Source organism: Mesorhizobium shonense, assembly GCF_040545255.1.
In the GTDB taxonomy this organism is placed as follows: Bacteria; Pseudomonadota; Alphaproteobacteria; order Rhizobiales; family Rhizobiaceae; genus Mesorhizobium; species Mesorhizobium shonense.
Window position 1 is genome coordinate 162,047 of record NZ_JBEPLM010000001.1, and the last position, 55,211, is coordinate 217,257.

The following is a 55,211-nucleotide window of genomic DNA, read 5'->3' on the forward strand; positions in this document are numbered from 1 at the left end:
GGGAAATCGGCGACCCGACCTACCTCGCGAGCAAGGAAGTCAAAGCCAACAGGATTGGGCTGCGGCGGGTGTTTGCGAAGGTGGTGCGGGACCCGGCGAGCGGGCAAAAGGTTGGATGCTCGATCTGGGCGAGTTAGAGCTGCGGGCGGGATAGGTGGCTGCGACCGCGAGAAGCGTCAGCGTGAAGGCGACGAATGAGCGGGCGCGGAAGCGGATGGTGGCGCCTCGACGCTGGTGCGGCCGCGGGGGTACGGGCGGCGCTGCTCAGGTTCTGCGCGGCGAATGGCTTGAGCCTCAATCGCCCAGGGCGGACGCACGGGGCCCGCCGGGCGAAACGATGCACTGGACCGCCGAAATGACGACGGCTGCGCTAGCGCTCACGAGCCTGCTTTGCCGCGGGTCCGCATTGGACGGCGCCCCGAGAGGGCCTCAACCGCTTCTTCGATGCCGACGACCTGCCGTTCGACATCCTCCAGGTAGAGCCGCCCGGCAACGATCTTGCCATCGACGATCTCGAACAGCGTGACCCCGCGCACCTCGAACGGCTGGCCGTCGCGGCGGGTACCCGACCAATGCCATTCACTCCAGGTCGTGTCACCCTCTTGGACCGAGCGCGTGACCGTAGCGCAGAAGTCGGGTATTCCCGCGAACATGGCCTCCCAGTTGGCGCGCATTTGCTCCCGCCCAACGAAAGCCCTGCCGGGGTGCGCCGGCTGCTCACTGCGATACTTCTCGTGGATGAGAGCGGCGACGGCATCGAGATCGTGTGCGTTCATCGCCCGCACGAGTTGTTCGATCACGTCGCTCATCGAATCCCGCCGATCGGTTTGCAAGTCTCGGAATTCTAGCGGACTGGTCAAGCGTCGTCCACGATTGCCACCTCAAGGCGGATTTCGCGAGCGGTCACACTGCTTGCCCGGGACCGGCCCGGACGAGCCGGGCGTGTGAAGTTCCTGATGTACGAAGCGAGGTCGCGCCGGCACCCTCTTCCAGGGTGGACCTCCGTTCTGCTCTTGCGCAAGACCCGCGCCGCAGCGCGGTGACACCGCTTGCCGCAGCCGCTATCCTCGAAAACCGCCGGCGTAGCGGAGAGCAAGGGAGATCTTGTCATGGGACTGGCGGTCAGCAAACCCGAAGATGTCGCGACTGCCTTTGCCGATGCCTGGAACAGGCATGACATGGACGACTTCGCAGCTTTGTTCTCCGAGGATGCGAATTTCGTCAATGTCGTAGGCATGTGGTGGAAGAACCGCACCGAGATCGAAGGGGCACACCGCGCAACCCATCAAACCATGTTTCGTGACAGCCGATTGGAGGGTGTTGTCTCGTCAGCGGTGGCATTAGCTCCCGGCCTTGCATCGCTGCACTATGCATGGACCTTGACCGGTGCATCCGCCCCGGACGGCTCACCCGCCGGAATACGAAAAGGCATTCTGCTTCTGGTTGTGAAGGAAGAACAAGCGGGCTGGCGGATCAAGGTGGCCCAAAACACCGACATTGTTCCAGGGGCGATTGCTCCCCCTCCGAACGCAAGGCGATAAGCTCGGCCTTCATCTTTTTTGGCCTATTGCCAAGCATCCACTAATTGACCAACCTTGGAGCCATGCGTACCCATGGCACGCTTTGGTTCTCGCCTCCGGTCTCGGTCAAGAGCCGCCAAACGGGCGCTCGGAGCGCCGACGGTTGCCGGCCACTGCACCTCAGCGCTATAAATAGGCCCAGGACATCGCCTCGCCGCCGCTGACAAAGCGAGCGCAATCCATCGCCTGAACCCGCCCCGGGGCAAAGGCCATTGATAATATTATTTATCCGCTCCTTGCCGCGACCTTGAACGAGCGCTATGTTTCTCAAATCGATCTTGTGAAACGAATGTTGTTTCCGCGCCGCGGCGCCCTGACGATCTTCCCTCTCAATTTCGAAGACTGCGACGTTTGGCTTCAAGCCAGGCGGCGATGATTTGCGTCGATTTGAAAGGAAAATCGTATGACTACCGGAACCGTGAAGTTTTTCAACGCCACCAAAGGCTTCGGCTTCATCGAACAGGGCAACGGACAGCCGGACGTGTTCGTCCATATCTCGGCCGTCGAGCGCGCCGGAATGCGTTCCCTCGCCGAGGGCCAGAAGGTGAGCTTCGACATCGTCAAGGACCAGCGGAACGGCAAGAGCTCCGCGGAGAATCTGCAGGCGGCCTGACGCCGTGCGTCCATGGCCTTTGACCACGGATGTACTGGCATCTGGCCTTGGAGCACTTGGAGGAGGTCGGGGCTTGCCCCGGCCTTCTTCGTTTCAGATAGCGAGGTAGACAATGGCCGAAACGGGTTTATTCAAGCCGAAGGGCGACGCCAAGAGCGAAGCCACCGCGAGAACGGCGCGCGCGATAATCGAGGGGGAAGCTGCGGCCCGGCGAGCAAAGACGGAGCGGCTTCGCGCGGCTAGGCTCGCCCGCGAGCCGGTTGAAGCGCCGCCGAAGAAAAAGCCGTCGAGGCGGAAATAAAACGCTTTGGCGGGACGAGGAGCCACTGACAAGCTGGCGGGACAGCACCCCCCTCTGTCCGGCAGGACAGAGGGGGGTGTGAAGGAACTCGGCGCTGATAGATTTCTTCCGTATTCACCTCGCTCGGCGAAGCTGAGGCGGAGAAGGGGAACTGCCGTACGAAAGCCCCTCCCCGCCTCGCTGCGCTCGGCCCTCGCTCCAGCAGGACGAGGGACCAAGGCTAACTCAAGCGGCCAACTGCGCCTCACGCGCGGCCGCGATCATCACACCCGCCAGCAGGCCGTAAGCCGCCTGCCAGGCTTCGCGCACGTCCTGGGTGAAAGCCTCGCCGAGGCCGGCGTCCAGCGTCTCGATCAGAGCCTGGCCGACGATCGGATAATGATGCTCCTCGACGCCGTAGCCGACATGGCGCCTGGCGAGATCCTGCACGGTGGGCAGGATGGTCTCGGCGCGGGAAAGCCCGTGCACGACGAAGCCCAGCGCCGCCATCAGCTTGGCTCCCTGCTTGCTCATGTCGGCGTGAAACAGCGCCTTGAGGCTGCCGTCGATTGCGAAAAGGCGGTCGTAAAACAGCGCGGCGGCCGCCGTCTTGATCGGCACGACCTCGCGAAAACTATCCTGCACGAGCTTGATTTGGTCGGGTGTCATCGACGCGCTCCTCCGCGTTGCTAGGCTCAGAGCATCGGGCTCAAGCGTTTCGCCGGCATGCCGGTTGTGGAGCGGGTGTGTTTCAGGCTTGTGTCTGTGCGGTATCGGGTTGCAGGGGATGGGTTCGACACCCAAAGCCAACCGGAAACGCACGGCGCGAGGCACCCCCTCTGTCCTGTCAGCCCTTTCAGCGGGGCGTGGAACACACCCCACCCTACTCGCACTGCCGGCGCGGGCCGCCGTCATAGGGCTGGTAGGTGTTGTCTTGAGGATTGTATGAGCGGTAGCGGCTGAAGCAGTAGTCGACATGGTCGCCCGACATTTGTGGACCCAAAAGCCGATCCCTGGAGGCCTGCTCCCCAGGCGCGATCTCTTCCGGCGGACCGCCATAGGTGGTGGCGTAGCCGTCCCCGGTGGTGGCATAGCCTTCCATCTCGGCCTGGTCGTCGTAGGTCTCGCTTTGATCGGCCACCCCTGCCTGGTCATTCTGGCGCGCTTCGGTCGAGGCCGTGCTTCCCGGATCGAAATAGGGCGAGATGCAGGGGCGCAGCTCGCCGCTGTAGGAGCGGTAGCTGTTTTCTTCCGGGCGGTAGCTGCGATAGCGGTTGGCGCACCATTCGAGATGGGCGGCGGGCAATTGCGCCTGCTGATCCGGTGCCCGCTCGGAAGGCTGGGCGGCCGCATCGGCGTCGGTCTGGCCCATCGGGGAAGCGTCGAGCTTGGAGACGTCGGGCAAGGGCTGCAGCTGGCGCGACGGCGCGGCCGGCGGCGTTGCGAGGGCCGTGGTCTGCGCACCCGTATCCGCCTTGGCCGTCTCGTCGGCCTTGGCGGGCGTGCCGGCCGCCTGCTGGGCGGGAATGCGCTCGAGACCCTGCTTCGCCGGATCGACCGGCTGGGCATCCTTGGTCCACAGCTCGGAAACACCGATCGCCGGCGTCGCCTGGCGCACTGGCTTTGCGGCCAGCAGCCAGGTGGCGAAGGCAAGCCCGCTGGCGAACACGGCCAAGGTCAGCACGAAGCCGCCGACAATTCCCAACAAAGCCTTCACGCTGCCGCTCCTTCAGCCTCCGCTCATAGAATGCGGGGTACGGGATGGAAGTTCCTTGGCCACCATGCAAATGGGGGAAGCAACTAGTCCCTGAGACCGTCGGCGGGACGCGAAGGATCAGGGTGCTGTTAGTTTCCTACCCCGCCACTTCCCGGTACGCCCTCACCTTCCCGTCCTGTCCGCGAATCCGCCACGTCCCGTCCTCACAGCCCTCGATGTGGCTCGCCGCCAGCGGCACCTTGCCGCCGCCATCGGGCAAATCGATGACATAGGTCGGGCTGCAGATGCCGGAGAGGCGCTGGCGCAGTTCCGCGACCAGCGCCTGGCCTTCGGCAATCGTGGTGCGGCGGTGCGCCATGCCGGGCGCCAGGTCGCCATGATGCAGGTAATAGGGTTTTACACCCAGCCGATACATCAGCTCGCGGCAGAGTTCTTCCAGAACCTCGACGCGATCGTTGACGCCCTTCAAGAGAACGCTCTGGTTGAGCAGCACGAAACCCGCCTGCCGCATCGTCCGGCAGGCTTCCTCGGCCTCATCGGTGATCTCGCGCGCGTGGTTGAAATGGGTCACCACCGTCACCATCAGCCGGCCCTGCAGGGCCGCAACAAGACCCGCTGTTATGCGCGACGGCAGCGCCACCGGCACGCGGGTGTGGACGCGCAAGAGCCGCACATGCGGGATCGCCTCGATGCGGGTGCGGATTTCGGCGAGCGCCTTGTCTGGCAGCGACAGCGGATCGCCGCCGGTCAGAATCACCTCGCGGATCTCGCTGTGCTGCGCGATATAGGCCAGCGCCGGCTCCAAGGCTTCGCGCGTATAGCCGCGGCCGATCGACGTCAGCGACTCCTTGCGAAAACAGAAGCGGCAATAGACCGCGCATTGATAAGTCGGGAACAAAAGCACGCGGTCGGCGTGGCGATGCGTCAGCCGCGACACCGGGCTGAATTCATGGTCGCCGATCGGGTCGTCGAGCTCGCCCTCGGTGGCGATAAGCTCTTCCGGCGACGGGATCACCTGGGCGCGGATCGGGTCATTGGGATCGGTCCAGTCGATCAGGTCGAGATAGGGTTTTGGCACACGCACCTTGTGGGCGGCGGCGGCTTCCTGCGCGGCCGCGCGCTCGGCGGGCGACAGCGGGAGCGCGGCGAGGTCGCGCACATGCCGCACGCCGGCGCGGACATCGTCCTGCCAGGCGACGGCGGGCGCGGCGGCTTCCTTGAGATTGGCGTCTGAGGTCATTTGCGTCTCGGGGCGGTTTTACGCGGGGATATCGGCTGGATGGACGGCAGGGTCAACCGCCATGGTTGCCGCAGACCCTCACACGTCGAGTTCCCGCCCACCCCCCTCTGTCCTGCCGGACATCTCCCCCGCAAGGGGGGAGATCGGATGTCGCGACGGCTTTCGCCAACCGCCGACGCTGCAGAACGAGCGGGGCGCGGAAGCTGCTAATCTCCCCCTTGCGGGGGAGATGGCCGACAGGCCAGAGGGGGGTGTGACGGAGCATTCACGGTGGGCTCCAAGCCCCCTCCACACGCCATAGGTATTTGAGCGAAATACCATTAGTCTTAATAGTCCAGGGGTTCGGGGGCGACACGAATGGATTTCAACGCAGGCCATGGCTACCTTCTCATCGGCGGGCTCATCCTGGTCGGCGCCGGGCTGCTGATCCTTTCGCTGATCGTCAATCTTCATGTGGCGCACAGCGTGCGCGACGACGTGCGCCACCGCGAAAAGCTGCTGGAATATTACCGCAACATCTTTTCGCAGCTGGGCGTGATCCTGATCGGCATCGGCGTCTCGCTGTTCATCTTCTTCTTCCAGCAAAACTACCAGGATCAGCGCAAGCGCGAGACCGAGCTGCAGCAGGTACTCGCCAAACTCGCCGCACGCGTTGCCCGCGGCGCCCCCGTCATCGAAACGCTCGGCGAGTTCGACGAGGTTCTGGACGAGGGCGGCGCCTATGTCGACCCCGAACACGGCGGAAGCAACGCCGCGATCAGCGCCAGGGGAGACGAGCTTGCCAAGCAGGTCGAAAAGATCCTGCTGGTCGAACGTGATGTCGATGTTCGAGACTTCGAAATCCTGAACCTGTCACGCGACATCGAAGCCACCTTCGTCGTCAATGAGCTCGATCCGACGCTGTGGTTCAACATCGTGCGCGACGAGAACGAGATCAAATACGCCACGACGCAGCTCGGCCTCGACTATAAGGACCTGCATGATGCGATCGGCGACGAGCCGGTCAAGGCCGCGGTCGCCAAGCCGGACAAGGAAACGAAGATCAAGCACGAGGTGCTCGATATCCTCTACGACGCCGACCTGCTGCGCCAGCGCAGCAGGCGGTTTCTCGGCCGCGCCTGCTGGCTCTTCAGCAAGGGACGCGGCTTCGTGACGCTTCCACCGGCCGATGCGATCGAGGCCGACGCCAAATCACAGCAGGAATGGATCGACCGCTCGAAACCGATGCTGACGCAGTCGAAATCGGGCAGCAGCGATTGTTTCAAGCTGCTCCGCTACGGCCAGGTTCATTAATCCCCCACGCGCCGTAGCGTGCCCATATGATTGTCGTCGAGGAATTCGATGGTCATCGCCGACGCCTTGCCGTCGGAACCGACGACAAAGCTCACGCCCGCCGGCCTGTCCGGCGCCTCGGCGTCGGGGTAGGTCAGGAACAGATCGCCGTCGAAATGCGTCAGCGAATAGGACCGCGCCCCGGCCGGCCCGACCTTGAGCACAAGGCCGTCACCCGCGCCCGACACGACCGCGTCGCCGATGAAATCGTTGGCGTAGCGGCCGGCATAGGCGCTGGTCGATGCGGCCGGCCGCGTCGGTGACGGCGGCGCGGCAAATCTGGCCTTCGCCGCCTCGACCGCCGGACCGAACAGGCCGGCATAGATGCCATCCCATGCCTCGATCCAGTCCTTCTCGACCTTGCCGTCGAAGACGAGGTCCGCAAAACTGTCGGACAGCCCCTCCGGCACCCCGGTCGGAAAGGCGTTGGCAAGGATGACGATGCCGAGCTTCTCTTTCGGGAAAATCGTCACCAGCGTGCGCGCGCCGACGCTGAAGGCGCCGGCATGCCCCCAGCTCAGGCCGTGCCGGCCGAATTCGACATTCCAGCCGAGGCCGTAAAAGGATTCGCCGCCTGAAACGGGATTCTTGCCGCGTGTCATCAGCGGCACATGCGTTTGGGCAAGCGCATCGGCGGCGATCAGCGGCTTGCCGGCATAGACGCCGTCGCCAAGCACCAGGCGCACCCATTGCGACAGATCGCCGGCAGTGGAGCTGACGCCGCCGGCGGGCGCCTGCGCATCCGGATCGCGCTCTATCTTCGCGGCCCAGGCGCCATCGACCTTTATATGGAGCGCGGCGCGGTTGGCGTGCTTGACGAAATCCGCATGGCGCGAGCTGGTCGAAGCCATCCCGAGCGGGCGGTAAAGCTTCTCCTCGGCGACCTCCTCCCAGGATTTGCCTGTCGGTCTGGCGGCCGCGACGGCGCCCTCGGTCAGCCCGAAATTGCTGTAGGAATAGCCGGCGCGAAAGCTCGACGAAGGCGGCACGAAGCGCAGGCGGCGCAGGATCTCGGCGCGGTCATAGCCGATGCCCTCGAGATCGTCTCCGGCGGTGCCCGGAAGCCCGCTGCGATGCGAGAACAGGTCGCGGATGGTGAGCTCGCTGGTCGGATAGGGGTCGGCGAGGCGGAAGGCCGGATCGAGGTCGGCGATCCTGGAATCCCAGGACACGACCCGGTCGCTGACCAGCGCCGCCACGACTGTTGCGGAGACCGGCTTGGAGAGGGAAGCGATCTGGAACACCGTGTCCGCGTCGACGGCCTCCTGCTTTCCGGCTTCGCGAAGCCCGAAACCCCTCAGGAAGACAATTTTGTCGTCGTGAACGACTGCGATGGCGAGGCCGGGCACGGCGCCGTCCGCGACCGCGCCTTGCGCCAGCGCTTCGAGCTTCGACAGGGCAGCAGTCATCCGCTCAGGCGAGATTGGGTCTGCGGATGTCGCAGGAGGCCAAAGCGCCATCAGGACAAGGGCCCAGATCCTCAAATGACAGAGATTCCGATCAAGCCGCACGCGCAAGCCTCCCCTCTCCGCATTCGCCTCGCGATAGTACAGGCCGGTGCCGGCGAGGCCAAGCCTTGCTCGATGGCGGCTCAGATGCTGATTCCGGAACTGGCTTTAGCTTGCTGATTGGAATGGTTTTGTTGCGGTAGGCCTGGAAGCGACAAGCTTGCGTTCCTTCGCGCCCCCCTCTTTCCTGCCGGACATCTCCCCCGGGGAGATCGGACGTCGCGCCGACTTTCGCTAATCGTCGACGGTGCAAGGAAGAGCCGGCGCTGGAACTGCCAATCTCCCCCACGTGGGCAGGGCTGTCCGGGGAAAGTTTTTCGGTTGCGAACAGGGCCATGGAGGACTCGCATCGATTGCATTTTTCGAGCTTTGGACCCCAATCGGTGCTCTTTCTTCCGCACCTGCTGCGGCTGGCCGGCAAAAACAATGGACGTCGCGCCCATCGAAGGTTGCGAAAGCGCGAGCAAAGACTCGTCTGCGTTGTGCAAAGATTTTCCCCGGACAGCCCTGCCACGTGGGGGAGATGTCCGGCAGGACAGAGGGGGGCGCCGTAGAGCGCAACAATCGCTGGTCTGCGAAATTCGCGACTTTCGCCGCAATCGACCCGCGCCATCTTTTCAGGCAATCTCCCACCCAGCCCGCGCTATGGGGAGGTGACGTGCGGCCGAGGGAGGATTGCCATGACCGAAATGCGTGCGGCGCTGCCGCGCTATGAGGATGCCGTCCGGCGCTTCCGCATCGAGGATGAGATCGCCAGGCTTCACGGCGATCCGGCGAGCGGCATCAATGCCTATGTCGAATGCTGCGGCCGCTATACGGGCGAGAACCGGCTGGCACTGCGCGCGATCTCGGCGGGCGGAGGCCTGCGCGAATTCTCCTTCGACGATCTTGCCGACATGTCGGGCCGGGTCGGCAACATGCTGAAGGCCCTCGGCGTCCGTCCCGGCGACGTCGTGGCCGGCATGCTGCCGCGCATCCCGGAACTGGTGGCTCTGATCCTCGGCGCCTGGCGCGTGGGCGCGGTCTACCAGCCGCTGTTCACCGCCTTCGGCCCGAAGGCGATCGAGCATCGGCTGAGCTACAGCAAGGCGAAGCTGGTGGTGACCAACCCCGCAAACCGCGGCAAGCTCGACGAACTGGAAAACCATCCGCGCATTGCCACCGTCCTTGGCGCCGGCGACACCTTGCCCGAAGGCGACATCGATTTCCGCGCAACAATCGCCGCCGCCTCCCCCGATTGCGAGCCGGTGATGCGCAAGGGCTCCGACCTCTTCATGATGATGTCGACCTCCGGCACGACGGGCCACCCCAAGGGCGTGCCGGTGCCGCTTCGCGCGCTGCTCGCCTTCGGCGCTTACATGCGCGACGCGATCGGGCTTCGGCCCGACGACATCTTCTGGAACATCGCCGACCCCGGCTGGGCCTATGGGCTCTACTACGCCATCACCGGGCCGTTGCAGCTCGGCATCGCCACCACCTTCTACGAAGGCGCCTTCAACGCCAATAGCACCTACGACATCATAGAGCGTCTCGGCGTCACCAGCCTCGCCGGCTCGCCCACCGCCTATCGCCTGCTGATGGCGGAAGGGCCCGAGGCGGCCCTGCGCGTCAAGGGCAAGCTGCGGGTGGTGAGCAGCGCCGGCGAGCCGCTCAACCCGGAGGTGATCCGCTGGTTCGACGCTCATCTCGCCGCGCCCATCCACGACCATTACGGCCAGACCGAGAACGGCATGATGGTGAACAACCATCACGGGCTTGCGCATATCGTCCGCGCGGGCTCTGCCGGCTTCGCCATGCCCGGCTACCGCATGGTGGTGCTGGACGAGGCCGGCAACGAGCTCGGACCCAACCAGCCCGGCGTGCTTGCGGTCGATATCGCGAATTCCCCGCTGCGCTGGTTCGACGGCTACCATCAGGCGGAGACGCCGGCGATATCGGGCGGCTATTACCGCACCGGCGACACTGTGGAATACGAGCCGGACGGCTCGGTCTCCTTCATCGGCCGCGCCGACGACGTCATCACCTCGGCCGGCTATCGCATCGGCCCGTTCGACGTCGAAAGCGCGCTGATCGAGCATCCGGCGGTCAACGAGGCGGCGGTGGTCGGCGTGCCCGACCCGCAGCGCACCGAGATCGTCAAAGCCTTCGTCGTGCTGGCCCCCGCTTACGAAGGCAGCGAAGCGCTGGCGGAGGAACTCGCCCAGCATGTGAAGAAGCGGCTCTCGGCGCATTCCTATCCGCGCGAGGTCGAGTTCGTCGCCGAGCTGCCGAAGACCCCGAGCGGCAAGATCCAGCGGTTCTTGCTGAGGAAAGCGGAGGTTGAGAAGCGGAAGGGGTGAAACCGCCGATCTCCCCCTCGAGGGGAGATGTCGCCAAAGGCGACAGAGGGGGTCGTCTCACATAGATCGCCAGCGTCGTCTCGCGTCGCGAAAGGCGTCGGCGCTCCATGCGCGGCGACCCCCTCTCTGACCTCTTCGCGGCCATCTCCCCTCAAGGGAGGAGATTCGCGGCGCTGTCTTTTTTTGGCCCGATCTTGTCTTCAAATGCGCATTGTCTTTTGAATAAGACCGTAGGTGGGAGGTTGCATCATGCGCCTGGTCTGGACGCTTCTGTTCGCGCTGGCGAGCAGCGTGGCTATCGCGGCCTCGCCGGAGGACGACTATATCGCCGCGCGGGACAAGGCGATTTCCGACATCGCGGCGCAAGAAAGTGCGAACGCTCAAGTGGAAACGCTCGATGCGACCAACACCAAGGCGCTGGCCGATCTCCAGCAGCGCCTCTCCGCCATTCTCGGGCCGCTTTCGGTCAAGGATTTTCCGGCAACCGGCACCATCAATCTGGAAAGCCTCAGCGCCTCCGATATCGGCTACGGCATGCTCGACGGGCTGCGTTACGCCAACAGCGACGAAGGCCCGAGCATCGTGGCGACGACGCGTGGGCTCGCCGACCGCTGGCTGCAGTCCAGGGCCGACGGGGACGATGAAAGCCTCAGGCTGCCCACCGGGCTCGATGACGCGCTGAAACTCGATGCCTTCTACACCCAGGCGATCGGCGCCGACGCCGCTTTCGTCAAGACGCTCGACTTTTCGCTGAAGAAGCCCGAAGGCGCCGACATGGCGATTGCGCGGCTCGGCGGCTGGACGCAGGACGTCGGGCCGATCTACGACCAGCAGGTCGTCGTTGCAGTCGTAAAAGGCGATCGCGTCCTGATCGCCGAAGCGCCCGCGTCACCGCCCGTGCCGAAGATCGCGGCCTGCGAGGCGCTGTGGACCGCGGCTGACGCGGCCGCCCAGAAATTCCAGGAGGCCTATCAAGGCTCGGACCTCAAAGACCAGCAGGCCTATGATTCCGCCAATGCGGCCTGGGAAAAAGGCGATGGCGACTATCGCGCCTGCATGGGCGAGCGGCTGCCGGGCGACCCGGCCTTCCCGGCGCTGCTTTCTCAGGCGCAGCAGCTTGCCGACCACATGGCCGGCAAGTAGGTCCTCGTCGGCCTCGTCGTGGGGCCGCGACGTGAACCAGTTTTCGCATCTATTCGGAAGAATTCGGAACAATTGATGCGGTCTTTGAGACGCTGCCTCGAACCATCCCCAATCTGAGGTCTGCCGTCATGCCGACGGTGCAACCCCAGGGAGGATGCCATGGACGTTGTCACTAGTGACACCGAAACGATTTTGGCCGCCAGCAAGCAGGCGGCCTATGAACCTTTTTTCAAACGGCTGGGACCACCGCGCTTCGAGGACCTCGAGCAGGAGCGGCAATACCGAAAGGAGCGGCTGGCTGTCGGCTTCCGCATTTTCGCGGCGCTGGGGTTCAGCGAAGGCGTTGCCGGGCACATCACTGCCCGTGATCCCGAATTCACGGACACATTCTGGGTCAATCCGTTCGGGATGCATTTCGCGCACATCACTGTCTCGGATCTCATCCGGGTTGACAGCGCAGGCTCCGTGGTAGAGGGCACGATGCCAGTCAATGTGGCCGCGTTCGCCATCCATCATCAGATCCATACGGCGCGGCCGGAGGTTGTCGCAGCCGCGCACGCTCACTCAATCTATGGCAAGGCGTGGTCGGCGGTGGGTCGATTGCTCGACCCCATAACGCAGGACGCCTGCGCATTCTATGAGGATCACGTGTTCTTCGATGACACACGGGTGCTGATCACCGAAGCAAGCGAGGCGGCTCGGATCGCCGAGTGCCTCGGTGACCACAAGGGGGCAATCCTGCGCAACCACGGTTTGCTCACAGTCGGTCAGACCGTCGACGAGGCCGTATGGTGGTTCATTTCGATGGAGCGGTGCTGTCAGGGGCAGTTCCTCGCCGAAAGTGTAGGAACGCCGTTGCAGGTCGATCCCGAAAATGCCCGTGCCGCCCGCGCAGTGAATGGCACGCCTCGGGCCGGCTGGTTTCAATGCCAACCGCTCGGCGATCGCATCCTGAGGCAGCAACCCGATCTACTTGAATAGGCCACGTTCGTAGACACCGGGTGGGGGCTGTCGTCAGCCCCGCCACTCGCACATGAAATCTCGCTGTCGCCATCCCAACTCGACACAGGGGGCATGCGCGCTATATGGCTTGGGGGCCGAGGCGCGAAGACGCGAAGAAATGGCCGATTTCCCATAACTTTCCCGACCATTGGCAGGCAGGCGGCTCGGATCAAACGTCCTCACGCCGTGAGAGGGCATTCCTGGCTTCAGCGCAGCGCTTCTGGCAGGCGATGTAGTCTGCCATATAGCGTTCGAGAGCGGAGCGGAATTCTTCCTCGCGCGGACCGGACCTGCGTTCAGGAACCGCGTGGCTGGTCTCCGTCTCGAATTCGATATGGTCCAAAGTAACTGCAGACATTTTCGGCGCTCCTGTCTCTAGACGCGGTGACAGGATGAGCCGAATGCCCGATGTCGTCCCCGGCGCACGGCCGAATAGTTCCGAAAAGCTCCAAAAAGATGGTAGTTTGCGCCATGTTGGGGAAGCGGTTCGCCTTCGGCCAGTTCGAGCTCAACCCGGAGGCGGGAACGCTGATCCGGCAAGGCATGCCCGTTCCCGTCGGCTATCGTGGCGTGCTGCTCTTGACGGCGCTCGTGAAACGGCCGGGGGAAGTGCTGTCCAAGGCGGAACTGATGGACGCGGCATGGCCGCACGCGGTGGTCGAGGAAAGCAATCTCTCAGTCCAGATTGCGTTGCTCCGCAAGCTGCTTGGGCCTGGACCTGACGACGCGGAGTGGATCGCGACCATCCCCCGGATCGGCTATCGTTTCGGTGGCATGGTGGATTGCCTCGACACTGCCGCGGCTCCATCGGACGGCGCCGAGGCCGGTCCCTCGATTGCCGTGCTGCCCTTTGCCAATTTGAGTGACGACGCCGAACAGCAATATTTCGGCGATGGCCTCGCGGAAGACATCATCACCCGGCTTGCGCGGCTGCGCTGGCTCTTTGTCTCGGCCCGCAACTCATCCTTCACCTACGGCGGCAAACCGGTCGACGTAAAGCAGATCGGCCGCGAACTCGGTGTGCGCTATGTGCTCGAAGGAAGCGTGCGGCGCTCGGGGCAGCGGCTACGCATCAACGCCAGGGTGAGCGACGCCGACAATGGCCGCCAGATCTGGGCCGAACGCTACGATGCCGAGATCGCAGATTTCTTCGCGCTGCAGGATGAGATCGCCGAAAGTGTGATTGGCGCCATCGAACCCAGGCTCTACGTGGCCGAACAGGAGCGTTTCCAGATCCGGTCGCCCGGGAATCTCGACGCCTGGGGGTTCGTGATGAAGGCGATGCCCTATGTCTGGACTTGGGCCTCTTTGCCGGATTTCGAAATCGCCGAGCGGTTGCTCAAGAAGGCCATCGATATCGACCCCAATTATCCGCGCGCTAACTGTCTGCTTGCTTGGGCCTTGGCCGCAAAGGCTATGCTTGGACTGGCCGATGCCGAAGCGGCCTTACCGACGGCCCACGATATGGCGCAACGGGCCATCCGCAGCGACCCGCAAGACCCCTGGACGCACTTCGCCATCGGCTTTGTGCATATGGGCTCGCGCCGTTTCGAGCAGGCCGTGAAAGCCTTGTCTGAGGCGATCTTTCTCAATCCAAGCCTCGCCTATGCGCATCTGATCCTTGGATCGACCTATGCTTATGCGGGCATGCCGGACGATGGCCTGCACCATGTGGCGCTGGCTGACCGGCTCAGCCCACGCGATTTCACCCAAGCCGGCAGCCTTTCCGTCACCGGGCTCTGCCACTTCATGGCCGGACGCTATGCCGAGGCAGCCGAGTTCGAGCGGCGGGCGGTGGATCTTAGGCCGAATTTCGGGATGGCCTGGCGGACATTCGCGGCCTCGGCAGGCATGGCGGGCGACCGCGACGCCGCAACCGAGGCGCTGGCCCAAGTAAGGCGCCTGCATCCTTCCGTATCCGTTGAGTGGGTCGAAAAGTACCACCCGATCGTCAACCAAAAAGATCGTGCGCGCTATATCGAGGGGCTGCGGGTCGCCGGACTCGACTGATCTGGTCAAGTGTTTGGAGCGGCTCGGTGAAACCGCTCAGCCGCTCCAACTCTTAGCTTTTACGGGATCCGAGCGGAAACCCCTCCACATTCTCCGCCAATTGCCTAGCCTGCGTTGGCGCGCATGTTGCGTCGGCTGTTGCGCCGCGCGGTCGGGCGCGCGGCCTCCGCGATGATCCCGTTGGTCACGGGCGCGACGTCCTTGCGCGATCTCGCATCCGTCACCCTGTGCAGCCGCTCGTAAGGCAGCAGCTCCTGGATGCGGGCATTGAGCGCCACGATCTCGGCGCGCAGGTCCTCGCATTCCTGTTTCTGGATATCGAGCTGGATCTGCTCGGACGCCTGCTGCAGCGAAAGCTGCGAGAGGTTGGTGCTGGCCACCGACAGGTTCTTCTTGTCGACTTCGCTCTCGTTCCTGAGAACGGCAAGCCTTTCCTCCGCGATCTGCCGCTCGGTCACGGCATCGTTCAACTGCGCCTTGAGCCTTGTCGTCTCGGCAAAGGCTTCGGTCTTGTCGTTCGAGGCCTGCTCCAGCCGCGATTGCAGCTCCTGGATCTCGGAGCGCAGGCCACGCAGCTCCGCCTGGCTCCGCGCCAACTCGGCCGCGCCGTCGCTTTCGGCGATGCGGGCCGCCTCGGCTGTTTCGGCAAGCCTGGTCTGCGTCGTCTCCAGCGACTTCTGCAGCCGGGCCTCCTCCTTCTCGTGGCTGCCGAGTTGGGCCAGCAGTTCGGCGATATGCGCGGTTTCGTTGGCGTGGGTCGCCGAGAACTCGTCGAACTTGTGCCGGGCTTCCGCCTCGCGCTTTTGCGCCTGCTCCAGGTCGACCGAGAGGCCGACCTGCTTTTCGCGCAGCAGCTTGTTCTCGGCGGCGCGCCTGTCGGCCTCGACGGTCTTGGCCGTCAGCGTCTTGACGATCTCGCCGAACTCCGCCTCGCGCCTGGCGCTCTCATTGCCCATCTCGACCATCTCGAGCCGCACCGCCGCAAGCGCCTCGCGCAGCGACTCCCGGTCCTGGACAAGGCTCGCCTCGCGCTGTTGCCAGGCCTCTGCCGCTCCGTCGCGCTCGCGCTGCTTCCTGGCGGCATCGAGCAGTTGTTCCGACATGGTCTTGTGTTCGGCGCTCAGAGCCGCGTTCGCGAGCTCCAGCTCATTGGCGCGCAGCGCATCGCGATGCAGAACATTCAGGATATCGCGCGTCATCTGGTGCGCGGTGGCAATCTCGGCCAGCCTCGTCTCGATCTCCTCGAGATGGCCCTGTCCGTCGCGGAAAAGCCCGGCGACGGCTTCCAGAGCGGCCAGCCGCGTCTGGGTGTGTGGCGTCAGTCGCGATGGGGCCGGATCGGGTTGGGCTCCCTGTGGCGGATCCTCGCCGCTTGCCGCCACCTCGGCGGGCGCATCGTCCTCCAGGGACGTCTGTTCGTCAGCCGCAAGACATTCCTCGAACGCCTCCGCCAGATCCGACTGAAGCTCCTGAAATTCCTTGTCTACGTCCTCGGCCCGCTTGATCAGGGATTTGAAATTCATAACGGCACACCTCTTACGCTCACACCCGCCGTATTACTTAACGAATTACTAATTTATCCCTTTACGTGCCGCTCGGGAAGCCTGACCAAAAGAAGGAAGAAATTAAGGTTATCGCGGGTTTCCAGAGGCTTGCGCGACGTTCCGCCAGCGTCACCTCTGCCAAGCGCGGCAAGTGCCTTTTTGACCTCGCGAGCGCCCTCAAACCGATAGCGATTGGATGAGCAAGAAAGCGGCGGCCCTTCGCCTGCCGCAACCAACCCCTTGTTGCCTTCGCGTCTCGTCACGATATTGTCGTGCCGAGGGCGGCCCCAGCCGGGCGCCGCCGGCACAATTGAAAATTATCGAAGGTTGGATGCCTGAACGCGCCTGGCGCGACGGGCGGAGCAGAGACGTGGAAAATTTCAGATGACGGATACGAAGACGACGGAAACAAGGACATTCGAGGCAGACGTCTCGCGGCTGCTGCACATGATGGTGCATTCGGTCTATTCGGACCGGGACGTCTTCCTGCGCGAGTTGATCTCCAACGCCGCGGATGCTTGCGAGAAGCTGCGTTTCGAGGCGATCACCCGCCCCGAATTGCTGGGCGAGGACGCAAAGCCGCGCATCACCATTTCAGCCGATCCCGATAACAAGCAACTCAGCGTCGAGGACAACGGCATCGGCATGGGACGCGACGAGATGGCAGAAGCACTGGGCACCATCGCCCGCTCCGGCACGCGCGCCTTCATCGAACGCGTCGAGGCCGGCAAGGCAACGGAAGATTCGCAGCTCATCGGCCAGTTCGGTGTCGGCTTCTACTCCGCCTTCATGGTGGCCGATCATGTCGACGTCATCAGCCGCCAGGCCGGCAGCGAGGAAGCCTGGCGCTGGTCGTCCGACGGCAAGGGCACCTACGAGATCGCGCCGGTGCCGCTTGCCGCCTCGCCGAAGCGCGGCACGCGCGTCGTGCTGCATCTGATGGAGGACGCGACCTCCTACACCACGCCTTACCGGCTGGAGGGACTGGCAAAGTCGCAGTCTGGCCATGTGCCGGTGCCGATCGCGCTGGTCGAAAAGCCTGGCGCAGAGCCGCGCGACATCGCCGACGGCACGGCGCTGTGGGTGCGGCAAAAGAGCGAGATCAAGCCCGAGGAATACACCGACTTCTACCGCAGCGTCGCCGGCCAGTATGACGAGCCGGCCGCTACGATCCACTTCCGCGCCGAAGGCCGGCAGGAATACAGCGTGCTTGCCTTCGTGCCCGGATCGCGCCCCTTCGATCTCTTCGACCAGGACCGCAAGGGGCGCATGAAGCTCTATGTGCGGCGCGTCTTCATCACCGACGACGCCGATGTCCTGCCGCGGTACCTGCGCTTCGTGCGCGGCCTGGTCGATTCCGCCGACCTGCCGCTCAACGTCTCGCGCGAGATGATCCAGGAGAGCCCGCTGCTAGCCGCGATCCGCAAGGGCGTGACCAACCGCGTGCTCGGCGACCTCGCCAAGTTAGCCGACAACGATGCCGAGGCCTACGCCAGGATCTGGGAGAATTTCGGCGTCGTGCTCAAGGAAGGCCTCTATGAGGATTACGAGCGGCGCGAGCAGCTTTTGAAGCTCGCCCGCTTCCGCTCGACCGCTTCCGGCGAAACCCTGCGCAGCCTTGCCGACTATATCGCGGCGATGAAGGACGGGCAGAAGGCGATCTTCTTCATGGCCGGCGACGACCGCGCCCGGCTCGAAGCCTCGCCGCAGCTCGAAGGATTTCGGGCGCGCGGCATCGAGGTACTGCTCCTGACCGACCCGGTCGACAGTTTCTGGACGACGATGGCGCCGGAATTCGACGGCAAGCCGTTCAAGTCGGTGACGCAGGGCGCGGCCGACCTTTCGGAGATCCCGCTGCTCGACACTGCGGCTAAGCCGGAAACAACGGCGACGCCGGAGATCGACGACTTCCTCGCCTTCGTGAAATCAACGCTCGGAGACGAGGTCTCGGACGTGAAAGCCTCCGACCGCCTGACCGAGAGCGCCGTCTGCCTGGTCGCGCCCGAGCATGGCCCCGACCGCCAGTTCGAGCGTCTGCTCAACGCCGCCGGCCGCCTCGACAAGTCGGCGAAGCCGATCCTGGAGATCAACCCGCGGCACGAGCGCGTCGCGGCGCTGGCGAAGCTCGGCGAGGACGAAAAGGCGTTCAAGGAAGATGCCGCGCATCTGCTTTACGACGAGGCGCGCGTGCTCGACGGCGACAAGCCAGCCGACGCCAGGGCGTTTTCGGCGCGGCTTGCCCGGCTGATCGAGCGCGGGTTGGCGAAGGGGTGATAAGCGCGCTGGCGATAGCCAGTAGAGAGACGCACAGCCCCTTGCCTTCGTCATCAACTCTGAGGAATGGCGGCGTCTCTGAGCCTGGCGTTTAGGGTGACGATGATCTTTCGCATGACGGCGGCGATGGCCACCATTGGCTTTTTGCCGTTGGCGCGGAGGCGTTTGTAGAAGGCTGCGAACTCGCCCCTTCCGGCAGCGGCGTGCAACGCGGGCATGTAGAGCATGCTCCTGATCTCTGGTCGTCCGCCACGGATTTTGCGGTAGCCGTGTTTTTGGCCGCTGTCGTTTGGGTGCGGCGCGAGGCCGGCAAGGGCTGCCGCCTTGCGGCGTGTCATGGAGCCGAGCTCGGGCAGGATGGCGAGCAGCTTGGCCGCCACGATCGGGCCGAGACTGTCCATGGCCGTGCAGATGGCTGCCCGGTGCTTGAGAGTGCTGCTGTTGGCAATCAGCTCGCGGATCGCGGCATCGATGACCTGGATCTCGCGCTCGAGGACTTTAGTCACGACCTTGAAGGATCTGGCGAGGTCGTAATCGCCAGGTGCCTTGGCGCGGTTCTTCTCGGCGCCCCTGAAGGCCATAAGCTCCTGGCGGCGCCGGACCAGGGCGCGCAGGCGGGTCGCATCGGCATCCGGAGCCTGCCAAAGCGACAGTTTTGCCCAGCGCTCACGGCCGTAGGCCCAAAGCATGCGGGCATCGATGGCGTCGCTCTTGCCGTGCGTGCCGAAGGAGCGGATGAAGCTCTTGACCTTGAGCGTGTCGGCGCGGTGGCAGGCGATGCCGGCGCGCAGGCACTCCTCGAGCAGCAGGCTTTCATGACCTCTGGTCGGCTCGCACACGACAAGGTCGATGTGTTTGTAGCTCTTGAGCAAGGCACGGATGGCGCGCCGCTGATTGGCGATGGTGCGGGTGGTGGCGCCGTCACAGACGGTGATGGTGTCCTTGGCGATGTCGAAGCCGAGGCACAATTGCGGTTGTTGATGCAAGAAGGCCATGCTGGTGGTATCCTTCTAAAGGCTTCGGATTGTTTGCGGGCGTGGCTCAGGCCAGCGGCCAATCAACTCTCCAAGCGATGGCGGACAAAGGCGGCAGGGACCATGATGACGTCGGGTGTTGCCCGGTCCTAAGGGCGGTCGCCTGCCGCCGGGACTGCTGGCTGTGATGCGCCGCAGTCCCGGCCGCCAAACTACCCGATCCTTCTCAAACAATCCTAGGGCGGAGCAAGGAGCGAAGCGACGCGCGCAGACCCTAGGATCCATTCCGTGACTTCCAAGCGTTGCAACAGTTGCAGAATTCTGCGCCGCTGCACTCTTCGGCAGAGGTCACGGCATGGATCCTCGGGCCAAGCCCGAGGATGACGACCGGAGGGTGTCGGCCCACAGCAGAGGCCGCCTCACTTCTAAGCCGGCCCTACCCTCTCAGCCCCGGCGCTTCCTGGCCCGTCCTCGCGACATATTCCGTATAGCCGCCGCCATAGGTGTGGATGCCGTCGGGCGTGAGCTCCAGCACGCGGTTCGACAGCGCCGCCAGGAAATGGCGGTCGTGCGAGACGAAGAGCATCGTGCCCTCATATTGCGCGAGCGCCTCGATCAGCATCTGCTTGGTCGCCATGTCGAGGTGGTTGGTCGGCTCGTCGAGCACCAGGAGGTTGGGCGGATCGAACAGCATCAGCGCCATCACCAGCCGCGCCTTCTCACCGCCTGACAGCACGCGGCACTTCTTCTCGATCTCATCGCCGGAGAAGCCGAAGCAGCCGGCAAGGGCCCTCAGCGGCGCCTGGCCGGCCTGCGGGAAATTATCCTCCAGCGTCTGGAAGACGGTGCGCTCGCCCTCCAAGAGTTCCATGGCGTGCTGGGCGAAATAACCCATCTTGACGCTCGGGCCGCGCGCCACGGTCCCCTCGTCCGGCTCTGAGGCGCCGGCGACCAGCTTCAAAAGCGTCGACTTGCCGGCGCCGTTGACGCCCATCACGCACCAGCGCTCGCGGCGGCGGATCTGGAAGTCGAGACCCGAATAGATGGAGCGGCTGCCATAGGACTTGTGGATACCCTTCAGCGTCGCCACGTCCTCGCCGCAGCGCGGCGCCGGCTGGAATTCGAAGGCCACCGTCTGCCGGCGCTTCGGCGGCTCGACGCGGTCGATCTTGTCGAGCTTCTTCACCCGGCTTTGCACCTGGGCTGCATGCGAGGCGCGCGCCTTGAAACGCTCGATGAAGGCGATCTCCTTGGCCAGCATCGCCTGCTGGCGCTCGAACTGCGCCTGCAGCTGCTTGTCGGCCAGCGCCCGCTGCTCCTGGTAGAATTCGTAATTGCCGGAATAGGAAGTGAGCGCGCCGGCGTCGATCTCGATGACCTTGGAGACGATGCGGTTCATGAACTCGCGGTCGTGCGAAGTCATCAGCAGCGCGCCGTCGTAATCCTTCAGGAATTTCTCCAGCCAGATCAGGCTTTCGAGGTCGAGATGGTTGCTCGGCTCGTCGAGCAGCATGACATCCGGCCGCATCAGGAGGATGCGAGCCAGCGCGACGCGCATCTTCCAGCCGCCCGACAGCTTTGCCACATCGCCGTCCATCATCTCCTGGCTGAAGCCGAGGCCGTCCAGCACCTCGCGAGCGCGTCCGTCCAGCGCATAGCCGTCAAGCTCTTCGAAACGGTGCTGCAATTCGCCGTAGCGTTCGATGATTTGATCCATCTCGTCGGCGCGGTCGGGATCGCCCATGGCGTGCTCGAGCTCGCGCATTTCGGCGGCCACCGCGCTCACCGGCCCAGCGCCTTCCATCACTTCCGCCACCGCACTCATTCCGCCCATGTCGCCGACATCCTGGCTGAAATAGCCGATGGTGACGCCGCGATCGACCGAGACTTGACCCTCGTCAGGCTGCTCCTGCCCGATGATCATGCGGAACAGCGTCGTCTTGCCGGCGCCGTTCGGGCCGACAAGCCCGATCTTCTCGCCTTTCAGCAAGGCGGCCGAGGCTTCGATGAAGACGATCTGTCGGCCGTTTTGCTTGCCGATGCTTTCGAGACGGATCATGGGGCGGTCCGGGTAAATGCGCTGAGGTGGCGGGATTTGCCCGGGCGTGTACGCGAAGGAAGCCGCGGAGGGAAGAGCGCAAACGCCGCAGATGAGGTGATCTCCCCCCTTGAGGGGGAGATGTCCGGCATCAGGACAGAGGGGGTCGTCTCACATAGAGTGCCGACCTCCTCTTTCGTCGCGGAAGGCGTCGGCGCTTCACGCGAGGCGACCCCCTCTGTCGCCTTTGGCGACATCTCCCCCTCGAGGGGGGAGATCAGCTGCGCCCTACTTCGCGTCGTGGAAAATGATGCCCACCGTATGCCGCCGCCCTGAGCGCAGGCGGCTGACGCCGTGGCGCAGGTTGACGCGATAATAACCGCGCGAACCCTCGACCGGGCGGTTGTGGACTGCGAAGATCACCGCGTCGCCTTTTCTCAGCGGCACCACTTCGGCGCGGCTCTGCATGCGCGGGCGCTGTTCCGTGAGCACGAATTCGCCGCCGGTAAAATCCTCGCCGGGTCCGGATAGCAGGATCGCCACCTGCAGCGGAAAGGCGAGCGCGCCGTAGAGGTCCTGATGCAGGCAGTTGAAGTCGCCGGGGCCGTATTGCAAGAGCAGCGGCGTCGGCTTGGTCTGGCCCTCGTCGTGGCAGCGCTTGAGGAAAGCGGCATGGTCGGCAGGATAGCGCTGCGCCACGCCCATCTTCTCGTTCCAGTCGTTGGCGACGCTCGCGAGATGCGGATAGAGCGCGGTGCGCAGGCCCTCGATCAGGTCCGGCAGCGGATAGCGGAAATAGCGGTACTCGCCCTTGCCGAAGCCATGGCGGGCCATCACCACATGGCTGCGGAAATGCTCCTCGCGCGGATAGAGCGCGGCGATCCCGGCGCATTCCTCGGGCGACAGCAGGCCCGGCATGACGGCTGAGCCATGGGCGCTGAGCTCGGAGACAAGAGCGCGCCAGTCTTGCGCTACGACGCGGGCTTCGGCGGAGCGGCTTGCGCGCTTGGTGTTGAGGGAGTGGATGGTCATGGTTTGGCTCCATCGCTTGCTTGTTCAGAAAATGGGGCGCATGTGGGAACGGAGCCACCCGATTCCTGCGGAGGTGGAGAACTGGATCGCCGGAATGTCGGCGGGACAGAGGGGGGCGAAGGATCGCGACCTCAGCCTTTTCTGCGATACCTCTCCAGCTCCGGATCAAACTCCACCTTCACCGCACTGGTGAACACACACGTCGCGACCATGATGCCGGCGAAGGCGGTGAGGTTGACGAGCAGCGTCTGATCATAGCGCGCCTTGAGCGCTGTCCAAGTCTCGTCCGGAACGGCATTGGCGCCAGCCCCGACGGCCTTGCCGAAGCCGATCAGCAGCGCCTCGTCGGCTGTGGGCACGATCGTTTCGGGATCGAGGCCGGAATCGATCAGCGCCCGGCGGAAGAAGGTGACCGGTATTTCGGCGCGCATTGTCTCGGAGATCGCCTTCGAGAACAGCCAGATTGCGCGGTCGTCGAGCGTGGGTTTGAGAAGATCACGCAAAGTGAACCATTCGGCGTAGATGCGGTGCGCCGCCGGCGAATTGAGCAGGATGCGCTTCATGTTGGTCATACGGCCGCGCAAGGCGAGTTCCCGGTCATGCTCGGCGCGGATTTCAGCCGAAGCCGTCGCGTAGTCGATCGGGGAGAGATGCGCCATGGGATGTCCCTCACCCCAGCGTCGCGTGAAGTGCTGGCGCGCAGCGCAGCGTGTTGGAGACGGTGCAGATATTTTCGGCATCTCCGACGATGCGCTGCCTGGTGGCCGCGTCGAGATCGCCGGCGATCTCCAGCCTGATGTTGAATTTTTCGACCCGCGAGGGCTCGTCATTCGCCTTTTCGCCGCTGACCTCCGCCCTCACCTCGCCAAGCCGGTCGGCGACGCCGAGGCGGGTTGCCGCGATGCGGGCACTGAGCGCCATGCAGGCGGCCAAAGAGGCATAGAGCAGGTCGAGCGGGTTGAAGCCCGGCGCGCTCACCGAAGTCACGACGTCGACCGTGCCGCCGGTCGGCGTCGTCACCGCCGGCAGGCCTCCTGGCGGCAGGACGGCCAAAGCGCCGGTCGCACGCGTTCTGATCCTTAGCTCGCTCATCGAATGTCCTTCGTCCGATCTGATGGCCATAGATAGCGGACGGGAATTCATCTCGGCAATCGCCGAGGGCGCTGCCGTTCATCGCCAGCGCAGGCTCCCGCTTTCCTCTTGTGATGGCAAAAGTCCGCGAAGCGTTCGGACAAGCCGTGTTCCAGCTTGGCAATTTGGTTCTGCCAGTCAACAATCCGTGGCAATGCGCGCCTGCGCCAACGGCAAACGGGATTCAGCGTCATGACACGATGGAAATCCGCCGCGGTCGCGACGCTTGCCTCCACCATCACCTTGTGGCCGGCCGACAGTCTGCCGGCGGGCAGTACCCGCCCCGGTCCGATGTCACGCGCGGAAGCCTTCGCGCGCGCCGAGGCACTGACGGCGCTCGGGCGAAAAATGTTTTTCGATCCGTCGCTGTCCGCGTCCGGCAAGCAGGCCTGCTCGTCCTGCCATGATCCCAACCACGCTTTCGGCCCGGCATCGGCCGCGCCGGTCGAGATGGGCGGGCCGAGCCTCGACCAGCCGGGCCAGCGCGCCGTGCCGTCACTGCGCTACCTGCAGGCGGCGCCGGCCTTCACCGAGCATTTCTATGATTCCGAGGACGAGGGCGACGAGAGCGTCGACAACGGCCCGACCGGCGGACTGACCTGGGACGGACGCGCCGACCACGGCAGGGACCAGGCGAGGATCCCGCTGCTCTCGCCCTTCGAGATGGGCAACAAGGATGAAGGGGCCGTAGTCGCCGCTTTGCGCAACGCGCCCTATGCCGATGCCTTCAAGGCGGCCTTCGGCGCGGACGTGTTCGAGCATCCGTCCGAGGCCTTCGACGCGGCGGTGGAAGCGCTCGGCACCTTCGAGCAGAGCAGCGCCGATTTCTATCCCTATTCCAGCCGCTACGACGCCTTCCTCGCCGGCAAGGCGACCTTGAGCGCGCAGGAGCTGCACGGCCGCGCGCTGTTCGAAGACGAGAACAAGGGCAATTGCGCAAGCTGCCATTTGAGCGAACCGGCGAACGACGGCGAGCCGCCGCAGTTCACCGATTTCGGATTGATCGCCATTGCCGTGCCGCGCAACCCGGCGATCCCGGCAAATGCCGATCCCAACTATTTCGATCTCGGGCTCTGTGGGCCGCTGCGCATAGATTTCAAGGGCCGGGCTGAATATTGCGGCCTGTTCAAGACGCCGACGCTGCGCAACGTGGCGCTGCGCAAGAGCTTCTTCCACAACGGCTATTTCCACACGCTGCGCGAGGCGGTCGCCTTCTACGCCAGCCGCGACAGCGACCCAGGCCGCTGGTATCCGAAAAATGCCGACGGCACCGTCAACAAATTCGACGACCTGCCAAAAGCTTACCGGGGAAACCTCAACACCGACCCGCCCTTCAACGGCAAGAGACCCGGCGACCGGCCGGCGCTGACCGACGCTGAGATCGACGACATCGTCGCCTTCCTCGGCACGCTGACCGACGCCGACCAGGCGGGGCAGTGACGGCGCTGCGTTGCCCAAGCGCATGGTGCGGATTTGCCGTCCGGTACCGAATCGGACAAAAGCGTATGTGGGCTAGATCATAGGAGCGCCATGAAACGCCTTCTATATTAGAGGCTCTTCATGGATGGAGTCTCGGATGAGATTCGTCGCGTTACGGGATCCGACCGACAGTTGGACGGTGTTTGATACGGCCAATGAGGGGCCCGCCGAATTTGGCGGCCGCGTACTTATTGGCCTGACGTCGCATGACGCCCTGCGGCTCGCGGCCGCGGCCAATGATGAAGCGGGATGCCGGAAAATCAATGTGCTGGCGTCTCGTCAAGGCCAGTAAGGTGGATCCCGGACAGTTCCCCTTTCCTCCCGGAAAAGCGCAAGCGAACAAGCGGTTGAGACGGCGCGCTGCCAGATTGATTCAGATCACTCATCCAGCCGGCGCATAGCGGTTCACCACCATGCCGCAGGCATAGGCTTTCGAGCCGATGAGCTTCAGCCTTGCGAAGCCGCCCTGGTCGAAGATGCGGCGGCCGCTGCCCAGCACCGCCGGGTTGATGAAGAGCTGGAACTCGTCGACCAGACCGGCCGAGACCAGCGCCGCGGCAAAGCCGGCGCCGCCGAACACGGCGATGTTGCCGCCCTCGCCCGCCTTCAACGCGTTCACCTCGCGCGGCAGGTCGCCGCTCACGACCCGCGTGCGCTCCCAGCGCGAAGCCTGGAGCTTGTCGCTCGCCACCACCTTCTCAGCTTCGACGATGCGCTGGGCAAAGGCATAGAAAGGGTCCTTCGGATATTTCTTCGCCGCATTGCCCCAATGGGTCAGATAGCCCTCCTCAGCCATCTTGCGGCTCAAGAGGATGGTGCCGATGGTCGTGAAGACGGCGTTGAAGTCCTGTTTAAGCTCCTCGTCCCAGGCGCTGTCGCCGCCCCATTCCCAGAGCTGCCAGCGACGGTCCTCATCGGCGCCGACGAAGCCGTCGACCGACATCTGCATCTGCAGGATCAGCTTTTTCATCGCGCGGTCCTCCTCAAGCGATTTGTCGAGCACAATCGATTTACTTTCGGAACCGTTTGACGTATAAGGAGAATGGTGTCAATAGTAAAGTGATTTAAAAATGGAACCATAAATCCATGTCGACCAGGGAAAGATCCGGCTGCCCGATCAGCCTCTCGCTCGAGCTCATCGGTGACCGCTGGACGCTGCTCATCATCCGCGACATGGTCTTCGCCGGGAAAAGGCATTTTCGCGAGTTCCTGCAGTCGGACGAAGGCATCTCGTCGCGCACACTGGCCGAACGGCTGCAGACGCTACAGGACGAAGGCATCCTCACCCGCAGCGAAGATCCATCTCACGGGCTGAAGGCGATCTACCGGCTGACTGAGGCCGGCATCGACCTTCTGCCGGTGCTTGCGACGCAGGGCGCCTGGGGGAGCAAATATCGTAGGGCGGACGGTGATCTCGCCCGGATCGCCAGGGAGCTCGCGGCCGGGGGCGAGCCGGCACTGGCGCGGATGAAAGAGAAACTGCGCGCGGAGCATCTGGCCTGAGGAGCTTTCAGCGGCGCTACCTCACGCACCCTGCAAAAACGACAATCGGCATCACGTCTCGTAGTAGTGAAGCTCCAGCAAAAGGCATCCCGTCTGCGATCGAAAGGGGCCATGATAGACACCTGGTGGACGGCAGGCATAGGTGTTGGGAGCAAAACTCTGCGCCGGCTCTTTGGGTGACGCCGCGCCGACGATGAGATCGCCGGAAAGCAGATAAACCTCTTCCCAGTATTCGTGCACAAACGGCACCGAGGTGAAGGCGCCAGGCAGGAACCGGAGCAGCCGCGTCCGGCTGCCCGTCTTGCCTGCTTCATCGAGGTAGCCGGCGAGAATCTTCTGTTCGATGCCGGGCGGATAGCCGGGCGGCCTATGCCAATCCTCGCCCGCCATTTCGACAGCGTGGAATTCCTTGTGTTCCTTGTGGATAGGCACGGCGAACCTCAAGCAGCATCCAAGGCGCCGCGACCGGCTCCATCATCCAGGGAGTAGCTGTCCAGCATGTGGTCGACGAGCTGCGTGCAGCGGTCCCAGTCGAAGGTGCGGAAGCTGTGCCCCTTGGTGACGAAGCTGGCGCCAGCATAGAACATTTCGTACTGGGTGTGGCGCGAGGCGAATTCCGAGCCGACCGCATCCCAGGCCAGCTTGAAGAACTTTACCCGCCCCTCTGACGAGGTGACCGGCGACCGCTGCGTCTTTTCGATTAGCCACGCGGTCCCAGGGAACTTTCACATCGTCGAAGTAAAGCACCGCGTCGTTCTCGTCGAAGCGGCTGGCGAGCGGATTGTCGAAGACGTTGACAGCGCTTTCCTCATAGGACTTTCGTGACAGGATCTCCAGCCCGCCGGCATTCATCGGCACCGCGAAGGAGACCGCATAGGGTTCGTCGCCTTCACGCAATGGCTGGATGCATGTGATCAACACCTCGTTCGCCATGATGCCGCCCGTCGCCAGCATCTTGGCGCCGCGGATGGTCAGGCCGCCTGCATCCTGGTCGACGACGCCCGCAGTGAGGAAGCGATCCTGCTGTTCGCTCGCCGGCTTCGAACGATCCGCCTGCGGATTGAGGATGGCATAAGTGAGGTAGAGTTCATTGTCCCTGGCGAAGCGGTAATATTCGGAAAGCGCGCCGGCGCGGACCTTGTCGTAGGCTTCGAAAACTTCGATGCCCATGAACATGCCGCAAATGCAGGAAGCAACGTGGTCGGGGGCGCGGCCGAGAAAGCCGTAGTGAAGCTCCGTCCAGGCTTCCAGCGCCCTACGCCGCTCGACAAGCTCAGCATGGCTGCGCGGCAGCTGCCAGATGCGATTGGCACGGCCGCCGCCCTCGGGAACCTCGAATGTCATCAGTTCCCGGTTGTCGGGCCGTGCCTGGAAATCGTAAAGGGAGCCCACCGACCGGATGGTCCGGCGGAAGGCTGGATGGACGGTGACGTCGCCGACCGCCTGCCCGTTGACGTAGACCTGCCTGCCGTCCCTTAGCATCTCGATATGCTGCGCGCCGGTCTTGATCATCTTGCCCTCCAATCGTGCCAAGAAGTCAATAATGGATGTCGAGTGGCCAGAGCGGCGCCAAAGTCTCGCCCGGCTGCAGCGCCGCGTAACGTCCCTTGCTGAAAACCAGTGGCCGGCGGTCACCGAAAGACCGGAACTGCCTGACCCTCGCGATGAACAGGACATGGTCGCCGGCTTCATGCCTGGCCCATGGCTCGCAATCGAACAACGCCGCGGCGCCGGGCAGCAACGGGGCGCCGGAGCCGGCCTGCTCGAAGCGCACACCCACCCATTTGTTGGACAGCGACCGCGCGAAGCGGTTGGAAATGTCCTTCTGGTTTTCGGAGAGAATATTGACCGCGTAACCGTCGGCCCTCTCCCAAAGCGGCAGGCTGACTGCCTTGCGATCGATGCTGAAGAGGACGAGCGGCGGTTCGAGCGACAACGAGTTGAACGAGCTCATGGTCATGCCGAGCCGTACGCCATCGGCTAGGCAGGTGACCACGCACACGCCGGTCGGGAACTGCCCCAGAGCCTGCCGGAACGCATGCAAGTCGAAAACCGTTTCCCGCTCGATGGTCACGCCCGCCCCTTTCGACGCCGTCCGTCAAGTCATCAGATCAAGTCACTCGCAGCCTGCCGTTATTCCTGTTGATAAGCCCTGCGGTCGCCACCTGCGCTCGGGCGGCCCATCCGGCCGAAACCGGCAGCCGCAACGCGACCAACGTACATGCTAGATGCTCGGCGACTGCCGCGGCTGCCTGTTCGGGGTCGCCGCGGCGTATTCCCTCAACAATCGCGGCGTGCTCGGCAAGAACGCTCTCGCCTCGCCCGCCGGAAATGGTCATTACATGCACACCCATGCGCAACTGGCGGTCTCGCAAGCTCTCATAGAAATCGGCGAGCACCGGGTTGCCGGCCGCGCGCACGATGGTGCGATGAAATTCCCGGTCGCATTCGATGAAGGCAACCGGATCCTGCCGCAGTTCCACCTGCTCGGCAATCAGACGGTCCAGCTCGGCGGCAAGCATCTCGCCGAAACTCGCGGCGCGGCGGGAGCACCACTCCTCGACCAGGCCACGCGCCTGCATGACCGCTTCGATGTCAGCCTCTGTGATGGGGGGCACATAGGCGCCCTTTTTGGGCACGATCCGCAGCAACCCGTCGGCTTCGAGCCGCAAAAGCGCTTCGCGCACAGGCGTCCGCGACGTTCCCGTGCCGCGGCAGACCTCCGCCTCTGTCAGGAACGTCCCTTCCTGGCTGGGCAAAGTGAGCACATGCTGCTTCAGCCAGCGGTAGACGATGTCCTGTGCTGCGTCGGCATGACCGCCCAAGACAGAAGCCTCGGTTTCGCGTCGCTTACTCATAGACAATATGTATACATCATGCTTACATCCCGCTCAAGCGTTTCGCCGCAATACCCCTGTGCAGTGCGCCGCAGGCCCTGCTTCAGTCGGCAATGACCGCCCCGTTCCGTTTTCAAGGCTTCGCAATTAGAATGAACACAGGCTGAAGCTGGATTTGCCCCACATGATCGTCCAGGCCTGCATCAACGGCGCGCGTCCCGCCGATTTCCATCCGGCCCTGCCGCTCGACCCGGACGCCATGGCGCGCGACGGCGCGGCTTCGATCGCGGCGGGCGCGGCCGAGCTGCATGTGCATGCGCGCGGCGCCGACCGTCAGGAAAGCCTCGCCCCGGAAGCGATGGACCGAACTGTAGCGGCGCTGCGCCGCGCCTGCCCCGGCACGCTGATCGGCGTCTCCACCGGCGCCTGGATCGAGAAGGACGACAGGCGCACGCTGGCGGCCATCGCCAGCTGGCGCGAGCTGCCCGACTACGCCTCCGTCAACCTCAGCGAGGCGGCGGCACCCGAAGTGATGGGGACCTTGCGCGACCGCGGCGTCGGCATCGAGGCCGGGCTTGCATCGATCGGCGATGCGCTCAGGCTGGCCAGCCTCGACCATGGCGGGCGGGTGCTGCGCGTGCTGATCGAAATTTCCGAGCAGACGCTGGACGAGGCCTTCGCGGTTGCCAACGGCATCGAAAAGGTGATGCAGCGCGAAGGCATCCGGCGCTCAATCCTGCTGCATGGCGAGAACGCGACGGTGTGGCCCTTCGTCGAGCGGGCGGCGAGGAGAAAATTCTCGACTCGTGTAGGGCTGGAGGATGGCAAGGAATTGCCGGACGGAAGCGTGGCCGACGGGAATGCGGCGTTGGTCGCGGCGGCGGTGGGGATTTATCGCAGGGCGTGATGTCAGCCAATCTCCCCCGCAAGGGGGGAGATTGGCAGTTTCGACCTCACTGCGTGTCGGCGTTGGCCCTCAGCTCGGCGCGCTTCCCGTCCGAGACCACGGCGAGGTCGAGCACCTTCTGAAGGCCCGCCGCGTGGCGGAAGTTCGGCTCGGTCTGGACGCCGCTCTTCACCGCCTCGAAGAAGCGCTGGTAGTTGGTCGGCACGGTGCCGGCGTCGAGCTCTTCCCACTTGGCATTCTCGACGTTCTCGCTGACGCAAGCCTTCAGCATCGAACCATCAAGGTTGTGCACAACCTCGATGCCGCCCTTGTCGCCATAGATGCGCAGCCTGAGCTCGTTGAGGTGACCGGTCGCCCAGCGGCTGGCATGCACCACGCCGAAGGCGCCGTTGGCAAAGTCGAGCGTCATGGCGAAACTGTCATTGGCGTCGAGCTGATAGTCGCCGATGCGATTTTCCGGCGCCTTGTCGAAGGCGCGCAGCCGGCAGAAGACATGGTCGATGTCGAGCGCGGCGCCATAGCTGGCGAAATCGAGGATGTGGATGCCGACATCGCCCAGCACGCCGTTCGAGCCGTGGCCGCGCGACAGCCGCCAGAGCCATTTCGGATCGGTGCGCCAGTCGCCCCAGAATTTCGACACCAGCCAGCTTTGCAGATAGGAGGCCTCGACATGGCGCACCGTGCCGATCTCGCCGGCCTGCACCATCTGGCGCGCCTTCTGCAGCGCAGCCACATTGCGGTAGGTGAGGTTCACCATGTTGACGACGCCGGCGGCCTCCGCCGCATCGGCCATCTCGCTCGCCTTGCCGAAATTCTCGGCCAGCGGCTTTTCGCACAGCACCGGCTTGCCGGCGGCGATCAGCGCCATGGTGGTCGGGTGGTGAATGCGATCGGGCGTGACATTGGCGACGGCGTCGAAATCGCCCCAGTCGAGCGCCGCCTCCAGCGAGGTGAAGCGCTTCGGGATCTTGTAGGCGTCGGCATATTCGCCGACGCGCGCCGGATCGACATCGACGGCGCCGACGATGTCGACCCCTTCTATGGCGCTGAAGCGGCGGGCATGTTCCTGCGCCATCCAGCCGGTACCAAGTATCAAAAGCCGCATTTTGTTTCTCCGAGCCAATTGGTTCGATTCAATGACATGACGCGGTTGTGGTCTAAGTGCTATTTTTACGCAACCCCAGACGGAAGACCGCTTAGCGGAAGCCGGCTTCGCCCGGCGCGTGCAGCTTGCCGCCGCGCTCGACGATCGGCTCCAGCGCCTTGTCGACCGGCACGTTCGGCGCAGCGAGGATGGCCGGCTTCGCCCCTTGCGGGTTATGCGCCCACTTCACCGCGTTGCGCAGCACCTTCTGCACCGTCGCGTCGTGATAGGTCGGATAGGTCTCGTGTCCAGGGCGGAAGTAGAAGACGTTGCCGGCGCCGCGCCGGTAGGTGAGGCCCGAGCGGAATACCTCGCCGCCCTGGAACCAGGAGATGAACACCGTCTCCAGCGGCTCCGGCACGGCGAACTGCTCGCCATACATCTCCTCGTATTCGATTTCGAAGAACTCGCCGATGCCTTCGGCGATCGGATGGCTGGGGCTCGTCACCCAGAGCCGCTCGCGCTCGCCGGCCTCGCGCCATTTCAGCGTGCAGGGCGTGCCCATCAGCCGCTTGAAGATTTTCGAGAAATGGCCGGAGTGAAGCACGATCAGCCCCATGCCCTCCCACACCCGGCGGGCGACACGCTCGACCACTTCGTCGGCGACAGCGCCATGATCCTTGTGACCCCACCAGACCAGCACGTCGGTCTCGGCGAGATGGGATTCCGGCAGGCCGTGCTCCGGCTGCTCCAGCGTCGCGGTCGAGGCGGAGATCGCCTTGTCGGCGTTGAGCGCGTTGGCGATGGTGGTGTGCATGCCTTCCGGATAGATGCCGGCGACCACCTCGTTGGTCCGCTCATGGATGTTCTCGCCCCAGACGACAGCGCGTATTGTCATTGAAAGCCTCGTAATGATCATGAGGGTGGAGCCGCCCCGCGCCATAGATAGCGTCTTGCGCTGGCATTGGAAGCGGTTTTCGCAATGCAGTGAACGCTTGTGGGCGTCGTCATTCTAGGGCCGAGCGACGCGAAGCGGAGCGCAGACCCTAGGATGACGAATTCGCACACCCAATTGGCAAGCGATCTTTGCCGTGCGCAATATCGGCCATGGGTGAGGTACTTATAGGGTTAGGGATATTTGCCTGTCTGACTGGCGCCGCGATCGTCAGCCTGATGGTCTATGAGCATTTTCCGACCCACCACCGCCAGGACGACACCAGCGCCGTGGTGCGGCTTGCCGCCAACCTGTTCGTGGTGTTGTCCTCGCTGGTGCTCGGCCTGATGATCAATTCGGCCAAGAACACATTCGAGGCCATCAACAGCAACGTCCACACCTTCGCGACCGATATCATCCTGCTTGACCGAACGCTCCGGCAATACGGACCGGAGGCGGACGGGGCCCGGCAATCGCTCACGGCCTATGTCCAGCGCGTCGTCGACACCTCCACCGCCGACAGCGACACAACGGTCGTCCCGAACAGGCTGTCGGAGCTGCTGCTCAATCAGGTCGGCGATATCCTGGCGGGATTGACGCCCGCGGATGCCAGGCAGACCGCCGCACAGCAGGCTGCGACACAGCAACTCCAGAAGCTGATCGAGCAACGCTGGATATTGGCCGAACAGTCCGAGGGCGCCATCCCCGCACCGCTGATCGCCCTGCTCGTCGCATGGCTGACGCTGATCTTCGCCAGTTTCGGCTTCCGGGCGCCGCGCAACGCAACCATCGTCGGCACGTTTGTCATCTCCGGTGCGCTGGCGGCGGCCGCCGTCTATCTGATCATCGACATGGATGCGCCCTTCTCCGGCCCGATTCAGGTCTCGCCGGCGCCGCTGCAAAGAGCGCTGGCGGAACTGACGCAGTGAGATTCACCGTCGGCTCAACACATCGACCAGCCATTTGGCCGCCACTTCAGCGCCGTCGGCGCGGATCAAGCGAGCGAGCGCTCTCGCGCGAACGCCGGTTTCGGGCGCCAGCGCCGTTTCGAGCGCCACCGACAATGACGCGAAAGTCGGCGTCGGGCCGTCATGTGCGGCACCTATGCCGAGCTCGGCCACCCTGCGCGCCCAATAGGGCTGGTCACCGATCTGCGGCACCACCACCTGCGGCGCCCCTGCCCGCGCGGCGGCGGCGGTCGTGCCGGCGCCGCCATGGTGCATGGCGGCGGCCACGCGGCCGAACAACGCCTGCTGGTTGACATCGCCGACGGCGAAGCAATCGTCGCGATCGTCGATCGGGCCGAGCTCGGCCCAGCCATGCGCGATAATCGTGCGCCGCCCCCTAGCGCGGATCGCCTCGATGGCCGCACGGCCGGCCTCGCTCGCGACCGCAATGGAGCCGAAGCCGACATAGACCGGCGGCGAGCCGGCATCGAGGAAGACTTCCAGCCCGTCGGGGAGCGGCCGTTCGTCGGCCAAGATCCAGGCGCCGGTCTGCATGGCTTCGATCAGGTCCGAGGGCGGCCATGGCCCGAGCGTCGGGTCGCAGGCAAGCAGGACAGGATCGCCGAAGACATAATCGCGGACATTGTCCAACGGATGCAAGCCGAGCGATGCGCGGAGGCCGTTGATCGCGCCGCCAAACAGCGCGTTCTTGGTCGCGATATCATGGTCCCAGAGCGCTCTGTTATCGGTCACGCCGGCTGGAAGCGGATGCCCCGGATATTCATGCGGCCGGTTGTGCGCCGACGGCAGCCAGACAGGACAGAAGGTGCCAAGGATGTAGCGGATGCCCCGCTGCTCAGCGATCAGCCGCACGGCGGCACAGGAGGGGAGGAGGCCGCACGCCACCACGGCATCGCAGCCTTCGGCGGCCGCCATGAGCGCATCGTATTGCCTGGCGACGATCTCGGCCGCCTGGCCGGAGATGAGCTTCGCCCGGCTCTCGGGCGAAGCGGCCGACGAACGCCTGATCATCTCCTTTACCCATTCGCGCACCGGCGCAAAGGCCAGCACCAGCTCCACGCCGGCGCGGGAGCATAGAGTGGCAAATTCCTCATCACCGGGGACGCTCACCTGCACCTCGGCCCCGAGCGCCTGCAGCCGCTCGCCGAGCGCCACCACCGGCTCCACGTCGCCGCGCGAACCGTAGGTCGACAACAAAATCCGCATTCGGGAACTCCCTTGTCCAAAAATCGAGATCAAGGGCAGGGTACATACGGCATGGTGGGAGTCTTGCCGCAAGCCCGGGTTGCGCCATATCTACCTTCTGGGAGGGGTCGATATGTTTGCCGTCCCCTCAATCCCGCCGATTTTCGACGTTTCCCACCGGCGCTTTACGAGGTCGCCGTCGCTTCGCGTCGCTCGCGGTGAGCTTTGCGGCCGCGCCGCAAGCACGGTTCATCACGCTCGCCGCGCCGACGGCGGCGATGATCCGGGCCAAGGCAGAAAGAGACGGCGTTGACTTAAAGCGCGTCGCGATCTTTCAGATTCGCTCGATGCGCTTTAGTTTTTTGATTTTGCGCATGTCTTTGTCCCGAAACCGGTTCCCACTTTCGGGAGACATGCTTTAGTTCCCTGGCACATAAATTCTGACCGGTTGGGTATGTTTGCGTTGGCGTATCGCATGCCTTGGAGGTTAGCCGAAACGCCGATCGCTTCGTCATCCTGGGGCAGAGCAAGGAGCGAAGCGACGCGGCGCAGACCCCAGGATGACGACGTTGGGGAGGCTTCCGCCAATTCCAAACGTCGTGAAATCCTGGATCAGCCCTGGCGCCCTTCCTGGGCGACCTGGGTGGGCGATCTGGTCAGGCGCGGGACGACCACGAGGCGCTTGATCTTGCCTTTCTTGTAAGCGGCGAGGAAGCGGTGGTAGTCCTTGAAGACAACACAGCCATTGGATTCGGCGCGGCCGCCACGCAGCATATAGGTGTGGGCGAGCAGGCCGTCGCGGCCGTATTTGTTCTTGCCACTGGTCGGAGTCAGCCGGATCGCCTCGACGCCGTGGAAGCGCGATTCACGCATCGACAGATTGTAGGTATCGGGCGGCGTCGGGCCGACATTCTTGCGGTTGACGAAGCGTGGCTGGTCGACCATCGAGCCGAACCCGGAATGCGCCTCCAGCTTCGAGCCGTCCGGCATATAGACCGTCCCGGCAGAGATGTCGTAAACGGCGACGCCATTGCCCGTCGAAGGCCCGTTGAACAAGCTCCCGAAGGCCCTGCCGAGGCCGCCGCGTTCGGGCGTGTCCGGCTTGGCGTAGGCGAGCATCTCGGAAGGCTGCGCCTTGCCACGCTTGGCCGGCGCGGCATTGATCGGTTTCGAGTCCTGCACGCCCGGAAGCGCCTGGTCGGAACTCCTCAGCGATCGCGGTGACTGCGGGGCTTCCGCGGTATCGACGGCAGTGGGTAGCGGCTTGCCTGGCCCCGGCTTGGCAGCTTGGGGCTTTGCCGCCTGGGTTGCCTGCGGCTTGGCCGGCTCCGGATTCCTCGCGGCGTTCTGTTCGGGCGTCTCGGTCGCGCGATCGAGCGAGGTGCGCGGCCTCAGGCCCGGCACGGCGATGCTGTCGGGCAAACCATCCTGCGGCGGCAGCGAGGCGACCTGCACTTCACCCTGGCGAGCGACGGCTTGCCCCGAGACTTCAGCACCGTCAGAGGCGCCGGCTGCCAGATCCGGCGCATCGCCGTTGGCGAGCTCGACCGCGGTCGGCACGTCGACCGTCTCTTCGGGCATGACATTGGCCAAAGCCAGCGCCAACTCGGAGGCACGCTGGACGTCGACCTGATTTGAGCCGAAGCGTGTCTCGGCCGGGCCGCTTGAGGTCGGGCCGATCTGGGTCGGATCGATCCGGGCCGGGTCGTTCTCAGCCACGCCGCCGAAGCGGCTTGCCGCCGGCAGGCTCGCAAGCAGGAAAGGCGCGCTTTCGGCGCGCTGGAAGGCATCGGCAAGTTTCTGCGGCGAAAGCCCGGCGCGCTTGATGACGCTGTCGAAACGGTCGGCGACGTCCGCGGCGGACGCTACCTCCACCGCCTTCTCACGCGCAACGCTGAGCTTTTCAAACGCGACGCTGTCAGGCGCCGCCGGCTTCAGGCGCGCCGCCTTGCCGTCATGCACCAGGGCGGTAGGGGTCGGGGTGGAGTGCGCAAAGCTGGTGGCGAGGCCGAGGCAGCCGGCATCGCAGCCGGCGGTGAGCGAGCCCGTCTTGTAGCCGCCGGTCGCGGCAAGGCGCGGCGCCCAGGCATTGGCGACCTTGCGGCGCTGGTCGGCGAGCGCAATGTTGCGCGGCGCAAGCAGGCTCTGCGGCAATCCGTTGGAAGCGGCGGTAAGCGAGGTGCTCACCGAATAGAGGCCGGCCAGCGTGGCCGCCGACCACAGGGCGAGCGCGGCGCCGACAGCAGGCACCACAACCCAACGATGACCACCAGATTTCTTCGAAGTTGAACCCCTCTCAGGAGTGTCACCCCGGTTCTTCAAACGCAAAAACGCCATACGACCACTCTCAATCGGCATGCCGGTTTGCGGACCTGGCACCCGTCACGATCACAGTTCGCCTGGTGCCCCCTGCACCTTCACGCGTCTGTTGCCGATTGATTCAAAAGATGGACAAAGATGGTTAACCAATCCCTCCACCAATCGCCATTGTGGCGACGGTCCATACGAAAAAAGAGCCCTCCATGGTCTCCGCCACGGTAAAAATGCTCTCCCTCGCCCGCTTTTGCTGCCCGTTTTTGCGGGCCGAGTCAAGCAAACGCGAAGGTTTTGCCCTTTCGGACGATCGCCAGCTAAAGACGGATTGAGGTAAAAAAGCGGCAGGAAAAGCGTGCCGCGTAGAGGTGCGACATCGCTGTCGGCGGGGAACGCGAGGCGAACCGGCGGCAGGAAGGAAGGTTTCGCCGCGTGCCGAAATCAACAATAGAGCTGGTCAAATCAGGTCGCTTCACGCCCTGGCCGAACGGCGCTTCGAAAGCGACTGCCACAACTCCGCTTCGGCGGTGAAACCGTTCTGGAAAGCTTCGATGACTTCGCAGGCAAGCTGTTCTCTTTGGTCCCCGTCTTTGAGGGCCAAACGGCGCTCGTTGCACAACTGATCGAATACCCTCCAGAGAAGCTCCAACTCGATCGGCGTGAATATGCCGCTGTGTTTGGTGAAAGCCATCACGCTTTCCTCCCCCTTGGATGGGCGAAAGCGTGATCTACTCTTTCAAGCGTCCGTGTGCCTCGGCTCGGTGCGGACGACAAGCTATTTTACATCCTTCGGAGTGCCGTGGCGATTCCTTCGTAGTGGAAGATCGAATTTCAAACCGACCCGTAACCCGTCGTCCGACACCCCGCTGGCCTGGGGTGCCCTGAGCTGTTCATCTTTTGAATCGCTCATCCGGTTCAACTATTTGTTTTTACGCAATTCCTGACAGCCTAGCCTTGCTTCAAACACCGGTAAGCGTCGCGCGTTCAGCGTGTTTCGTCCGATCCGTCGGCGACGCCGACATGATACCGATAGACCATTCCCCAACCCTTCCAGCCGGTGAACAGGAGGATCAGGACAACGATCAGCGACAGGACCAGGCCGACCGGCACCACCGCCGCCTCTGCCTGGGTATATCGCAAGTACCAATTGTAAAGCTCGATCAGGACGACAATGACGTTGCCGCCGGCGTGAAGCCATACGTCCCGCAGACTGCGGATCTGAGCATCACCCAGTATATCGGTCAGACCGGCAAGAGCGGCCAGCGCAGCCATGATCAACCCTGCCCCGAGGAGCCAGAGCGTAGGGGCGACCCAGGCCGGATTGCCGGTTCGCCAGAACACAAGGTCGCAAACGAAGGTCGCGACGAAGAAGGCAATCGGGAACGGTATCAGCATGGCATGGACAGGATGGCCGGCAATACTTGCCGTGCTGTGCGGATTGTGGGTGATCATATGGTGGGCCATAGCAATGCCTCCCGGAGGCGTGGCGAGCGCCGCCTCAGGCCACATCACAACGCATCACGGGCTTGGCGGCAAAAGCCGGATACATATCGAACTCCGATAGGTCCGGAATGTTCCATAGACTCGGCGTTCGCAGTAGCCGGCATAACCGCATATGCCGTGGGACGCCCCGCGGTCGAAAACGAGCCAAAACAAACAGCTATGTGCTAGTCTTGCCAACCAGCAAAAGGACAGCGGGCGATCGCATGTTGGAAACGGACAAGGTGTTCGCCGGCTCGATCCCGGAAAACTATGACCGGCACATGGTGCCGTTGATTTTCGAGCCCTATGCCGCCGATCTTGCGCAACGGGTAGCGTCCTTCTCGCCCGGCGCCGTCCTGGAGACCGCCGCGGGCACCGGGGTCGTCACCCGCGCGCTGGCGCCAAAACTGTCCCCCGACGCAAGCTATGTCGTGACCGATCTCAATCAGCCGATGCTCGACTATGCCGCTTCGCGGCAAGGCCCCGGCAGCCGCGTCACATGGCGCCAGGCGGATGCCCTGGCGCTGCCGTTCGAGGATGCGGCCTTCGATCTCGTTTGCTGTCAGTTCGGCGCGATGTTCTTTCCCGACCGCTCGGCTGCCTATCGCGAGGCAAAGCGCGTGCTCAGACCCGGAGGGCGCTTCCTGTTCAGCGTATGGGACCGCATCGAGGAGAATATATTTGCCTATGACGTGACGAATGCCCTGGCGAGGATTTTTCCGAACGATCCGCCGCGCTTCCTGGCACGCACACCGCACGGGTATCACGACAAGGACCTGATCCGCAGAGACCTGGCGGGCGCAGGCTTCTCCCAGGTGACGATCGAGACGCGAGTCGAACAAAGCCGCGCATCCTCGCCGCGCCTTCCGGCCGTGGCTTATTGCCAGGGAACCCTGCTTCGCAACGAAATCGAGGCCAGGGAGGCGGGAAAACTGCAAGCCGCAACCGACTACGCCACCTCGGTCATCGCAGACAGACACGGCAGCGGCGAGGTTGCCGCCAAAATTCAGGCGCATGTCATCGTGGCTGTAGCCTAAAACGAAAGTTTAGCCTTGGGCCACGCGCACTCCGGCCAGACCGGGGACGGGTTCCGTCTTGCCGCTGAGCCGCGCGCCCAAGGTGAGTGCCCGCGGAAAATTGCGGACGACCGTCGCCATCATTGCCGCGCCGCCGGGACCGAGCGCGATGCGGGCAATGGCTTCAGCGGCAAGAACCCGCGTCGAGAACAATCCTCTCCAGGCCGCCTCGTAGCGCCTGCCGGCGGCCTTGCGTGCCTCCAGCCCGTTTGCCGCCTCGCCAAGCTCCCGCGCCAGGAGCCAGCCCGACTGAAGCGCCATCGATATGCCCTCGGCGATGATCGGGTGCGACTCGCCTGCGGCATTGCCGACCCGGAAGATGTCCGCCTCGTAGCCCGCGCGGATGCCTGGCCGGATCGGCCCGGCGGCAAGCCACGGGCCGTCGAGATGGGCTTGCTCCAAGGCTTCACGCGCGCCCCGGCATGTCGCCATGATATGATGCTCGACGGCTTCGGCGGCAGAGACATGACCGCCGCGCTCTCGGGCGAGGCTGCCGCGCAGGCGGGTGAGCATATCGCGCCTTATGCAGCAGGAGATCGACATGCGGCCGTGGTCGGCGAGCACCATGCCGCCATAGCCGCCGGGAAACGTCAGCAGCGGCATCAAGTCCGGCGGCAGCGACGAGCCGGTGAAATGCGCCTTGAAGCCGAGCAGGTCCGAGGGGCGGCTGGACTTCCCGAGCTGGCTCGGAAGCGGCCCCGGCTCCCACGAGCCATGCGCAGCGACGATCACCGGCGCCCGCAGGATTGTCGCCTCGTCGCTGGACTTTTCGCCTGTTGCCTGGATCCGCACCGCCTGAATGGCGCCACAGCGTTCGATGGCGACGACGCGCCGGGGCTGGAAGACTTCGGCACCGGCCGACCGGGCCGCATCGAGCAGCAAGGTATCCAGTATGTCGCGGCCGAGCGCGCGGCCGAAGCCATCTCTTGCGGCAAACCCCGATCTCGCGCCCGGCATCGGCGCCTCGATGCCGGTGTCGCCGGAAAAGAGGCCGACGCGACGGATTTCTGGACCGGCCGCGGCCCGCCAGGCGTTGCCGATCTCCAGCCGATCGAGAAGCGCCAGATTGCTTGCCGAGATGTATTCGCCGCACACCTTGCGGCGCGGAAACGCGCTCTTCTCCACGATCGCGACGGCCCATCCGCGCCGGGCAAGCGCCAGCGCCGCCGACGTGCCCGCCGGACCGGCGCCGATGACGATCGCATCGTGAGTGGATGGCCGCCTCAAGGTGTCGCCCCGGCCCGCACCTCCGCCGCGCCGGCGAAGACATGGGAGAACGCTCCGGCGCGGCGCTCCTCGATCGGCCTGCCGCCGGCAGCGCTCCAGAGGTCGGAAAGCTCGCTTCCGCGGAAGCCGGCGCGCACGCTCTGCGTGGCGTCATGCCTGGTGACGTCGTTGGCGCCGATCATCCAGAGGAGCCGCGCCCCGGCGAGCGCCAAGCCTGCCCGCAGCGGTTCCGTCGCCAGGATGAGCGGAGCCATGCGCCGCAAAAGCGAAAACAGGCGCAGCAGCCCGTCGTCGTCGAAATGGTGCAGGAACAGGTTGACCGTGATTGCATCGAAACGCCTACCGTCCGCCTCCTCCGCCCAGTCGAAGACGTCCGCCGTGATGGTTTCAAGGGTCCATCTCAGCCCGGCGAAATCGGCCGCGAGCTTCGGCGTGACGAGACCGACGCGATCGAGCATCGTCAGCTCCACGTCCTGCCAATCTCTTGCCATGCGCCGCGCCACTTTCAGCATGAAGGTGCCGTCGCCGGCGCCGATCTCCAAAATGCGGCCTGGCGGTCTCGGCAGAAATTTCCTCATGAGCGAGGCCATGATCGGCGCCTGGAACATCAGCGCGTTGATGCGGGCAAGGTCGCGGCGCGAGCGCAGCGCCCGTTGATCGTCGGCCGCAAGCCCATCCAGGATTTCCGGGACGAGGCTGCGCTGGGCGAGCGCGGTCATGCGACGGTCCTGAACAGCATGGTCTCGGCCGTCAGCCCTGGCCCGAACGACATGCCGCATCCGAGAAGTCCGCCCGGCTTCTTCAGCATCTCTTCCATCACGAACATGACGGTCGGCGACGACATGTTGCCGTATCGGCGCAGCACCTCGCGCGACGGCTTGAGCGCGGCGGGCTCGAGGTTCAACGCCCTCTCGACGGCGTCGAGAACGGTGCGGCCGCCCGGATGCACGGCCCAGAGGTCGATCGCCTCCGGCGGCCGGCCGCCGAGGATGGCGTCCTGGTTGCTGCGCAGCGCTTGCTGGACCGCGGCCGGCACCTGGCCGGAAAGGACCATGTCGAAGCCATGGTCGCGGATATCCCAGGTCATCAATTCCCGCTGCTCGTCCGCGACGGCGCAGCGGAAGGAGTCGAGCTCGATGCCGGGCGGCTCGGCGGTGACGAGGCTTGCCGCGCAGCCGTCGCCCCAGAGGCAGAAACATAAAAGCTTCTCCAACTCGCTGGTTTCCCTGATGTGCAAGGTGCATATTTCGATATTGACCAACAGCACCTTCGCCCGCGGGTCGGAGCGCACGATGTGGCGGGCAAGCTTGAGGCCGTTGACGGCAGCGTAGCAGCCCATGAACCCGATCATCGTGCGTTCGATATTGTCTGGCAGGTTGCAGCGCCGAACCAGGTCGAGGTCGATGCCGGGCGCCGAAAACCCGGTGCAAGAGGTGACGATGAGGTGGGTGACGCGCGATGCCTCGTCGCCGAGGTGCAGCCCGTCGACGGCCTTTTGCGCCAGGACGGGCGCGGCCTCGCCGAACATCGCCATTCTCACAGCCGTTCCGGGAAACGCGCCGCGCCTGAAGGTTCCGGCAAGATCAGCCGACGGCCCTTCGGGGTCGAGCGCGGGTGCAAAGCAGGAAAAGCGATGCTCGATGCCGGCGAGGCCGGCCATGCGTTCGAATATCCTCCTGCGGTCTGCGGCGAGCATCGAGGCCGCGTAGCGCAGGTAGAACTGATGGACTTCATGTTCCGGAACCGCTGTCGCGATCCGGTTGATATAGGCGTTGGCGGACATGCACTGTCTCCCTGGGCCCCGGGCGCGGTGCGCGCTGTTGCCGGAGGGGTTCCTTGCTCATGGGCGCCGATGTCAGGCGCCAGGCGTTGAACGTTGCCTGTTCGATAAACGTTTCGGAAAACCTGTTTCTTCCAGGGCGTATGATCCCTGGCCAAAAAGTTCGGAAGGGATCATGCGCAAAATCAAAGCGTTACAGTCTCTTCCGTGCCCGAAAGGCGCGCCGTGCCGCAAGACCATGCGGCCGGCGCGAACCTTCAGCCTGTCAGGCAAAAGCCTCGCGCCGATCACTTGCTGCCCTGCACCGCTCCGGGCACGATCAAGGCTCCCTGGTCGCGCTCCGAATATCTGAAGCCAATAAAGAACAAGGCGATGATGACGAGACAGAGCGCCAGCACGATGGCGATGGTCCTTCCCGGGTTTTCGGCAGGCGGTTTGTCTTCCATGGCGGTTCGCCTCGCATATAAACCCTGCGGGAGCGGCAAGGGTTCCGAGCGCCAGGCGCGTTCGCCGAATCTTGGGATAGCGAGGGCACCGCCGCGATCACGTGACATCGATGACGACCATCAGCCCGCCGCCGCCCTTCTCCTCGACATTGTTGTTCGTCGTGTGGTGCGGGATGTGGCAGTGGATCAGCCATTTGCCCGGGCGCCGCGCCGTCCAGACAACATCGTAGCGCTGGCCCGGCCCGACATTGATGGTGTCGGCGAGGAAGCGGGCCGAAGGGGAAATCGTCTCGCCGTCACGGGCGACCACCTCGAACGGCCCGCCATGGATATGCATCGGGTGGATGAAGCCGTTGTTGGTGCCGATGAAACGCACCTTCAATGTCTCGCCGACCTTCATGCGGATCGTCTCGGTCGCGGGATAGGCCTTGCCGTTGATGGTGAAGAAGTTCGGCATGCCGCCGTCCATCGGCATCGAAGGATAGGTCAGGCCCTCCCGCACCAGCCATTCCTGCAACTCGATGACATAGTCATGGTCGGCCGCGACCTCGTCGGCGGGATCGGCGGGGTCGATGATCAGCGCGCCATAGAGGCCGAGCGCCTGCGTCCGATCCGGCTTGGCATGCGGGTGGTAGAAATAGGTGCCGTGCTGATTTGCCGTGAACTCGTAGGAATAGGTCCCGCCGGGCTCGATCGGCGGCTGCGTGATCTCGGCCGGCCCATCCATCTGGTTGGGCAGGATCAGACCATGCCAGTGCACCGTGGTTTCCTCCGGCAGCGCATTGGTGACATTGATGCGCACGCGGTCGCCCTGACGGATATGGATGCGCGGGCCGGGGATCTGGCCGTTATAGGCATAGGCTTCGACCGTGACGTCCGGCAGGATGTGCCAACGGATCACCGACGGCTTCAGTTCGAAAACCTTGACGCCGTTCTCCATCCGGAACGGCAATTCCTGGTCCCCCTTGGCCGCAAGACCGTAGGAGACGGTCACCAGGCGCGGATCGGCCGCCGCCATGTCGCGCATCGTGTCGGCCGGCGTGTCGCGGTCCATGATCATGCCCTGCGGCATGATCACTCCGCCGACGTTACGCGCCGACAAGGTCAGGTTCAGCCAGTTCGCAGGCGCGATCATTCCGATGGCGAGCGCGACCAGCGAGGCCATGCCGATGGCAGCGACCTGCGGCGCGGTCGCATCCGAGTGCATGTGGTGGCCGGCGCCGCCCTTGCCCGAAGCCCGGCCGCTGCCTTGCCGATGATGGCCATGGCCGCGCGCATCGGCCTGCTGCATCTGCATCCGCACATGCTGTTCGCTGGCCGGCCGGGCACCTGCCTCGGCCGGCTTTTCGCGTTCGGTCATCAGGCCATGCTTCAGCCCGCGCGCGACCAGCCAGACATTGGCGGGATAAGCGAGCGTGAAGCCGGCGATCACGCCGATCGACATCGCGCCCCAGAACAACAGTTCGGTCGGCTCCATGGCGCGCATGTCGCGGCCCATCATCAGGAAGCTCATGACCGGCGCCATGCCGGCCATCATGAAGTTCATGGAGATGAATTCGGGCAGGAAGCTGTTGCGGACGTTTTCCCGATAGGTGCCGCCCATCATCGACTTCATGAACAGCGACTGGAAGATGAAGAGGCCGAAGGCGAAGCCGGCAAGATATTCGACGATAAGGTCGAGCCACATCGGCAGGCCGAGCGTCGCCGTGATGACGGCAGCGAGGATGATGCCTGTGGCATCGCCGGCGACGCAATGGATGGTCGAGCCGACGCCCTGCTTCCAGAGCGGACCGGTGAAAGCCTCATGCTCGCCCGGGCGAGGCTCCTTGTCGGCGAGCACGTAAAGCAGCAGGCCGAGCGGGCCCATATAGAGCGTCACCAGGATGAAGCCCCATTTCATCACCACCGGCTCGGGATTGTTGCGGTACTGGTCGAAGCCGACATAGAGCGTCGAGGCAACGGCGAGCGCGAACCAGGCGACGAGGAAATAATCGATCGGTTGGATAAGCATGCTCCCTCGCGCCGTTCGCTCGGAGGTTGTGCCTGCCCCCGCCTGCGGATGAACGCGGCCGAGGCCGTTATGATCCACAAAGCGGATTGCCTGGCCGGACGGGCGAACGCCAAGCACGGCGCGCCGAGGATGAGACGCGATGCCGCGCCCACGCGGAAATCACGGGCTTGCGACTTGCAAAAGCCGCGCTTTCCGATCAGCCTAAGGGGATAATGGCTCGACTGTCGCCAAAACATCTCATGGTCATGCTGCTCGCGGTCTTCTTGACCGCCGGGTTCAGCCTGTCCGCGGCGCAGGCCAGCGTCATGTCGGCCAGGATGGCAGGCGCTAACACCATGGCCATGCCTGCCGCCAGCGGCATGGACAAGATGGCCGGCGGCGCTATGGATGAGGACTGCAAGGCGTGCCTCAAGGATTTGGGCAGCAAGGGCGGTCCGATGCATTGCCCACCTGACTGCATCGCACCCGTTCTCGCCGTGCTGCCGCAGGACTTGGCCATGGCGATCGCGCCGCGTGTGCAGCAGCCATCGCCGTTGCCCACCCCGTTGCTGCGCGGGCGAAGTTCGCTGCCCGACCCATCTCCTCCCCGACCCACCGCTCTCGTCTGACGCCGTATCGGCCGCATAGCGGCTGATCCCTGGCGTCTGATCCCCGCTTCGCGCGCCGCCGCGTCGCGGGCTCGCACGGCAATCCGGCTCGCGCCGGAATGCCCGTCGTCGATCGAGATCGCAGAGCACATAAATGAATTCCGGTTCCAATCTTTTCCTGTCCCGTCGCGGCTTTCTCGCCGTAGCGGCTGGAACTGCCATGTCGCTGCCGATGCGTCCCACCCGCGCATCCGCCGTTGACGAACGCACCCTCAGGGCTGCGCCAGGCCAGGCGCAATTGGCCGGCCCCGACCGCGCGCCTACCCCGACCTGGGCCTACAACGACACCGTCCCCGGCCCGGTGTTGCGCCTGCGGCAAGGCCAGCCGGTTCGCATCACGGTCGAGAACGGGTTGACCGAGGACACCACGGTCCACTGGCATGGCATCCGCCTGGCGAACGCCATGGACGGCGTGCCGGGACTGACCCAGCCGCCGATCGCGCCGGCTGCAAGTTTCATCTATGAGTTCACGCCGCCGGACGCCGGCACCTTCTGGTACCATCCGCATGCCGACAGCCTCGTGCAGCTCGGCCGCGGCCTTGCCGGCGCGCTGATCGTCGAGGAGGCAGAGCCTGTCGCCTTCGACCGCGACCTCATCTGGATGCTGCAGGACTGGCGGCTTGCCGCCGATGGCCGGATCGCCGGCGGTTTCGGCAGCGCGATGGATGCTGCGATGTCCGGCCGGGTCGGCAATCTCGTGACCGTCAACGGCATGGCGCCGGCCGATCAGGGTGTGAGGGCCGGTGAGCGCGTCCGGCTACGGCTGGCCAATGCCGCGCTCGCGCGCATGATGGCGCTGCGCTTCGAGGGACACCGGCCGGTCATCCTGGCGATCGACGGCCAGCCTTGCGACCCGCACGAGCCGGAGGACGGCCGTCTGGTGCTGGCCCCGGCGATGCGCGTCGACATCGCGCTCGACATGCAGGGCAAACCGGGTGGCCGATACCAGGTGGTCGACGATTTTTATGACGGCCTTGCCTACACGGTGGCCGCGCTTGCCTATGACCAAGCACCGCCGCTCAGGGTGCATCCGCCGGACGCGCCGGCGGCCCTGCCGCGCAATCCCCTGCCCGAGCCCGATCTCGCCAACGCCGTGCGGCAGGAGATCGTCCTGCAAGGCGGCATGATGGGCGGCGGTAAGCTCGCCGGCGTCGGCGGGATGATGGGCATGTCCGGCAAGATGGGCATGAGCATGAAGGGCATGACGATGCCCGGCATGAACGGCACGCCCGCCTGGGCGATCAACGGCGTGTCGATGACCGGCGACGGTCATGCCGGCATGGCGCCGCAGTTCACGCTGCGGCGGGGTATCACCTGCCACCTCACCATGCGCAACGAAACCGCCTGGTGGCACCCGATGCATGTGCACGGGTTCAGCCTTTTGCTGCTCTCCCGCAACGGCGCTCCCGTGCCGCACCGGCAATGGCAGGACACGGTGCTGCTTGCGCCGAAGGACACCGTCGAATGCGCCTTCGTCGCCGACAATCCTGGCGACTGGATGCTGCATTGCCACGTCGCCGATCACCAGATGGCTGGCCTCATGACCGTCTTTCGGGTGACCTGATTTTCAACCAAGGAGAACTGCAATGAAATTGACCTTCCGCCTTGCCGCTCTTGCCGCCCTGATCGCGACACCGCTGCCCGCGTTCGCGGCAACCATAAATGCGGTGATGTACAAGAACCCGCAATGCAGCTGCTGCGAATCCTATGCGAACTACCTTGAGCACAACGGCTTCAAGGTTGAGATCAAGCCCGTCAACAATCTTTCCCAGATCAGCAACGATGCAGGCGTGCCCGCCGACCTCGAAGGCTGCCACACGTTGATGGTTGATGGCTACGTCGTCGACGGCCTGGTGCCGGTCGAAATCGTCAAGAAGCTTCTCACCGAACGTCCGGCAGTCGCCGGCATCACGCTCGCCGGCATGCCGGCCGGCGCGCCCGGCATGGGTGGCGAGAAGGACGGAACTTGGACGATCTATGCCTTCACCAAGGACGGCAAGGCGCCAACCATCTATGCGACGGAGTGAGCGCCTATGACCGCAAGCAAACTGGCCGTGGCCCTTTCGGCAATGCTGCTTGCGGCCTCGCTGCCCACAGCGGCGGCGGAGGCGCCGCAGAACTTCGCCGTTCTCGATACGCCCGCCGCCGTGCCTCAAATCAGCTTCGCGGATGCCGCCGGCCAGCCGAAGACGCTGGCCGACTATTCCGGCAAGGTCGTGCTGCTCAACATCTGGGCGACATGGTGTGCGCCCTGCCGCAAGGAAATGCCGACGCTCGATCGCCTGCAGGCCGAACTCGGCGGGCAGGACTTCGAGGTCGTCGCGCTGTCCATGGACCGCAAAGGCCCCGACGCCGTGAAGAAATTCTTCGCCGAGACTGGCGTCACGCACCTTGCGCTCAACATCGACACCTCCGCCAAGGCGATGTTCACGCTTGGCGCGGTGGGCCTGCCGATGACCTTACTGATCGATCGTGACGGCAAGGAAATCGGCCGGCTGATCGGCCCGGCCGAGTGGGACGCTCCCGACATGGTCGACTTCATCCGCGGCCGCATCGCCGCCAAATGAGAAGGAAATGAGATGACAACGACAGAGTTGACCCAGGCCCGGCAGGTTTCACCGGGCCGCAGATCCATCGTCCGCTCCACTTTAGGCGGGCGCCGTGGCCTGATCGCTGCCGGCGTGGCCATCGCCGTCGCCGGCCTTGCCTTCAACTGGTCGTGGCTGGTCGCCGCCGGCATTGCGCCGGCGCTGCTCAGCCTGCTGCCCTGCGTCGCTATGTGCGCACTTGGTCTGTGCATGAACCGGATGACGGGCCGTTCGTGCCAGTCCGGGAACGATTCCGCGAGGGAAGGCGCCGACAGTACGAAGGCGCTTTCCGCCGACATGAAAGGCAGTGGTTGATGTTTTCCCCGGTGCAAAGCCAGCCGGCGGCGCGGTGTGTTTCGTTGGTTCGGGACCAAGGGATACGTTTGCTGTGCGGCCTGTTCGCGCTGACGGCGCTGGCCGTCGGCTTCGCGCATGGCGCGCGGGCGCATTCGCTGGACGACATCGACGCCAGGCTACAGAGCGACGAGAAGTATTTCCAGCAGATCGACAAGCCGCTGCCCGACTTCACGCTGCGCGCCGCCGACGGGCGCGTCGTGCGGCCGGCCGATCTCGCCGGCAAGGTCGTCGTGCTCCACTTCATCTACACCTCGTGCCCGGACGTTTGCCCGCTGCACGCCGAGAAGGTCGCCGAGGTCCAGAAGATGGTGAACTCGACACCGATGAAGGATCGGGTCGTCTTCATCAGCATAACCACCGACCCGCGGAAAGACACGCCCGATGTGCTGAAGGCCTACGGGCCGACACATGGGCTCGACCCGGTCAACTGGCTGTTCCTGACCACGGCTCAAGACCAGCCGGAGGATGCGACCCGCAAGCTGGCAGAAGCCTTCGGCCACAAATTCACGCTCACCGGTGACGGCTACCAGATGCACGGCATCGTCACCCATGTGATCGACAGGGAGGGCCGCTGGCGGGCGAACTTCCACGGGCTGAACTTCCAGCCCGTCAACCTCGTCACCTTCGTCAACGCGCTCACCAACAATATCGAGCGCCCTCACCATGAGCAGGGCGAAGGCTGGCTGGCGAAACTGAAGAACCTGCTGTGAGGCAGGATCACGCTCCGAAGAGAAGGGAAGCACATGTTCACCAGGGCGTACACCAGCCGATTCTTAGGCAGCAGCCTTCGCACCATCCTGCTCGCAGCACTGGCGGGATGCTTCTTGCTCAATCCAGGTTTTCAAGGCGCGCGGGGACCAGCATTCGCGGCCGACGAAATGTCCCAGGACCAGCTCGACCAAAGGATACACGACTACATTCTGGCGCATCCGGAGGTTCTCGTGCAGGCGCTGCAGAGCCTGGACGAGCGCCAGCGTCAAGCGGAGGCGGCCGAGGCCAGGAAGGTGCTCAACGCGCGAACGGCCGACGTCTTTCACGACAAGCAGAGCCCCGTCGGCGGCAATGCGCAAGGCAATGTCACCCTGGTCGAGTTCTTCGACTATAATTGCCCCTATTGCCGAATGATGGCACCAATCATGGAACAGGCCGTGGCCGACGATCCGCAGCTCAGAATCGTCTACAAGGAATTCCCCATCCTCGGCCCCGATTCCGTGTTCGCGGCCAAGGCCGCGCTCGCCGCCGACAAGCAAGGCAAATACGCGGCGTTTCACAAGGCGCTCTATACGGCAAAGACAAGAGTGACCGAGGCGGTCGTGCTCAAGACCGCCGCCGAGGCCGGGCTGGACGTCGAACGCATGAAGGCCGATATGCGGCAGCCGGACATCCAGGCATCGATAGACCGCAACACGGAACTGGCTCAGGCGCTGCGAATAACGGGGACGCCGGGCTTCGTCGCCGGCGATCAGATTTATCCCGGAGCGACCGACCTTGCGACACTGAAAACATTCGTCAACCAAGCGAGGGCCGGCAAATGACCAGCACCCCAAACCGACGCACGGTTGTCCTCGGCGCGTTCGGCGTCGCCACAGCAGTAGGCCTTTTCGAGCGGGCGGAGCCGGCAATCGCCGCCGAGGACCCGGAATTGGCAAGGCGTTTCAAGGATCTTAGCGAGAACGGCAACAGCACCTGCTCGGCCAAGTTCACGGACTCGATCGCGACCATGCCGGCGATGGCTCGCATCAAGGGCTCGTGTTGCAGCCCGATGGAACTGAAGCGCTATGGCGAGCAGGTGCGAGGGCTCGCCAAGTACCGCGCCATCCCGATGATCCCCGGCGATCCGTATGACATTGCGGCGGCGACAGCGCAGCAGATGATGCCGTATTACGATCTGAAGCTCACCGGAGACGAGCAGAAGGCCTATGACTACGCAATGGCCAATTCCGAGGAGAAGGGGCCGTGCTGCTGCCCATGCTGGCGTTGGAAGGTGTATGGCGGGCTGGCGAAATACCTGATCCACGAGCACCGCTTCACCGGCGAGCAGATCGTTGATGTGTGGGACCTCTCGGACGGCTGCGGCGGGGGTATGTAAGAGTAGACAGGGGCGTCGGCCTGCGCCGCGTCCTTGTCGTCTTGACGCTACGAGCTAGGTTACCTCGCAATCGCCGACATGCGCCGGCGAAGTCCGGCTTTCGCCATGGAGAACGACTGCCATGATGGGTGGTTCAGGCAGCATATGGATGATGGGCGGCATGGCCATCATCTGGATCTTGGTGTTTGTTACGCTCGTGCTCGCGATCGCGGCGCTCGTCAAATATCTAAGGACCTGACCGGGCTGGCAAAGCGCAGTTGATGACGCAGCTCACTTCCACCCTCACCTGTCCTCTTTGCGGACATCAGGCACTCGAGGCAATGCCGGCCGATGCTTGCCAGTTCTTCTACGAGTGCCGGGGGTGCGGGACGTTGCTCGGCCGAAGAGGGGAGACTGCTGCGTGTTCTGCTCCTATGGAGACGTTCCGTGTCCGCCGATACAGGGGGCTCGCGCGGGACGACAGTCCGCGTGCTGCGGCAACAGAGATCGTCACGGCTAGCGAAATCGCGGCGGGCCGTGCTGCTTGAGGCTCGCCCCGAATCCACCAGCCTGTCCAACCGGGCTTGACCTTCCAGTTGCTGGAACCCTTAGGTTCGGCGGCGAAGTCTTCCGGTGGCGCGCGTTCCCAATCACGGTCAGGAGAAAAAGATGCATCGACGCGGTTTTCTGGCGGCAGGCCTGGCAGCGGTTCTGTCGGGTTCTCGCGCGCTGGCGCAGATGAAGATGGACGGCATGTCGGACATGGATTCCATGTCGGGCATGGGCGGCCATGCCGGCCATGATATGGGCGCCATGGCGCTTGACGCCGCGGCGCTGCCCGAAGGCGCGGCGCTGCGCGAATTGCCGACGCTCGCCAACGAGGCCGGCCAGCCCGGCCTGTTCAAGGCGAAGCTGACGGCGGCGCCCGCCACGGCGCGCTTTGCCGCCGACCGGGATACGCCGATCCTTGCCTATAACGGCACGAGCCCGGGGCCGCTGATCGAGGCCTATGAAGGCGACCGCGTCGAGATCACCTTCGCCAACCGGATCGAGGGCGAGCAAAGCACCATCCATTGGCACGGCATGCCGGTACCCGCCGATCAGGACGGCAATCCGATGGACCCGGTGGCGGCGGGCGCGGACCGCGTTTACGGCTTCGAGCTGCCGGAAGGCAGCGCCGGCTCCTACTGGTATCACCCGCATCCGCATGGCAAGACGGCCGAGCAGGTCTATCGCGGCCTTGCCGGCGCCTTCGTCGTCAAGGCGAAGGCCGATCCCGTGCCGGCGGCCTATGGCGACACGGTGCTCATGTTCACCGACCTTCGCCTTGCCGCCGACGGCTCGATGCCCGACAACACCATGAACGACCTGATGAACGGCCGCGTCGGCGACCATGTGCTGGTCAACGGCCAGAAGAACCCGCGGCTCACCGTGGCGATGGGCGCGAAGCGGCGCCTGCGGCTCTACAACGCCACCAATGCGCGCTTCCTCAGGCTTGCCTTCGATGGCGCGGCGATGACGATCATCGGGACGGACGGCGGCCTGCTGGGGAAGCCGGTTGCGGCCGACGAGATCATGCTCAGCCCGGCCGAGCGCGTCGAGCTGGTCGTCGCCTTCGACCGCGCGGGCACCGCCACGCTCGCCACGCTCGACTATGATCGCGGCTGGATGGGTCCCGGCCGGCCTGCGGACGCCGGGCTGACGCTGCTCACCGTCGATGTGTCGAAAACGCCGGGAGAAGCGATGCCGCCGCTGCCCGAGCGGCTCAGGCCAATCGCGCCGCTTGGGGCTCCCGCGGTCAGCCGCCGTCTCGTCTTCACCGAGACCATGGCGATGAACGCCACTGGCATGGAGATGGGCTTCCTGATCAACGGCAAGGCCTTCGACATGGAGCGCGTCGATATCGTCGCCCGGGCCGGCGAGACCGAACTCTGGGAAATCGTCAACCAGGCCGACATGGACCACCCGTTCCATCTCCACGGCACGCAGTTCCAGGTGATCGAGCGCGAGCGCGGCGGCAAGGTCGCCAAACCGCCCTATCTCGCCTGGAAGGACACGGTCAACGTGGCGCGCGGCGAGACGGTTCGGCTGCTCTTGCGCCAGGAGCGGCCCGGCCAGCGCATGTATCACTGCCACATCCTCGAGCATGAGCAGCTCGGCATGATGGGCATCCTCGACGTCGAGGCATAGGAGTTCAACTGAATGAACATCGGCATCGCATCGGAACGGGCGGGCCTGCCGCCGAAGACGATCCGCTATTACGAGGATATCGGCCTGCTGCGTCCGGCCCGCACCGACAACGGCTATCGCGACTATTCGGCGGCCGACATCCATCGGCTGCGCTTCCTGCAGCGCGCGCGCAGCCTCGGCTTCTCGGTAGACGAGTGCCGGCAGCTTTTGTCGCTCTATCACGACCGCAATCGCGAAAGCGCGGACGTCAAGGCGATCGCCGAGGCGAAGCTGGCGGAGATCGACCGCAAGATCGCCGAGCTCGCCAGCCTGCGCCATGTGATGCGCCACCTGATCGAGCACTGCAGCGGCGACGAGAGGCCTGACTGTCCGATCATCGACGAGCTCGCCGGAGAGGGCATGGTGCAGTGAGGCGGACCGTTTCCGCCGCCATCCTTTTGCTGGCCTCCTCGCTTGCCGCCGCTGCCGGCGCCGACGCTCTCGTCAAGGCCCGCCAGGCCTCGATGAAGGAGATGGCGGCGGCGGCCAAGACGATCGCCGAGATGTTCGACGGCAAGCGCGCCTATGACGCGGCCGGCTTCAAGGCGGCGGCCGAAACGCTCAAGGTTCGCACCAGCCCTGCCTTGATCGCCGAATTTCCAGACGGCACGCTCGGCGCGCCGTCCGGCGCCAAGCCGGAAATCGACCAGGCCCGGCCGGAATTCGAGGCGCTCGCCCGCCATATCGGCCGGCTCGCCGACGCGCTCGCCGCCAAGGCCGAGAAAGCTCCGGCCGAGGTCACCGCCGACATGCGGATGGCCGGCCCGCCGATGGATGGCGGCAGCCTGCTCGGCAAGCGGCCGGGCGCGGCGCAGGCCGATCCGGCCAAGATGCAAGCCGAACATCTTCTGCACCTCATCCTGCAGGACTGTTCAAGCTGTCATTCGAAGTTCCGGCAAAGGCAGCAGTGAGGCGCGAGCAGCTCGGCTATTTGCTTTACACAATTCCGGACGGAAAACCGCCACGCACTTTTCTGGCATTGCTTTGGCCAGCGCCGTTCTGCACATTTAAATCAGAACGTGCTAATGTTGCGCAGCCATGCTTATCCGTGCATGGCAGGTTTAGGGAGGATGCGATGAACAAGATGAATCGCAGGTCTGCAATTACCCTCGGCGTGACGGCCGCGACGATTGCGCCCCTGTTCGCAACGGCAACATTCGCCAAGACCAAGAAGTACGGTCCGAAGGAAGGCAAGGAGATTGCGCCCGGCGTCAGGGTTGTGGAGGTCGGCACCGGCAATTCCGATATTCCCGCCTACAAAAGCATCTCCATTGTCGACGTCGTGTTTCAACCGGGAGCACACGCGCCTCAAAGTGTGATGGACAACGACATGGTGTGCACGATTACGTCGGGTGCATTCACCATCAAGAAGGCTGACAAGGAGTTCAAGCTCAAGGTGGGTGACATGTATACCTGCTCCAAGGGCAAGACCGACGAGGCGACGAACACGAGCAAGGAAGTCGGCATCCATCGGATCGCCATTCTGGTGCCCGCGTAAGCGAAGATCGCAGGCGGTCGCGACCCATCGCCGCCCGCCCCTTGCAGCCGCCACGCTCGCCCTGGCCCCGGCGTGGCGGCTGGCCAGCCTTGGTCACGAAGGCCGCAAGACGGCTTGTTCGGCGCGTATCACAAAAGTGACGTTGTGGCCGCGCTATATGCTGGGTTCATGCAGCAAAGACAGGGTTCTGGTTATGAACGCCAGCGAACTGCAGGCCATAGGCGATACGCTGATGCGCCTCGTCACCCCCGAAATGACACCGAAGGAGCTGGTCAAGACCGTCCGCAAGGTGCATCCCAATGCCAAGAAGAAGGATATCGCCCGCGCCGCCTTCCACGCCATCATCGCCAATGCCGACCAGGACCTCGGCAAATCGAGGAACCTGCAGGCCTTCGCGCTCGCCGAACGCACCCAGCAGGCGGAATAGCGACTACCGACGATAGCTGCAAATTGCATCGATCGGATTGTGAGAAAATTAATCAGCGATTTCTAATATTATAGGTCACCCGGCAACGAACTCCGGCGACGGACCCCATGACCAAGAACCTCGGCAACGCCAAGCCCAATGCTCCAGCGAGAGAGATGAAACCCTCGCCGCTCGGCAGGATCGCGCCGGCGCTGTTCCCCCTGGTGGTCGCGGCGCTCGGCTATCTCCTCGGCAAGCAGTTCTTCGGCTTCTGATCCGAGACTCGCCTCCTTTCTACGCTTCCCATGGCAAACCGATTGCAAAATGCAATCGGATGTGCATCCTTGGCCTGACGGATCGCAAAGGAGGCGCCGATGGCCAGGATCGTCTATTCCATGCTGATGTCGCTGGACGGCTATATTGCCGGGC

At 64.3% G+C, this 55,211-nt stretch carries 60 protein-coding genes and 2 pseudogenes (2 of these 62 running past the window's edge); 33 read left to right on the forward strand and 29 right to left on the reverse strand.

Translation table 11 applies throughout. The annotated features are described in order from the left end of the window. Positions 1-137, forward strand: the 3' portion of a protein-coding gene (locus ABID26_RS00930) for a hypothetical protein (protein WP_354413323.1). The gene continues 319 nt to the left of window position 1, outside the view; 137 of the gene's 456 nt are visible here — the last part of the coding sequence; its start codon lies beyond the left edge, outside the window; the stop codon is at positions 135-137. 240 nt (positions 138-377) lie between these two features. Here the strand turns inward: ABID26_RS00930 and ABID26_RS00935 are convergent, their stop codons facing one another. Continuing rightward, positions 378-809 carry a nuclear transport factor 2 family protein gene (locus ABID26_RS00935; protein ID WP_126100971.1) on the reverse strand — a complete coding sequence of 144 codons (432 nt, stop codon included), beginning with the start codon at positions 807-809 and terminating at the stop codon, positions 378-380. 300 nt (positions 810-1,109) lie between these two features. On the opposite strand from ABID26_RS00935, the gene ABID26_RS00940 reads away from it, so the two are divergent. The 3 genes from ABID26_RS00940 to ABID26_RS00950 all read left to right on the forward strand — a co-directional run bounded on the left by ABID26_RS00940 (position 1,110) and on the right by ABID26_RS00950 (position 2,494). Beyond that, entirely contained in the window at positions 1,110-1,541 is a 432-nt protein-coding gene (locus ABID26_RS00940) for an SgcJ/EcaC family oxidoreductase (RefSeq protein ID WP_126100972.1), read from the forward strand. Positions 1,542-1,983: 442 nt separating this feature from the next. Further along, positions 1,984-2,193: a cold-shock protein gene (locus ABID26_RS00945; protein WP_126100973.1), complete on the forward strand. Its 210-nt coding sequence runs from the start codon at positions 1,984-1,986 to the stop codon at positions 2,191-2,193. Between the two features lie 112 nt (positions 2,194-2,305). Further along, positions 2,306-2,494, forward strand: coding sequence for a hypothetical protein (locus ABID26_RS00950; protein WP_126100974.1), 189 nt, complete (start codon positions 2,306-2,308; stop codon positions 2,492-2,494). A gap of 225 nt (positions 2,495-2,719) precedes the next feature. Here the strand turns inward: ABID26_RS00950 and ABID26_RS00955 are convergent, their stop codons facing one another. The 3 genes from ABID26_RS00955 to ABID26_RS00965 form a co-directional block, all read right to left on the reverse strand. Further along, on the reverse strand, positions 2,720-3,142 hold the full coding sequence (locus ABID26_RS00955) for a globin family protein (RefSeq protein WP_126100975.1): 423 nt from the start codon (positions 3,140-3,142) through the stop codon (positions 2,720-2,722). A 214-nt stretch (positions 3,143-3,356) separates the two neighbouring features. Further along, entirely contained in the window at positions 3,357-4,190 is an 834-nt protein-coding gene (locus ABID26_RS00960; protein ID WP_245460019.1) for a BA14K family protein, read from the reverse strand. Positions 4,191-4,326: 136 nt separating this feature from the next. Next, a complete protein-coding gene (locus ABID26_RS00965; RefSeq protein WP_292304597.1) occupies positions 4,327-5,430 on the reverse strand; it encodes a KamA family radical SAM protein in 1,104 nt (367 codons plus the stop codon). Positions 5,431-5,787: 357 nt separating this feature from the next. Here ABID26_RS00965 and ABID26_RS00970 point away from each other — a divergent pair, with 357 nt between their 5' ends. Further along, positions 5,788-6,723 (forward strand): hypothetical protein, encoded by a 936-nt coding sequence (locus ABID26_RS00970; RefSeq protein ID WP_292303087.1) that lies wholly within the window; start codon positions 5,788-5,790, stop codon positions 6,721-6,723. Here the strand turns inward: ABID26_RS00970 and ABID26_RS00975 are convergent. Beyond that, positions 6,720-8,273 carry a serine hydrolase gene (locus ABID26_RS00975; RefSeq protein WP_292303088.1) on the reverse strand — a complete coding sequence of 518 codons (1,554 nt, stop codon included), beginning with the start codon at positions 8,271-8,273 and terminating at the stop codon, positions 6,720-6,722. The two genes, ABID26_RS00970 and ABID26_RS00975, sit on opposite strands and share 4 nt — an antisense overlap. Positions 8,274-8,950: 677 nt before the next feature. Here ABID26_RS00975 and ABID26_RS00980 point away from each other — a divergent pair. From ABID26_RS00980 to ABID26_RS00990, 3 genes are all read left to right on the forward strand, one after another. Further along, entirely contained in the window at positions 8,951-10,609 is a 1,659-nt protein-coding gene (locus ABID26_RS00980) for an acyl-CoA synthetase (protein ID WP_292303089.1), read from the forward strand. A gap of 249 nt (positions 10,610-10,858) precedes the next feature. Beyond that, positions 10,859-11,752, forward strand: a complete 894-nt coding sequence (locus ABID26_RS00985; protein WP_292303090.1) for a hypothetical protein — start codon at positions 10,859-10,861, stop codon at positions 11,750-11,752. Between the two features lie 159 nt (positions 11,753-11,911). After that, a complete protein-coding gene (locus ABID26_RS00990) occupies positions 11,912-12,733 on the forward strand; it encodes a class II aldolase/adducin family protein (protein WP_126100981.1) in 822 nt (273 codons plus the stop codon). A gap of 190 nt (positions 12,734-12,923) precedes the next feature. Here the strand turns inward: ABID26_RS00990 and ABID26_RS00995 are convergent, their stop codons facing one another. Beyond that, entirely contained in the window at positions 12,924-13,112 is a 189-nt protein-coding gene (locus tag ABID26_RS00995; RefSeq protein ID WP_126100982.1) for a hypothetical protein, read from the reverse strand. A 113-nt stretch (positions 13,113-13,225) separates the two neighbouring features. Here ABID26_RS00995 and ABID26_RS01000 point away from each other — a divergent pair, with 113 nt between their 5' ends. Further along, positions 13,226-14,764 carry a winged helix-turn-helix domain-containing tetratricopeptide repeat protein gene (locus ABID26_RS01000; RefSeq protein WP_189521278.1) on the forward strand — a complete coding sequence of 513 codons (1,539 nt, stop codon included), beginning with the start codon at positions 13,226-13,228 and terminating at the stop codon, positions 14,762-14,764. A gap of 104 nt (positions 14,765-14,868) precedes the next feature. Here the strand turns inward: ABID26_RS01000 and ABID26_RS01005 are convergent, their stop codons facing one another. Next, positions 14,869-16,287, reverse strand: coding sequence for a coiled-coil domain-containing protein (locus ABID26_RS01005; RefSeq protein WP_126100984.1), 1,419 nt, complete (start codon positions 16,285-16,287; stop codon positions 14,869-14,871). Between the two features lie 405 nt (positions 16,288-16,692). Between ABID26_RS01005 and htpG the strand changes: the two genes are divergently transcribed. Beyond that, complete coding sequence (htpG, locus tag ABID26_RS01010) at positions 16,693-18,582, forward strand: molecular chaperone HtpG (protein ID WP_292303092.1); 1,890 nt, start codon at positions 16,693-16,695, stop codon at positions 18,580-18,582. 53 nt (positions 18,583-18,635) lie between these two features. Here the strand turns inward: htpG and ABID26_RS01015 are convergent, their stop codons facing one another. From ABID26_RS01015 to ABID26_RS01035, 5 genes are all read right to left on the reverse strand, one after another. After that, on the reverse strand, positions 18,636-19,577 hold the full coding sequence (locus ABID26_RS01015; protein ID WP_354413332.1) for an IS110 family RNA-guided transposase: 942 nt from the start codon (positions 19,575-19,577) through the stop codon (positions 18,636-18,638). 415 nt (positions 19,578-19,992) lie between these two features. After that, entirely contained in the window at positions 19,993-21,615 is a 1,623-nt protein-coding gene (locus tag ABID26_RS01020; protein ID WP_292342086.1) for an ABC-F family ATP-binding cassette domain-containing protein, read from the reverse strand. A 267-nt stretch (positions 21,616-21,882) separates the two neighbouring features. Next, positions 21,883-22,626 (reverse strand): 2OG-Fe(II) oxygenase, encoded by a 744-nt coding sequence (locus ABID26_RS01025; protein ID WP_354413335.1) that lies wholly within the window; start codon positions 22,624-22,626, stop codon positions 21,883-21,885. Positions 22,627-22,757: 131 nt separating this feature from the next. Continuing rightward, positions 22,758-23,285 (reverse strand): carboxymuconolactone decarboxylase family protein, encoded by a 528-nt coding sequence (locus tag ABID26_RS01030; RefSeq protein ID WP_354413337.1) that lies wholly within the window; start codon positions 23,283-23,285, stop codon positions 22,758-22,760. A gap of 10 nt (positions 23,286-23,295) precedes the next feature. Continuing rightward, on the reverse strand, positions 23,296-23,718 hold the full coding sequence (locus ABID26_RS01035; RefSeq protein ID WP_354413340.1) for an OsmC family protein: 423 nt from the start codon (positions 23,716-23,718) through the stop codon (positions 23,296-23,298). Positions 23,719-23,949: 231 nt separating this feature from the next. Here ABID26_RS01035 and ABID26_RS01040 point away from each other — a divergent pair, with 231 nt between their 5' ends. Beyond that, positions 23,950-25,197 carry a cytochrome-c peroxidase gene (locus tag ABID26_RS01040; protein ID WP_354413342.1) on the forward strand — a complete coding sequence of 416 codons (1,248 nt, stop codon included), beginning with the start codon at positions 23,950-23,952 and terminating at the stop codon, positions 25,195-25,197. A 136-nt stretch (positions 25,198-25,333) separates the two neighbouring features. Further along, complete coding sequence (locus ABID26_RS01045) at positions 25,334-25,528, forward strand: hypothetical protein (RefSeq protein WP_126100991.1); 195 nt, start codon at positions 25,334-25,336, stop codon at positions 25,526-25,528. A gap of 90 nt (positions 25,529-25,618) precedes the next feature. On the opposite strand, the gene ABID26_RS01050 is transcribed toward ABID26_RS01045, so the two are convergent. Beyond that, a complete protein-coding gene (locus tag ABID26_RS01050; RefSeq protein WP_354413345.1) occupies positions 25,619-26,206 on the reverse strand; it encodes a dihydrofolate reductase family protein in 588 nt (195 codons plus the stop codon). Between the two features lie 116 nt (positions 26,207-26,322). Between ABID26_RS01050 and ABID26_RS01055 the strand changes: the two genes are divergently transcribed. Beyond that, on the forward strand, positions 26,323-26,739 hold the full coding sequence (locus ABID26_RS01055) for a winged helix-turn-helix transcriptional regulator (RefSeq protein ID WP_354413348.1): 417 nt from the start codon (positions 26,323-26,325) through the stop codon (positions 26,737-26,739). Between the two features lie 51 nt (positions 26,740-26,790). Here the strand turns inward: ABID26_RS01055 and ABID26_RS01060 are convergent, their stop codons facing one another. From ABID26_RS01060 to ABID26_RS01080, 5 genes and pseudogenes are all read right to left on the reverse strand, one after another. Further along, on the reverse strand, positions 26,791-27,171 hold the full coding sequence (locus ABID26_RS01060) for a cupin domain-containing protein (RefSeq protein ID WP_126100994.1): 381 nt from the start codon (positions 27,169-27,171) through the stop codon (positions 26,791-26,793). 8 nt (positions 27,172-27,179) lie between these two features. Beyond that, the gene (locus ABID26_RS01065) at positions 27,180-27,440 is read right to left on the reverse strand and encodes a 4-hydroxyphenylacetate 3-hydroxylase C-terminal domain-containing protein (protein WP_354414213.1); all 261 of its coding nucleotides are present in this window, start codon (positions 27,438-27,440) and stop codon (positions 27,180-27,182) included. 64 nt (positions 27,441-27,504) lie between these two features. Then, a pseudogene (locus tag ABID26_RS01070) lies at positions 27,505-28,251 on the reverse strand (4-hydroxyphenylacetate 3-hydroxylase N-terminal domain-containing protein); the annotation flags it as partial. A 25-nt stretch (positions 28,252-28,276) separates the two neighbouring features. After that, complete coding sequence (locus tag ABID26_RS01075) at positions 28,277-28,813, reverse strand: flavin reductase family protein (RefSeq protein ID WP_292375073.1); 537 nt, start codon at positions 28,811-28,813, stop codon at positions 28,277-28,279. Positions 28,814-28,850: 37 nt separating this feature from the next. After that, positions 28,851-29,564 carry a GntR family transcriptional regulator gene (locus tag ABID26_RS01080; RefSeq protein ID WP_292302498.1) on the reverse strand — a complete coding sequence of 238 codons (714 nt, stop codon included), beginning with the start codon at positions 29,562-29,564 and terminating at the stop codon, positions 28,851-28,853. A gap of 196 nt (positions 29,565-29,760) precedes the next feature. Here ABID26_RS01080 and ABID26_RS01085 point away from each other — a divergent pair, with 196 nt between their 5' ends. Next, a complete protein-coding gene (locus tag ABID26_RS01085) occupies positions 29,761-30,483 on the forward strand; it encodes a 3-keto-5-aminohexanoate cleavage protein (RefSeq protein WP_292375071.1) in 723 nt (240 codons plus the stop codon). Positions 30,484-30,529: 46 nt separating this feature from the next. Here ABID26_RS01085 and ABID26_RS01090 read toward each other — a convergent pair whose 3' ends face one another. Together ABID26_RS01090 and ABID26_RS01095 are read right to left on the reverse strand one after the other, a co-directional pair. Next, positions 30,530-31,588: a Gfo/Idh/MocA family protein gene (locus ABID26_RS01090; protein WP_292375069.1), complete on the reverse strand. Its 1,059-nt coding sequence runs from the start codon at positions 31,586-31,588 to the stop codon at positions 30,530-30,532. Positions 31,589-31,679: 91 nt separating this feature from the next. After that, entirely contained in the window at positions 31,680-32,465 is a 786-nt protein-coding gene (locus tag ABID26_RS01095; protein ID WP_354413354.1) for a ThuA domain-containing protein, read from the reverse strand. 209 nt (positions 32,466-32,674) lie between these two features. Here ABID26_RS01095 and ABID26_RS01100 point away from each other — a divergent pair, with 209 nt between their 5' ends. Continuing rightward, on the forward strand, positions 32,675-33,430 hold the full coding sequence (locus tag ABID26_RS01100; protein ID WP_354413356.1) for a bestrophin-like domain: 756 nt from the start codon (positions 32,675-32,677) through the stop codon (positions 33,428-33,430). A 3-nt stretch (positions 33,431-33,433) separates the two neighbouring features. Here ABID26_RS01100 and ABID26_RS01105 read toward each other — a convergent pair whose 3' ends face one another. After that, the gene (locus tag ABID26_RS01105) at positions 33,434-34,675 is read right to left on the reverse strand and encodes a glycosyltransferase (RefSeq protein ID WP_354413359.1); all 1,242 of its coding nucleotides are present in this window, start codon (positions 34,673-34,675) and stop codon (positions 33,434-33,436) included. 197 nt (positions 34,676-34,872) lie between these two features. Between ABID26_RS01105 and ABID26_RS01110 the strand changes: the two genes are divergently transcribed. Continuing rightward, positions 34,873-35,076 (forward strand): hypothetical protein, encoded by a 204-nt coding sequence (locus ABID26_RS01110; RefSeq protein ID WP_126101001.1) that lies wholly within the window; start codon positions 34,873-34,875, stop codon positions 35,074-35,076. 190 nt (positions 35,077-35,266) lie between these two features. Here the strand turns inward: ABID26_RS01110 and ABID26_RS01115 are convergent, their stop codons facing one another. From ABID26_RS01115 to ABID26_RS01125, 3 genes are all read right to left on the reverse strand, one after another. Further along, complete coding sequence (locus ABID26_RS01115) at positions 35,267-36,904, reverse strand: tlde1 domain-containing protein (RefSeq protein WP_354413361.1); 1,638 nt, start codon at positions 36,902-36,904, stop codon at positions 35,267-35,269. Between the two features lie 535 nt (positions 36,905-37,439). Next, positions 37,440-37,661 (reverse strand): RNA-binding protein, encoded by a 222-nt coding sequence (locus tag ABID26_RS01120; RefSeq protein ID WP_435528532.1) that lies wholly within the window; start codon positions 37,659-37,661, stop codon positions 37,440-37,442. A 290-nt stretch (positions 37,662-37,951) separates the two neighbouring features. Then, complete coding sequence (locus ABID26_RS01125; protein WP_245460023.1) at positions 37,952-38,431, reverse strand: DUF2231 domain-containing protein; 480 nt, start codon at positions 38,429-38,431, stop codon at positions 37,952-37,954. Between the two features lie 242 nt (positions 38,432-38,673). Between ABID26_RS01125 and ABID26_RS01130 the strand changes: the two genes are divergently transcribed. Next, positions 38,674-39,486, forward strand: coding sequence for a class I SAM-dependent methyltransferase (locus ABID26_RS01130; protein WP_292302487.1), 813 nt, complete (start codon positions 38,674-38,676; stop codon positions 39,484-39,486). Positions 39,487-39,495: 9 nt separating this feature from the next. Here the strand turns inward: ABID26_RS01130 and ABID26_RS01135 are convergent, their stop codons facing one another. From ABID26_RS01135 to ABID26_RS01155, 5 genes are all read right to left on the reverse strand, one after another. Beyond that, on the reverse strand, positions 39,496-40,752 hold the full coding sequence (locus tag ABID26_RS01135; RefSeq protein WP_292302485.1) for an NAD(P)/FAD-dependent oxidoreductase: 1,257 nt from the start codon (positions 40,750-40,752) through the stop codon (positions 39,496-39,498). Further along, the gene (locus tag ABID26_RS01140; protein ID WP_292302483.1) at positions 40,749-41,471 is read right to left on the reverse strand and encodes a methyltransferase domain-containing protein; all 723 of its coding nucleotides are present in this window, start codon (positions 41,469-41,471) and stop codon (positions 40,749-40,751) included. Before ABID26_RS01140 ends, ABID26_RS01135 begins: the two co-directional genes overlap by 4 nt. Further along, complete coding sequence (locus tag ABID26_RS01145; protein WP_292302482.1) at positions 41,468-42,535, reverse strand: type III polyketide synthase; 1,068 nt, start codon at positions 42,533-42,535, stop codon at positions 41,468-41,470. Before ABID26_RS01145 ends, ABID26_RS01140 begins: the two co-directional genes overlap by 4 nt. Positions 42,536-42,819: 284 nt before the next feature. Beyond that, the gene (locus tag ABID26_RS01150; RefSeq protein WP_189521280.1) at positions 42,820-42,978 is read right to left on the reverse strand and encodes a hypothetical protein; all 159 of its coding nucleotides are present in this window, start codon (positions 42,976-42,978) and stop codon (positions 42,820-42,822) included. A gap of 97 nt (positions 42,979-43,075) precedes the next feature. Then, positions 43,076-44,989 (reverse strand): DUF4396 domain-containing protein, encoded by a 1,914-nt coding sequence (locus tag ABID26_RS01155; RefSeq protein WP_292302479.1) that lies wholly within the window; start codon positions 44,987-44,989, stop codon positions 43,076-43,078. Positions 44,990-45,228: 239 nt separating this feature from the next. Between ABID26_RS01155 and ABID26_RS01160 the strand changes: the two genes are divergently transcribed. The 16 genes and pseudogenes from ABID26_RS01160 to ABID26_RS01235 all read left to right on the forward strand — a co-directional run. Then, positions 45,229-45,597 carry a hypothetical protein gene (locus ABID26_RS01160; RefSeq protein ID WP_292302477.1) on the forward strand — a complete coding sequence of 123 codons (369 nt, stop codon included), beginning with the start codon at positions 45,229-45,231 and terminating at the stop codon, positions 45,595-45,597. 133 nt (positions 45,598-45,730) lie between these two features. Further along, positions 45,731-47,200: a multicopper oxidase family protein gene (locus tag ABID26_RS01165; protein ID WP_354413368.1), complete on the forward strand. Its 1,470-nt coding sequence runs from the start codon at positions 45,731-45,733 to the stop codon at positions 47,198-47,200. 22 nt (positions 47,201-47,222) lie between these two features. After that, positions 47,223-47,663 carry a DUF411 domain-containing protein gene (locus ABID26_RS01170; RefSeq protein WP_292302471.1) on the forward strand — a complete coding sequence of 147 codons (441 nt, stop codon included), beginning with the start codon at positions 47,223-47,225 and terminating at the stop codon, positions 47,661-47,663. A 6-nt stretch (positions 47,664-47,669) separates the two neighbouring features. After that, positions 47,670-48,203, forward strand: coding sequence for a TlpA disulfide reductase family protein (locus ABID26_RS01175; protein WP_292302469.1), 534 nt, complete (start codon positions 47,670-47,672; stop codon positions 48,201-48,203). A gap of 12 nt (positions 48,204-48,215) precedes the next feature. Then, on the forward strand, positions 48,216-48,539 hold the full coding sequence (locus ABID26_RS01180; protein ID WP_292302467.1) for a hypothetical protein: 324 nt from the start codon (positions 48,216-48,218) through the stop codon (positions 48,537-48,539). Between the two features lie 44 nt (positions 48,540-48,583). Next, positions 48,584-49,291, forward strand: coding sequence for an SCO family protein (locus ABID26_RS01185; RefSeq protein WP_435528533.1), 708 nt, complete (start codon positions 48,584-48,586; stop codon positions 49,289-49,291). 168 nt (positions 49,292-49,459) lie between these two features. Then, positions 49,460-50,116, forward strand: coding sequence for a DsbA family protein (locus tag ABID26_RS01190; RefSeq protein ID WP_292302465.1), 657 nt, complete (start codon positions 49,460-49,462; stop codon positions 50,114-50,116). Next, positions 50,113-50,670: a hypothetical protein gene (locus tag ABID26_RS01195; RefSeq protein ID WP_292302464.1), complete on the forward strand. Its 558-nt coding sequence runs from the start codon at positions 50,113-50,115 to the stop codon at positions 50,668-50,670. The genes ABID26_RS01190 and ABID26_RS01195 overlap by 4 nt, the downstream gene beginning before the upstream one ends. Before the next feature lie 260 nt (positions 50,671-50,930). Further along, positions 50,931-51,169 (forward strand): annotated as a pseudogene (locus tag ABID26_RS01200) (GDCCVxC domain-containing (seleno)protein). 149 nt (positions 51,170-51,318) lie between these two features. After that, the gene (locus tag ABID26_RS01205) at positions 51,319-52,839 is read left to right on the forward strand and encodes a multicopper oxidase family protein (RefSeq protein WP_354413373.1); all 1,521 of its coding nucleotides are present in this window, start codon (positions 51,319-51,321) and stop codon (positions 52,837-52,839) included. A gap of 12 nt (positions 52,840-52,851) precedes the next feature. After that, a complete protein-coding gene (cueR, locus tag ABID26_RS01210) occupies positions 52,852-53,250 on the forward strand; it encodes a Cu(I)-responsive transcriptional regulator (protein ID WP_126101017.1) in 399 nt (132 codons plus the stop codon). Then, on the forward strand, positions 53,247-53,789 hold the full coding sequence (locus ABID26_RS01215; protein WP_354413376.1) for a cytochrome c: 543 nt from the start codon (positions 53,247-53,249) through the stop codon (positions 53,787-53,789). Before cueR ends, ABID26_RS01215 begins: the two co-directional genes overlap by 4 nt. A 164-nt stretch (positions 53,790-53,953) precedes the next feature. Then, complete coding sequence (locus tag ABID26_RS01220; protein ID WP_292302456.1) at positions 53,954-54,376, forward strand: hypothetical protein; 423 nt, start codon at positions 53,954-53,956, stop codon at positions 54,374-54,376. Between the two features lie 193 nt (positions 54,377-54,569). Further along, a complete protein-coding gene (locus ABID26_RS01225) occupies positions 54,570-54,803 on the forward strand; it encodes a hypothetical protein (protein WP_126101019.1) in 234 nt (77 codons plus the stop codon). Positions 54,804-54,910: 107 nt separating this feature from the next. Further along, positions 54,911-55,057, forward strand: a complete 147-nt coding sequence (locus ABID26_RS01230; RefSeq protein ID WP_189521284.1) for a hypothetical protein — start codon at positions 54,911-54,913, stop codon at positions 55,055-55,057. A 99-nt stretch (positions 55,058-55,156) separates the two neighbouring features. Then, positions 55,157-55,211, forward strand: the 5' end (the start) of a protein-coding gene (locus tag ABID26_RS01235; RefSeq protein ID WP_292371499.1) for a dihydrofolate reductase family protein. The gene runs 497 nt beyond the window's last position; only the first 55 of its 552 coding nucleotides appear in the window; the start codon lies at positions 55,157-55,159; the stop codon falls past the right edge of the window.

Bases quoted from the DNA above. Each gene is read 5' to 3' on its own strand.
- ABID26_RS01190 (WP_292302465.1), top strand. From the start codon at position 49,460: ATGTCCCAGGACCAGCTCGACCAAAGGATACACGACTACATTCTGGCG.
- ABID26_RS01050 (WP_354413345.1), bottom strand. From the start codon at position 26,206: ATGAAAAAGCTGATCCTGCAGATGCAGATGTCGGTCGACGGCTTCGTC.
- ABID26_RS01095 (WP_354413354.1), bottom strand. From the start codon at position 32,465: ATGACAATACGCGCTGTCGTCTGGGGCGAGAACATCCATGAGCGGACC.
- ABID26_RS01205 (WP_354413373.1), top strand. From the start codon at position 51,319: ATGCATCGACGCGGTTTTCTGGCGGCAGGCCTGGCAGCGGTTCTGTCG.
- ABID26_RS01040 (WP_354413342.1), top strand. From the start codon at position 23,950: ATGACACGATGGAAATCCGCCGCGGTCGCGACGCTTGCCTCCACCATC.
- ABID26_RS00985 (WP_292303090.1), top strand. From the start codon at position 10,859: ATGCGCCTGGTCTGGACGCTTCTGTTCGCGCTGGCGAGCAGCGTGGCT.
- htpG (WP_292303092.1), top strand. From the start codon at position 16,693: ATGACGGATACGAAGACGACGGAAACAAGGACATTCGAGGCAGACGTC.
- ABID26_RS01195 (WP_292302464.1), top strand. From the start codon at position 50,113: ATGACCAGCACCCCAAACCGACGCACGGTTGTCCTCGGCGCGTTCGGC.
- ABID26_RS00935 (WP_126100971.1), bottom strand. From the start codon at position 809: ATGAGCGACGTGATCGAACAACTCGTGCGGGCGATGAACGCACACGAT.
- ABID26_RS00940 (WP_126100972.1), top strand. From the start codon at position 1,110: ATGGGACTGGCGGTCAGCAAACCCGAAGATGTCGCGACTGCCTTTGCC.
- ABID26_RS01020 (WP_292342086.1), bottom strand. From the start codon at position 21,615: ATGATCCGTCTCGAAAGCATCGGCAAGCAAAACGGCCGACAGATCGTC.
- ABID26_RS00955 (WP_126100975.1), bottom strand. From the start codon at position 3,142: ATGACACCCGACCAAATCAAGCTCGTGCAGGATAGTTTTCGCGAGGTC.
- ABID26_RS00995 (WP_126100982.1), bottom strand. From the start codon at position 13,112: ATGTCTGCAGTTACTTTGGACCATATCGAATTCGAGACGGAGACCAGC.
- ABID26_RS01225 (WP_126101019.1), top strand. From the start codon at position 54,570: ATGAACGCCAGCGAACTGCAGGCCATAGGCGATACGCTGATGCGCCTC.
- ABID26_RS00965 (WP_292304597.1), bottom strand. From the start codon at position 5,430: ATGACCTCAGACGCCAATCTCAAGGAAGCCGCCGCGCCCGCCGTCGCC.
- ABID26_RS01220 (WP_292302456.1), top strand. From the start codon at position 53,954: ATGAACAAGATGAATCGCAGGTCTGCAATTACCCTCGGCGTGACGGCC.
- ABID26_RS01100 (WP_354413356.1), top strand. From the start codon at position 32,675: ATGGGTGAGGTACTTATAGGGTTAGGGATATTTGCCTGTCTGACTGGC.
- ABID26_RS01025 (WP_354413335.1), bottom strand. From the start codon at position 22,626: ATGACCATCCACTCCCTCAACACCAAGCGCGCAAGCCGCTCCGCCGAA.
- ABID26_RS00945 (WP_126100973.1), top strand. From the start codon at position 1,984: ATGACTACCGGAACCGTGAAGTTTTTCAACGCCACCAAAGGCTTCGGC.
- ABID26_RS01140 (WP_292302483.1), bottom strand. From the start codon at position 41,471: ATGACCGCGCTCGCCCAGCGCAGCCTCGTCCCGGAAATCCTGGATGGG.
- ABID26_RS01015 (WP_354413332.1), bottom strand. From the start codon at position 19,577: ATGGCCTTCTTGCATCAACAACCGCAATTGTGCCTCGGCTTCGACATC.
- ABID26_RS01105 (WP_354413359.1), bottom strand. From the start codon at position 34,675: ATGCGGATTTTGTTGTCGACCTACGGTTCGCGCGGCGACGTGGAGCCG.
- ABID26_RS00970 (WP_292303087.1), top strand. From the start codon at position 5,788: ATGGATTTCAACGCAGGCCATGGCTACCTTCTCATCGGCGGGCTCATC.
- ABID26_RS01125 (WP_245460023.1), bottom strand. From the start codon at position 38,431: ATGGCCCACCATATGATCACCCACAATCCGCACAGCACGGCAAGTATT.
- ABID26_RS01175 (WP_292302469.1), top strand. From the start codon at position 47,670: ATGACCGCAAGCAAACTGGCCGTGGCCCTTTCGGCAATGCTGCTTGCG.
- ABID26_RS01090 (WP_292375069.1), bottom strand. From the start codon at position 31,588: ATGCGGCTTTTGATACTTGGTACCGGCTGGATGGCGCAGGAACATGCC.
- ABID26_RS01045 (WP_126100991.1), top strand. From the start codon at position 25,334: ATGAGATTCGTCGCGTTACGGGATCCGACCGACAGTTGGACGGTGTTT.
- ABID26_RS01180 (WP_292302467.1), top strand. From the start codon at position 48,216: ATGACAACGACAGAGTTGACCCAGGCCCGGCAGGTTTCACCGGGCCGC.
- ABID26_RS00950 (WP_126100974.1), top strand. From the start codon at position 2,306: ATGGCCGAAACGGGTTTATTCAAGCCGAAGGGCGACGCCAAGAGCGAA.
- ABID26_RS01030 (WP_354413337.1), bottom strand. From the start codon at position 23,285: ATGGCGCATCTCTCCCCGATCGACTACGCGACGGCTTCGGCTGAAATC.
- ABID26_RS00980 (WP_292303089.1), top strand. From the start codon at position 8,951: ATGACCGAAATGCGTGCGGCGCTGCCGCGCTATGAGGATGCCGTCCGG.
- ABID26_RS01165 (WP_354413368.1), top strand. From the start codon at position 45,731: ATGAATTCCGGTTCCAATCTTTTCCTGTCCCGTCGCGGCTTTCTCGCC.
- ABID26_RS01155 (WP_292302479.1), bottom strand. From the start codon at position 44,989: ATGCTTATCCAACCGATCGATTATTTCCTCGTCGCCTGGTTCGCGCTC.
- ABID26_RS01035 (WP_354413340.1), bottom strand. From the start codon at position 23,718: ATGAGCGAGCTAAGGATCAGAACGCGTGCGACCGGCGCTTTGGCCGTC.
- ABID26_RS00990 (WP_126100981.1), top strand. From the start codon at position 11,912: ATGGACGTTGTCACTAGTGACACCGAAACGATTTTGGCCGCCAGCAAG.
- ABID26_RS01170 (WP_292302471.1), top strand. From the start codon at position 47,223: ATGAAATTGACCTTCCGCCTTGCCGCTCTTGCCGCCCTGATCGCGACA.
- cueR (WP_126101017.1), top strand. From the start codon at position 52,852: ATGAACATCGGCATCGCATCGGAACGGGCGGGCCTGCCGCCGAAGACG.
- ABID26_RS01005 (WP_126100984.1), bottom strand. From the start codon at position 16,287: ATGAATTTCAAATCCCTGATCAAGCGGGCCGAGGACGTAGACAAGGAA.
- ABID26_RS01160 (WP_292302477.1), top strand. From the start codon at position 45,229: ATGGTCATGCTGCTCGCGGTCTTCTTGACCGCCGGGTTCAGCCTGTCC.
- ABID26_RS01055 (WP_354413348.1), top strand. From the start codon at position 26,323: ATGTCGACCAGGGAAAGATCCGGCTGCCCGATCAGCCTCTCGCTCGAG.
- ABID26_RS01145 (WP_292302482.1), bottom strand. From the start codon at position 42,535: ATGTCCGCCAACGCCTATATCAACCGGATCGCGACAGCGGTTCCGGAA.
- ABID26_RS01130 (WP_292302487.1), top strand. From the start codon at position 38,674: ATGTTGGAAACGGACAAGGTGTTCGCCGGCTCGATCCCGGAAAACTAT.
- ABID26_RS01150 (WP_189521280.1), bottom strand. From the start codon at position 42,978: ATGGAAGACAAACCGCCTGCCGAAAACCCGGGAAGGACCATCGCCATC.
- ABID26_RS01085 (WP_292375071.1), top strand. From the start codon at position 29,761: ATGATCGTCCAGGCCTGCATCAACGGCGCGCGTCCCGCCGATTTCCAT.
- ABID26_RS01230 (WP_189521284.1), top strand. From the start codon at position 54,911: ATGACCAAGAACCTCGGCAACGCCAAGCCCAATGCTCCAGCGAGAGAG.
- ABID26_RS01000 (WP_189521278.1), top strand. From the start codon at position 13,226: ATGTTGGGGAAGCGGTTCGCCTTCGGCCAGTTCGAGCTCAACCCGGAG.